This window comes from Paraburkholderia sp. SIMBA_027 (genome assembly GCF_046535315.1).
Classification (GTDB): domain Bacteria; phylum Pseudomonadota; class Gammaproteobacteria; order Burkholderiales; family Burkholderiaceae; genus Paraburkholderia; species Paraburkholderia tropica.
In genome coordinates, this window is sequence record NZ_JAWRWY010000019.1 from 1 (window position 1) to 57,671 (window position 57,671).

Here is a 57,671-nt window from a genome sequence, read left to right on the forward strand (position 1 = left end):
GGAATGCTTTGCGACGACTCGAACTGCTGCGGCTGCGCGAGCGTCTTGTCGCTCTTGATGCCGATGTAGTTCGCGCAGCCCGAAAGCGCGAGCGCGGCGATCGCGGCGGTCACCGCGGCCCGGCACGACAGCGCTGGCGCAAACTGGGTTTGGGATTTCATTGCTCGTCTCGTTGCGTGAGAAGGTGAGGTGATACTGGACGATGCAGCTATTTTCTTGTTTGCCGGTTTCAAATTTGCTTGCCCTGTCATGAATTGGCCGGCGGATTTTGCCCGGCTGCCGCATTCGCGTTCTGGCTGGCATCGCAGCTATTGGCGAGAACCCGTCGCAACATGTTCTTCAGAAAGCCCACCTCTTCGGGCGTGAAACCGGCGGCGAGCGTTTCCGTCACGCTCGTGAAAATGGCCGGCATGCGGCGCGCGATGGCTTCGCCTTCGGGCGTCAGCGCAAGGCGTACGGCGCGGCGGTCTTCGGAGCTGCGCACGCGCTTGAGGAGGCCGCGCTTCTCCAGCCGGTCGACGAGACGCGTGACCGCGCTGGCGTCGATGCCGTATTCGCGCGCGAGTTCGGCGGCGAGCAGGCACTTGCCGCTGGCCACCATGAACAGCACGCTGGCCTGCTGGCTGGTGATGCCCAGTTCGGCGAGCGTGCGCTGCGTGACCATGTTCGACATGCTCGTCTTGGCTCGCGCGAGCAGGTAGCCGACGCTCTCGCCGAGATCGTAATCGCGGATTTCGGGCGGCGGTACAGGGATCGGATCCGTCATGTTTCTGCTGCGACTGCAATGATTGACCAGGCAGGGATTATAAGAAACGTTAGTTGACGCGACAAGGGTTTTATTCTGCCGGGGACGAATAACCTTTGCCGGATAAGGGCTTAATGTTGTGCCCTGCACATGAGAAAATTGAGATTCAGCGCAGCGCCGCTGTGGAACCCGTGAGCCCTCGCCCCGTCTCTTGTTTGCAATCGTCTGCGCCGCGGTTCGGGCAGATCACGGCGGCCATGATGGAAAGATCGGATATGCGCCTGATCAATTCATCTGCGCGTGCTATAATTTCAGGTTCCCAAAAGTGCGCCATTGCAGCGCTGCCGAATCGAGCCTCCGGATCCGTCCGGAAGAGGCGGGCGGTGGTCGCGATGCCCCATCCGGCTATGTAGCCGGCTGTGTAGCGCTCGCCCGCCCGGGCGCGCTGCCGCGCACTCTTAACTGTACCCAGGTTCCTATGTCCCGCGCCCTACGCAACATTGCCATCATTGCCCACGTCGACCACGGCAAGACCACGCTCGTCGACCAGCTCCTCCGTCAGACCGCCACGTTCCGTGACAACCAGCAGGTCGCCGAGCGCGTGATGGACTCGAACGACATCGAAAAAGAGCGTGGCATCACGATTCTTTCGAAGAACTGCGCGGTCGAGTACGAAGGCACCCACATCAACATCGTCGACACCCCGGGCCACGCCGACTTCGGCGGCGAAGTGGAACGCGTGCTGTCGATGGTCGACTCGGTGCTGCTGCTCGTCGACGCCGTTGAAGGCCCGATGCCGCAAACGCGCTTCGTGACCAAGAAGGCGCTCGCGCTCGGCCTCAAGCCGATCGTCGTCGTCAACAAGATCGACCGTCCGGGCGCGCGTATCGACTGGGTGATCAACCAGACGTTCGACCTGTTCGACAAGCTCGGCGCGACCGAAGAGCAGCTCGACTTCCCGATCGTGTACGCATCGGGCCTGAACGGCTACGCATCGCTGTCACCGGAAGCGCGTAGCGGCGATATGCGCCCGCTGTTCGACGCCGTGCTCGAACACGTGCCGGTCCGTGACGCCGATCCGGAAGGCGGCCTGCAGCTCCAGATCACCTCGCTCGACTACTCGGCTTACGTTGGCCGTATCGGCGTGGGCCGTATCAAGCGCGGTCGTATCAAGCCGGGTCAGCCGGTTGCGCTGCGCTTCGGCCCGGAAGGCCAGGTCCTGAACCGCAAGATCAACCAGGTGCTGGCATTCAGCGGCCTGGAGCGCGTGCAGGTCGAAGCGGCTGAGGCCGGCGACATCGTGCTGATCAACGGTATCGAAGACATCGGTATCGGCGCGACCATCTGCGCGGTCGACAACCCCGAAGCGCTGCCGATGATCACGGTCGACGAGCCGACGCTGACGATGAACTTCCTCGTGAATTCGTCGCCGCTCGCCGGCAAGGAAGGCAAGTTCGTGACGAGCCGCCAGATCCGCGACCGTCTGACCAAGGAACTGAACCACAACGTGGCGCTGCGCGTGAAGGACACGGGCGACGAAACCACGTTCGAAGTGTCGGGCCGCGGCGAACTGCACCTGACCATCCTGATCGAAAACATGCGCCGTGAAGGCTACGAGCTGGCCGTGTCGCGTCCGCGCGTGGTGCTGCACGAAGTCGACGGCGTGAAGCAGGAGCCGTACGAAATGCTGACCGTTGACGTCGAAGACGCCAACCAGGGCGGCGTGATGGAAGAACTGGGCCGCCGTAAGGGCGAAATGCTCGACATGGCGTCGGATGGTCAGGGCCGTACGCGTCTCGAGTACCGCATTCCGGCGCGTGGCCTGATCGGCTTCCAGGGCGAATTCATGACGCTGACGCGCGGCACGGGCCTGATGAGCCACGTGTTCGACGCATACGGTCCGGTCAAGGAAGGTACGCTCGGCGAGCGCCGCAATGGCGTGCTGATCTCGCAGGACGACGGCGCCGCTGTCGCCTACGCACTGTGGAAGCTGCAGGATCGCGGCCGCATGTTCGTGAAGCCGGGCGACGCGCTGTATGAAGGCATGATCATCGGTATCCATAGCCGCGACAACGACCTCGTCGTGAATCCGATCAAGGGCAAGCAGCTCACCAACGTGCGCGCCTCGGGCACCGACGAAGCCGTGCGCCTGGTTCCGCCGATCCAGATGTCGCTCGAGTACGCGGTCGAATTCATCGACGACGACGAACTCGTGGAAGTGACGCCGCAGTCGATCCGCCTGCGCAAGCGTCACCTGAAAGAGCACGAGCGTCGCCGCGCAAGCCGCGAAGCCGAGTAAAGTTTGCTGTCGAAACTTTTTCGCGCACTGCAATGCATGTAAGAAAACAAGAAAGCCGCCGCTGTCTGGGCGGCTTTTTTGCGTCCGGCGGGGATTGCCTCGCAGTGCCGGAAGAGTCTGTTGTAAAAGTTGCAAAGTACCGCCAAAGCCCGTGTAGCAAGGGTTTGCGTGCGGTCCTGTGTCGCATTGCATCTTATGGGGAGTATCACTTATGTGCTATCCTCCGCGGATGCATGATTTAGGTCCTTCCAAGCAGACTTGATTCGCAATCCGCTAAACGGTCAGGCCGTGGCGCGGAAGGTTGAGTAACCCGCTATTTCTCGAGAAACTCGAAGAAAGGTGAGCGTAAATGTCGGAAACGATGAAGCAATTCCAGCTGAACTCCTATCTGTTCGGCGGCAATGCTCCGTATGTCGAAGAGCTATACGAAGCATATCTTGACAACCCTGCGTCCGTTCCGGACCAATGGCGTGAATACTTCGACGCACTGCAAAACGTGCCGTCGTCGAGTGGTTCGGCCGACAGCGATGTCGCCCACGGCCCGATCGTCGAGTCGTTTGCCCAGCGCGCGAAAGCCAATGCTTTCGTCCCGAAGGGCGGCGGCGAAGACCTCGCCACGGCTCGCAAGCAGGTCTACGTTCAGTCCCTCATCGGCGCATATCGCTTCCTGGGCTCGCAATGGGCCAACCTGGATCCGCTGAAGCGTCGCGAGCGTCCGCCTATCCCCGAACTCGAACCTGCGTTCTACGACTTCACTGAAGCCGACATGGACCAGACGTTCAGCGCCACGAACCTGTATTTCGGTTTCGAGCGCGCGACGCTGCGCGAGATCGTCAAGGCCCTGCGCGACACGTACTGCGGCACGATCGGCGCCGAGTACATGTACATCAGCGACCCGGAACAGAAGCGCTGGTGGAAGGAACGCCTCGAGTCGATCCGCTCGACGCCGAATTTCACGAACGACAAGAAGAAGCACATCCTCCAGCGCCTCACGGCCGCTGAAGGCCTCGAGCGCTTCCTGCACACCAAGTACGTCGGCCAGAAGCGCTTCTCGCTCGAAGGCGGCGAATCCTTCATCGCCGCGATGGACGAAGTCGTCCGTCACGCAGGCGCGAAGGGCGTGCAGGAAATCGTCATCGGCATGGCCCACCGCGGCCGTCTGAACGTGCTCGTCAATACGCTCGGCAAGATGCCGGCTGACCTGTTCGCCGAATTCGAAGGCAAGCACGTCGACGACCTGCCGGCAGGCGACGTGAAGTACCACAAGGGCTTCTCGTCGGACGTCGCAACCGAAGGCGGCCCGGTCCACCTGTCGCTCGCGTTCAACCCGTCGCACCTTGAGATCGTCAACCCGGTGGTCGAAGGTTCGGCGAAGGCCCGTATGGATCGCCGCGGCGACGACAACGGCCTTCAAGTGCTGCCGGTGCAGATCCACGGCGACGCGGCCTTCGCGGGTCAGGGCGTCGTGATGGAAACGCTGAACCTCGCGCAAACGCGTGGTTACGGCACGCACGGCACGCTGCACATCGTCATCAACAACCAGATCGGCTTCACGACGTCGGACCCGCGCGATGCGCGCTCGACGCTGTACTGTACCGACGTGGTCAAGATGATCGAAGCGCCGGTGCTGCACGTGAACGGCGACGATCCGGAAGCGGTCGTGCTGGCGATCCAGCTCGCGGTCGAATTCCGCATGCAGTACCACAAGGATGTCGTCGTCGACATCATCTGCTTCCGCAAGCTCGGCCACAACGAGCAGGACACCCCGGCGGTCACGCAGCCGCTGATGTACAAGACGATCGCGAAGCACCCGGGTACCCGTGCGCTTTACGCTGAGAAGCTCGTGCAGCAGGGCGTCATCTCGGCGGAAGACGGCGACAACTACGTCAAGGCATATCGTGCCGCGATGGACGAAGGCCACCACACCGTCGACCCGGTGCTCTCGAACTACAAGAGCAAGTACGCGGTGGACTGGGTGCCGTTCCTGAACCGCAAGTGGACCGACGCTGCCGACACGGCAGTGCCGCTCGCGGAACTCAAGCGTCTGGCCGAACGCATCACCACGATCCCCGAGAACTTCAAGGTTCACCCGCTGGTCGAGCGCGTCATCAACGACCGCCGCGCGATGGGCAAGGGCGAATCGAAGCTCGACTGGGGCATGGGCGAACACCTCGCGTACGCATCGCTGGTCGCGTCGGGCTACGCTGTGCGCCTGACGGGTCAGGATTCGGGCCGTGGCACGTTCACGCACCGTCACGCCGTTCTGCACGATCAGAACCGCGAACGCTGGAACGACGGCACGTACATCCCGCTGCAGAACATCGCCGACAACCAGGCGAAGTTCACGGTGATCGACTCGGTGCTGTCGGAAGAAGCGGTGCTGGGCTTCGAATACGGCTACTCGACGGCTGAACCGAACACGCTCGTCGCGTGGGAAGGCCAGTTCGGCGACTTCGTCAACGGTGCGCAGGTCGTGATCGACCAGTTCATCTCGTCGGGCGAAGTGAAGTGGGGCCGCGTTTCGGGTCTCACGATGCTGCTGCCGCACGGCTACGAAGGCCAGGGTCCGGAGCACTCGTCGGCGCGTATCGAACGTTTCCTGCAGCTGTGCGCCGAGCACAACATGCAGGTCGTTCAGCCGACCACGCCGGCCCAGATCTTCCACGTGCTGCGCCGCCAGATGATCCGTCTGTTCCGCAAGCCGCTGATCATCTTCACGCCGAAGTCGCTGCTGCGTCACAAGGAAGCCGTGTCGGACCTGTCCGAACTCGCGAAGGGCACGTTCCAGCCGGTTATCGGCGAAGTGGACGAGTCGATCGACGCGAAGAAGGTCAAGCGCGTGGTGGCCTGCTCGGGCCGCGTGTACTTCGACCTCGTCGCGCATCGCCGCGAAGCGAAGGCAAACGACGTCGCGATCATCCGTATCGAACAGCTCTATCCGTTCGCGCACAAGCAGTTCGAAGCGGAAATCAAGAAGTACGACAACGCGACCGAAGTGGTCTGGGTGCAGGACGAGCCGCAGAATCAGGGCCCGTGGTTCTACATCGAGCACCACCTGAAGGAAGGCATGAAGGAAGGACAGAAGCTCGCGTACAGCGGCCGTCCGGCTTCGGCCTCGCCGGCTGTCGGCTACTACGCGAAGCATTACGAACAGCAGAAGACGCTGATCGAAGGTGCGTTCGGCCGCCTGAAGGGCGCGCAGGTCGCGAAATAAGCATATGAGCTAACGAACCGGGAAAGCGTGCGATCGGATTGCGCGCTTTCCCGCGCTCAGATGCGCGACCCGGTTCGTACCCAGATACGTATTCAGGAACATCAAATGGCTATTGTTGAAGTCAAGGTCCCGCAGTTCTCGGAGTCGGTGTCGGAAGGCACGATGCTGCAGTGGAAGAAGAAGCCGGGCGAAGCGATCGCTCAGGACGAAGTCGTCATCGAAATCGAAACCGACAAGGTCGTGCTCGAAGTGCCCGCGCCGGCAGCCGGCGTGCTGGCTGAAGTTCTGATCGGCGACGGCGCGACCGTCACGAGCGAACAGGTCATCGCACGCATCGACACGGAAGGCAAGGCTGGCGCCGCTGCTGCACCCGCAGCCGCCGCAGCGCCGGCAGCCGCACCGGCCGCCGCGCCCGCCGCAGCACCGGCTGCCGCAGCCGCTTCGACGTCGAGCAGCAACATCGCCTCGCCCGCAGCGACCAAGCTGATGGCGGAGAAGGGTCTGGCAGGCGGCGACGTCGCCGGCACGGGCCGCGACGGCCGCATCACGAAGCAGGACGTGCTCGGCGCAGGCGCGCCGAAGGCTGCACCCGCAGCCGCACCGGCCGGCAAGCCGGCTGCCGCCAAGCCCGCGCTGCCGCAAGTCAACGCACCGGCATCGGCCGCCAACTGGCTGAACGACCGTCCGGAACAGCGCGTGCCGATGTCGCGCCTGCGTGCGCGTATCGCCGAGCGTCTGCTCGAGTCGCAGCAAACCAACGCCATCCTCACGACGTTCAACGAAGTGAACATGGCGCCGGTCATGGATCTGCGCAACAAGTACAAGGACAAGTTCGAGAAGGAACATGGCGTGAAGCTCGGCTTCATGTCGTTCTTCGTGAAGGCTGCGGTTCACGCCCTCAAGAAGTTCCCGCTCGTGAATGCGTCGATCGACGGTAACGACATCGTCTATCACGGCTACTTCGACATCGGTATCGCCGTCGGTTCGCCGCGCGGTCTGGTGGTGCCCATCCTGCGCAACGCAGACCAGATGAGCCTCGCCGACATCGAGAAGAAGATCGCCGAATTCGGTCAGAAGGCCAAGGACGGCAAGCTGTCGATCGAAGAAATGACGGGCGGTACGTTCTCGATCTCGAACGGCGGCGTGTTCGGCTCGATGCTCTCGACCCCGATCATCAACCCGCCGCAGTCGGCGATCCTCGGCGTGCACGCGACCAAGGAACGCGCGGTTGTGGAAAACGGCCAGATCGTGATCCGCCCGATGAACTACCTCGCGATGTCGTACGACCACCGCATCATCGACGGCCGCGAAGCCGTCCTGTCGCTGGTCGCGATGAAGGACGCGCTGGAAGATCCGGCGCGCCTGCTGCTCGACCTGTAATCACAGCGTCGCTCAAGCATCGCGTATTGAGTCTCACACTGAGCGGCGTGCGCGCGAATTCCGGAAACCGGCATTCGCGCGCCGCGCTCACGTATCGAAAGGATGATCATGTCCAAAGAATTTGACGTCGTCGTGATCGGCGCCGGCCCCGGCGGCTATATCGCGGCGATCCGCGCCGCGCAGCTCGGCAAGTCGGTTGCGTGTATCGAAAAGTGGAAGAACCCGGCCGGCGCGCTGAAGCTCGGCGGCACCTGCCTGAACGTCGGCTGCATTCCGTCGAAGGCGCTGCTCGCCTCGTCGGAAGAGTTCGAAAACGCCGCGCATCATCTCGTCGACCACGGCATCAGCGTGGGTGACGTGAAGATCGACGTCGCGAAGATGCTCGCCCGCAAGGACGGCATCGTCGAAAAGATGACGAAGGGTATCGAATTCCTGTTCCGCAAGAACAAGATCACGTGGCTCAAGGGTCACGGCAAGTTCACCGGCAAGAACGACGCCGGCGTGCAGATCGAAGTGTCGGGCGAAGGCGAAACCGAAGTCGTGACGGCGAAGAACGTCATCATCGCGACGGGTTCGAAGGCGCGTCACCTGCCGGGCATGCCGGTCGACAACAAGATCATCGCCGACAACGAAGGCGCGCTGACGTTCGACTCGGTGCCGAAGAAGCTGGCCGTGATCGGCGCAGGCGTGATCGGTCTGGAACTGGGTTCGGTGTGGCGCCGTCTGGGCGCCGACGTCACGATCCTCGAAGCGCTGCCGGAATTCCTCGGCGCCGCTGACCAGGCGCTCTCGAAGGAAGCTGCGAAGCTCTTCAAGAAGCAGGGTCTCGACATTCACGTTGGCGTGAAGGTCGGCGAAGTGAAGGCGACTGACAAGAACGTCACGATCAACTACACGGACAAGGACGGCAACGCGCAAGTGCTCGAAGCCGACCGCCTGATCGTGTCGGTTGGCCGCGTGCCGAACACCGACAACCTCGGTCTCGAAGCGATCGGCCTGAAGGCCAACGAGCGCGGCTTCATCGACGTCGATGGCCACTGCGCAACGTCGGTGCCGAACGTCTACGCGATCGGCGACGTGGTGCGCGGCCCGATGCTCGCGCACAAGGCCGAAGACGAAGGCGTGCTGGTCGCGGAAGTGATCGACGGCCAGAAGCCGCACATCGACTACAACTGCATTCCGTGGGTGATCTACACCGAACCGGAAATCGCGTGGGTCGGCAAGACGGAACAGCAGCTCAAGGCAGAAGGCCGCGACATCAAGACGGGCCAGTTCCCGTTCATGGCGAACGGCCGCGCGCTCGGCATCAACAAGGCCGACGGCTTTGTGAAGATGATCGCCGACGCGAAGACCGACGAACTGCTCGGCGTGCACATCATCTCGGCGAACGCATCGGACCTGATCGCGGAAGCCGTGGTGGCGATGGAATTCAAGGCTGCCGCCGAAGACATCGGCCGCATCTGCCATCCGCACCCGTCGCTGTCCGAAGTCATGCGCGAAGCGGCACTCGCCGTCGACAAGCGCGCGCTCAACATGTAAGCGCCTGAGGCCGGGCGCGACAGCGTTCCGGCCTTGCAGCACCTGCATCACGTACAGAGGCGGACGGGTTCGAATACCCGCCCGCCTTTACTCATTTGCGGCTCACGAAATGAACGTCACCGAATACTACGAAAACGAACTGCAGAAACGCGGATACAAACCGGATGCGGCGCAGCGCGTCGCGATCGAGCGGCTGCAGCGGTGCTACGACGAGTGGGTCGAATACAAGTCGCGTCGCTCGAACGCGTTCTGGAAACTCATCAACCGTCCCGATCTGCCGCGCGGCGTCTACATGTGGGGCGGGGTGGGGCGCGGCAAGAGCTTCCTGATGGACAGTTTCTACGCGGTCGTGCCGGTGCAGCGCAAAACGCGTCTGCATTTCCACGAGTTCATGCGCGAAGTGCATCGCGAACTCGAAGAACTCAAAGGCCAGGCCGATCCGCTCGACGAACTCGCGCGCCGCATCGCGAAGCGTTATCGCCTGATCTGTTTCGACGAATTCCACGTCTCGGACATCGCCGACGCGATGATCCTGTATCGCCTGCTCGACCGCCTGTTCGCGAACGGCGTGCAGTTCGTGATGACGTCCAACTACGATCCCGATCTGCTCTATCCCGACGGCCTGCATCGCGACCGCATGCTGCCCGCCATCGAGCTGATCAAGGAAAAGCTCGATGTCCTGAACGTCGACGCCGGCGTCGATTATCGCCAGCGCACGCTCGCGCAGGTCGAGGTCTATCACACGCCGCTGGGCGCCGCCGCCGACAAGGCGCTGCGCCATTCGTTCGCGCAACTGGCCGCGGTGCCCGACGAAAGCCCGATCCTGCACATCGAGAAGCGCGAACTCAAGGCGCTGCGCAAGGCCGATGGCGTGGTGTGGTTCGACTTCGCCACGCTGTGCGGCGGCCCGCGCTCGCAGAACGACTATCTCGAACTGGCGAGCCGTTTTCACGCCGTGATTCTCTCCGACGTGCCGCAGATGACGCCGCGCATGGCCTCCGAGGCGCGCCGCTTTACCTGGCTCATCGACGTCTTCTACGACCACAAGGTCAAGCTGCTGATGTCGGCGGCCGTGCCGCCCGAGGATCTCTATCCCGAGGGCCCGATGGCGAACGAATTCACGCGCACGGTCTCGCGGATCGTCGAAATGCAGTCGAAGGAGTATCTCGAAACGCCGCGCCGCATCGTCGACACGACGCTGACCTGAGCGTTTGCCTGGTGATTTGACCTGCGACACGTCGCAGGGTGCGCGCCTAGGTGCGCACCCTGCGGCGTCGCAAAAATAGAGTCCGAAGTGTTTTTTCAAGATTCGGACTCGTCTGATATGGCCCGCGGGGGCGAGTGGATATCGTTGGTTCAGAACCGTTCTGACCAAGGAGAACTCCATGACGCCGCATCGCGATATCACCGAGGAAGAGTGGCAACGCGTGTTGCCGCTGCTGCCCGAACTGCGCCCGCGCTCCGAACTGCGCGGCCGACCGCTCGCCAATACCCGCTCGGTGCTCAACGGCGTCCTGTGGGTCATGTACAGCGGCGCCACGTGGTCGGCCATGCCGCGCCGCTATCCGTCCTATCAGACCTGCCATCGCCGCTTCAAGGCGTGGCACGACGAAGGCGTCCTCAAAGCCGTGATGGCCGAATTGTTCGGCGAAGAGGGTGCGGCACTGTGCGACGCGATCGAAACGCGCATGCGCAGGCACGCAAGCCGCGCCGAAAAGGCCGCGCGCACCCAGGAAGAACTGCCGATGCGCAATTCGCCGTTCTCGCCGGCCGCGCCCGGCGTGCCCCAGCCGTTCAGCTATCGATCGGTGTATCGCCACACGGTTTGACCCTGGCCGCTCGACGTGTGTCGAGAAAGAAAAAAAGCCGCCTGAATTCAGGCGGCTTTTTTCATGCTGAGGGTCGGCGTGGCGCGTGTTCGCGAGTCACGCCGCCGAGGTTGCTTGTTCCGCCTGGAGCTTACTGCTGACGCACCCACGTCTGCGACCGGCCGAGCAGCGCGATGCCCAGATAGCCGCGCACCACGAGCTTCTGGCCGCCGTCTTCCGTGTGCATCTTGCAGCTATAGATCTTGCCGTTTTCCGGATCGAGAATATGGCCGCCGTCGTATTCGTTGCCGGCCTTCTTCATGCTGTCGATGATCGTCATGCCGAGGATCAACTGATCCTTGCGCGAGTCCGTGCACGCGGTGCAGCGGCGATCGGGCTGATCGTTCGGGCCCAGTCCCTTGATGACCTTGCCGCTCAGGCCGCCGCTGCCGTCGTCGCTGATCTGCACGAGTGCTTTCGGCTGGCCGGTGTGGTCGTCGATGGTCTGCCAGACCCCGACGGGCGAGCTGTCCTGCGCGTGCGCGGCGGCGATGCCGCCCAGCAGCGCGCCGGCCAGCGCGAGCTGACGCGCCGCGCGTGCGGCGAACGAAATGGTGCGACCGTCGATCCGGTTCATGTGTCTTCCTCCACTGATGTTTATGTGTGTGCGACCGCATGCACGCGCGCGCCGCGATGGCGCGCTCATGCAGTCAGGGCAGGATACGCGAAAGCGCCGCGCGCGTTTGCGAGTAGGAACTCTAGTCGGCGCGGCGCGCGCGGCACGCGGATTGCCGCACGTGCCGCGCCGCGTGCGCCGCGCCGGCCAACTCAGTTGAGCTGGTACGAGAACGTCGCGTTGATGCGCGGGCTGCGCGACGGACTCTCGACCGGCGCATCGGCGAGCGCTTTCGCGACGGACAGATCGAGGCTGTAGTACTTGCCGTCGGAAATACGAAAACCGAACGACGCCGACGACAGCCGGGAAGGCGCGGGCGTACCCGCATGCAGATACACGCGCGCCATGTCGAACGAGACATACGGCGTGATCGTCTGCAGCCACGCCTGGCCGATCTTGAACGGATGATTCAGTTCGAGCAGGAAGGCCCAGCCCGAATCGCCCGACGCTTCGCCCGGCTCGTAGCCTGCCGCGAAACGCTGCGCGCCGAACGAGATCTGTTCCGAAGTCGGCAGCGTGACCGGGCTGTACTGGCCCGTGATTGCCACCGACGTGCCGAAGCCCATCGGCCAGTCGTTGGTCTGCGAGAACGAGCCCGTGGTGCGCACGAAATTCAGCGACACGGGGTTTTGCAGCACCACGCCGGGAATGTTCGTGTCGGCGCCCTTGGACGCGCCCAGAATGTTGAAGCCCTTCGCGACCGCGATGCTCGCCTTGCGCACCTGGCCCGTCTTCACGTCGGCGTAATCGGCCTGCAATTGCAGCACGCGCACCTGCGAATGCGTGTCGTACTGGAAGCCGTTGAGGGTGTTGTGGTAGCGATCCTCGTCGTGCGCCGCATACACGCTCGCGGTGCCCACGACGCTGCGCGTGTTGCTGAGCAGCAGCGGGTAGGAGAGCGAGCCCGTGATCTTGTCGCTGATGACCGTGCGCTCCACGTAACCGGGCAGGCCGGGATTGTTGGTGGGATTGCCGCGGTAGTGCGAGGCGTCCACCTTCGCCATCAGACCGTCGCTCGCGATCGGCACGGCCGCGTGCGCGGACAGATAGGTGACGTTGTCGCGTCCCTTCGGTAGCAGCGCGGACACGCTCAACTGCTCGCCGAACGGCGTCAAACCGTTTTCGGTCAGCGTGAGCAGACCCTGCACGCCCGGATGATTGAAGTCGATGCCGGTGCTGATATCGTACGGCTTCTGCGTGGCGTCGAGTTCGAGCGTGGTGGCGCCGTCGGTGCTCGTGGGCGGCGGCACGTTGGCCTTCACCTTGAGCCCGGGCAGCAGGCCGAGCACGTTGATATAGCGCTGGAACGTGGCCGTGCGCAGCGGCCGGTCCTCGACGATATGCGCGGCGATCGCGCGCATCTTGTCTTCGAGCTTGCCCGGCTTGCCGGTGATCGTCACGGTGCCCACATAGCCTTCGACGACGGTGATGCGCACCACGCCGCCCGCGAAATCCTGGGCAGGCACGAACGCGAACGAGAGCGCGTAGCCGCGATCCTGATAGAGCTTCGTCACGCCGTTGGCCGTCTCGATCAGCTGACCGATCGTGATGTCGTGATTCGCGAGCGGCGCGAAACGTTGCGCGACCTCGTCGAATGGAATCGATTTCACGCCTTCGACCTTGAAGGTGGTCGGCGTGAGATGCGTGGCCAGCAACTGCTGCAGCTGAGGCGTCTGCTGCTGCACCTGCACGGTCACGTTCGGCGCCTTCTGCGGCGCGTTGATCTGCGGCAGTGCGTCGAGCGGATTGCCCCCGGCGGGGTTACCCGCAGGAGGATTGCCGCCCGACGCCGGCCGGTTCTGTGCTACTGCCACCCCCGTCAAGCCGGCGCTCGCCATCACCCCCAACGTTGCGAGCACGGCCAATTCTGCGACTGCGCCTTTCATCGGACTACCCTCGGACTTGTCGGACGGCGCGCCCGGTTTCCCTGAAGCTTCCGGTGCGCGCCGCCTCTTTGTGCCGCCTTTTCGGCGGTCTGTGGCTCCCTGATTGCCTGTGTTTATTCCTGCGGACTACGTACTACCTTGCCGTTCTTGTCCGGCAACGCGCGCGCGGCTTTCCCTCTCCAGAGGCCGCGTCACGCGTCGCTCATGTTGCCCGATGATCGTTGCGCGCGCTACGGCAGCTTATGCAGCAAGCCGCTCAGTAGTCCCCCCGATGTACTCGTGCTGCCAGAACTGCTTGTCGAACTCGTGCTGCCGGTCGTGGCGCCCAGCGCGCCCGTGACCGTGCCGACGATCACCGTCACCGGCTGGAGCAGCGTGGTCGCGCCGCTGCTGCTGGTGCCGCTGCCCGAAGTCGTCGAGCCGGCCGCGCCCGTCGCCGTCGACACCACGCCCGTGAGCAGGCTGCCGACGATCGGCACGTTGCCGAGCGCGCCGGTGACGGCGCTCGTGCCGCCGGCGGTGCCGGTCAGGCTCGTGACGCTGGAGAGCGGCGAGCTGCCGAGGCCGAGGCTCGCGATCGCCGCGTTGAGCGGGCCGAGCAGACCTTGCGCGGCGGCGCCGGTCGGCGGCCCGCTGGCGACGAGCGCCGTGCTGCCGCCGACGAGGCTCGTGATCAGGCCGGGAATCGGCGCGGCGCCGTTCGGACCGTTGGGATTCACGAGGCCGCCTGCGTTGGTGACCGTGTTGCCGAGCGCCGACACCAGCGTGCCGACGTCCGCGCCCACCGGCGCGAGCGGCCCGAGCGCGCTGAGCGCGGCGGTGGTGGAGGCGCCGCCCGCCGTCGACGAAATCTTGCTGCCGGCCGTATCGAGCGCGCCGCCGACCTTGGCGAGCAGGCCGGAGACCGGCACGCCCAGACCCGTCGTGGTGCCGACCTGCTGCGTGATTACGCCGGCTTCGGTGACGATCGGCGTGATGGCCGTGCTGAGCGGCTGCGTGATCTGCTGAACCGGCGCGGACGAGAGCGCGTTGCCGAGCATCTTGCCGCCCGCGTTGACCGCGTTCGCGGTCGTATCGAGCACCGTGGCCACCGGCGTGGTGACCGGCGCCATCGGAGCGAGCGGGCCGCTGCCGAGACCGTTGACCGTGGTGGCGACGCCCTGGACCACGCCGCTCGTCGCGCTCACGACGTTGCCGAGACCGGCGACCGTGGTGCCGACCGGATTGGCCGTCGAGCCGGTCTGGCCGAGGCCGTTGGAGACGGCGTCGGCGAGTGCGCTCGCCACGGTGCCGGTGCTCGACACCGCGTTGCCGAGTCCCTTCGTGACGTCCGAACTGGTGCCGCCGGGCAGGGTGGTCGAGCCGATCGCGGTGCCGAGATCGCTGGCGGTCTTGGCGACCGTGCTGACCACGCCGCTCGTGCCCGTCGTCGTGGTCGTGCCGCCGCCCGTGTTGGTGTCGGTGCCGGAACCGCCGGTGCCGGTCGAGCCGGTGCCGCCCGTCGAGCCGGTGGTGCCGGTCGAACCGCCCGTGCCGCTCGATGCCGAAGGCGGCGTGTAGCTGCTGCCGCCACACGCGGCGAGGCTCAGGGCGATCACGCTCGCGGCGGCGAGGGCGGTGAGACGCAGGCCGCGCATCAACGTCGCGGAGCGGTCGTGCGAAATCGCGAGGGAAAAGCTGGACATAGCGCTGTCTCCTTGTTTCATCAGGCGCTGAAACGGGCTATCGGAGCGATCATTCGGATGCTGCGAAATAGGATTAGCCACAGGGTTAGCCGGGGTTAGCCGATTGGCGGACGGGTTCTCAGGCGCTCACTTCTTCGCGCCGAGCAGACCGCCGACGAGCGACGTGAGGCCGGAAAGCGGGCCGGTCGTGCCGCTGCTGCTGGTGCTGCCACCCGTGAGCGAGGCCAGCGAGAGGCCCGGCGTGCTGCTGGCCGTGCTGCTGGAGCTGCTCGACGTCTTGACGCCCGCACCCACGCCCGCGCTCGCCACGACGCTGGTCGTGGTGGTGGCGGCGGTGTTCAGCGTGCCGGCGACGGTGTTGACGACGCCCGCGACGAGACCCGTGACCGGTGCGAGCGGGCTGCTGGTGCCGCCGGTGGCCGAGCTCAGCGTCGAGGTGACCGTGGTGAGCGCCGTCGTCACCGGGGCGAGCGGGTTGCCGCTCGAGCTGCCGGTGATGCCGAGACCCGCACCGATGCCGAGGCCCGCGCTGGCGCCGCCCGAACCGGTCGTGCCGCCCGTCAGACCGCCAAGCAGGCTCGTGACCGGCGCGAGCGGATTGCTGCTGTTGCCCGAGGTGCTGCCCGTCAGCAGATTGCCAGCGGTGGCGACGGTCTTGCCCGTATCGGAGACGAGACTGCCCACGCCCGTGGTGACCGGATTGCCGGCTCCCGTCGAGGCGACCAGCGCGCCGCCTTTTTCGAGGCCGCCGCCGAGCGTTTGCAGCAGGCCCGCGACCGGGGTGCCGAGGCCGGTCGCCGTGCCGACCGTCTGCGTGGTGGAGGCGAGCACCGAGGTGATCGGCGTGATGGCCGTGCTGAGTTGCTGCGTGACTTGCTGGACCGGGCCGGTCGACAGCGCGGTCGTGAGCGTGTTGCCCGCGCCGGTGACGGCCGTGCCGAGCGTGCTGACCGCGCCGCCGAGCGGCGTGGTGACGGCGGCGAGCGGGGCGAGCGGACCGCTGCCGAGGCTCGTGACGAGTTGGCCGGCGCTCGTGACGGCCTTGCCTGCATCGCTGACGACGCCGCCCGTGCTGGCGACCGTCGTGCCGACCGGATTGGTGTTGGTGCTCGAACCAAGCGCGCCGAGACCGTTCGACACGCCGCTGCCGAGCGCCGAGACTGCCGCGCCGAGATTCTCGACCACGCCGCCTGCCGCCGTCGTGGTGGCGGTGCTCACACCCGGCAGCGACTGCGAGGCGATCGTGCTGCCGACGCCCGACACCGTCGAGCCCAGGTCGCTGACGACCGTGCCCGAAACGTTCGCGACCTGGCCGACCGCGTTCGCCGCGACGGCCGTGCTGCCGCTGCCCGTCCCGGTGGTGCCGCCGCTGCTGGTATTGCCGTCGCCGCTGCCGCTGCCGCCACCGGCGGTCGACGTGCCGCCGGTGCCCGTTCCCGTGCCGCTCCCCGAATTGCTGTCGCTCGACGTGGTGGTCGTGCCGCTACCGCTGCCGCTGCCCGTGCCGGTGTCGCCGCTGCCCGAGCTGCCGCTGGTGCCGCTCGTGCCGCCGCTGGTTTGCAGCGAGCCGCCGCTGCCGGTGCCGCTGCTGAGCGTGCCCGAACCGCCGCAGGCGGTCAGGGAAAGCAGGGTGGCGATGGTGGCGGCAATGGCAGTCAGGCGTGCCGCGTTCGCGATGTGGTGGTTCTTCATGGTGTGCCCTCGTCTCTCGTATGGTGTGTCTTGCTGTGTGTGTGTTTTGTCGTGCTGCGGGACATACACTGCAACAGCTATGCCAATGCGAAAGAGCCCGCGAGAAAAGCCGTCGCGAGGCGGGCGTGGGTATCGTCTGATCAAGACGGCATGGGGCTTTGCGCGAAGCTTTCTTCGCAGGAATCGGCGCGCGCGAACATGCGCGTTACCGTGCGCCGCGCGTTACGTCACGTAACGGAACGCGGGCGATGTTACGAACGCCCGGGGTAACGTGACGAAGTGCTAATCGCTTTGCATATTTTCGATTCGACGAAGCACTCGAAACCGCAGTTAATCCGCCGCGCATCAATCAAAAGCCGCGCATGAAAAAGTGTTTCGAGTCCTGATCAGTTCGCGCGTAACGTCACGCTATGGCACGCCCTGGCACGTTATGGTTTGCCCTGAGTGAATAAAAAAATGCGGCATGCCGATAATGATGTTACGTGGCGACAACGATGTAACGGGCGATTGCGTAACGTTCGCGGTTAAGCTATAAAAAGCGCATCCATAAATAAAACACGTTACTAGCAGAGCTGAACGGGGCATTGCATTTAGAGGGGAATGCTTACGATTCGGCCGCAATGTTGGCGGACTGACATGGCAGTCCGTGGACCAGTTGCAACGGCGCATCATTCAAACCTATTCGCTGAGAGAGCCGGTGCAGCATCGCGTGAGAGCGCGAAGAAGAGAGAGAGGGCCGAAATGAACAAGCTGGTAAAGCTTTTTGCTAAAGCAGAAGACGGGGTGACGGCGCTGGAATATGGGCTCATCGCAGGGCTCATCGCCGTGGTGATTGCGGCGAGCGCTCAGGGGTTGGGCACCGAGCTGAAGGCCGTATTCACCTACGTCACGACTCAACTGACGGCTGCGGTTCCGGCAGGAACCTGAGGCGGCGCATCGCTGCGTGGCGGCTTCGTGCTGCCACGCCCGATCATTCAGCTAAACGTAGCAGTGACTTTTCACGCGCTGGCTAGCCGGTTCGCGTGAGGCGTCTGCACGTCGACTCGCGATGAATGCATCCATCATTCCCAGCTGCGTATTCGCCGCCTGGGCGCTCGCGGTCGCCATTTGCGATCTGCGTTCGCGCCGCGTGCCGAATGCGCTCGTGATTGCCGGCCTCGTCGCCGCGCTCGTTGCTGCGTGCTGGCACGCGGGACCGGCGCAACTCGGCGTTGGCCGCGCATTGATCGCCGCCGCGATCGGGCTCGCCGCGCTCATGCCGTTCTTCGTGCTCGGCGTGATGGGCGGCGCCGACGTCAAGGTATTCGCCACGCTCGGTGCATGGTGCGGATTGCAGCCCTTGCTCTGGCTCTGGGTGGCCGCAAGTCTTATTGCATTCGTGCATGCGCTCGCGATTCTCGCGATGCGTGCACGCTCGCAAGCGGCGGCGTCGCGGCGTGTGCAGATCGTCAGTGTCGGCGCGCGGCGCGGCACGCCGTACGCCACCTGCCTGGCCGTGCCCGCGCTCGCGTGGCTCGCATTGCAGTGGATGCCGGGAGCGTTGCAATGATTGCGTGCGCAACGAATTCGTCATGCGATGCGAAACGACCAGCGCGATCGAAACAGCGCGGCACCGCCGCCGTCGAATTCGCGATCGCGTTTCCGCTGTTCTTTCTGGTGCTCTACGCCATCGTCACGTTCTGCATGATCTTTCTCGTGCAGCACAGCCTGACCGCGGCGTCGGCGGACGGTGCGCGCGCCGCGCTCGTCTACGTGAACGCACAGGACACCGGGACGGCTTTGAGCGGCCGCGCGCAGGCCGCTTGTGCCCGTGCGCTGCAAGGCGTGACGTGGCTCGCCACCGCGCCCACCTGCACGACGGTCGTGAGCGCCCAGCCGAGCGGCTGCACGAACAACACGGCGATGGACTGCATCCAGGTCACGCTCAGCTATCCGTGGAGCACGAAGCCGCTCGTGCCCACGCTGCCCATGCTCGGCGCGTGGCAGCCCACCGTGCTCGCGGGCCGCGCCACGGTGCAGATCGATCCGGTGAATCTGCTATGAGCCCATTCCATTCGATCCGCCATCACGTCGCGCGCGCATGCGCCGCCGCGCCGTTCAATCGCAATCAAGGCAGCCGCACATGGCCAATCTGACCAAAATCGCCGCGGGCGTGCTGATCGCCGCCGCGCTCCTGCTCGGCATTTTCGCGTTCATGCTCGCGCGCCACGCGCCGCCTGCACCCGTCGCGCAACCGGCCGTGGCGGTGACGCAGCCGCTGACGCCCGTGGTCGTCGCCGCGCGCACGCTGCCCGCGGGCCAGCCGATCCCCGCCGACGCGCTGCGCGTGCAGCCGCTGCGTACGCAGCCGGCCGGTTCCGTGAGCGACGTTCAACTGATCGCGGGCCGCGTGCCGCTCGCGGATATCGCCGCCGACACGCCCGTGCTCGACACGCAACTATCGTCGAGCCTGGCTTCGTCTCTTGCGCCGGGCGAGCGCGCGGTGGCGGTGCGCATCGACGAAAACAACGCCGTGGGCAACCAGCTCCACGCGGGCAATTACGTCGACGTGTTCTTCACGCTGCGCCGCGACGGCGCGGCCGGTGGCACCGTCGGCACCGGCAACGCGGAAATCTCCCGCACGCAGGCGCGCCTGCTGATCTCGAAGGCGCGCGTGCTGGTATTCGGAAATCCTGCCGAAGCGGCGAACAGCAACGCGCAACGTACCAGCGGCTTCGGCACGCAGAGCACAACGCCGCGCACGGCGGTGCTCGCCGTGCCGCTGACCGAAGTGAACGACCTCGCGCTCGCGCAGAGCCAGGGCCAGTTGATTCTCGCGCTGCGCAACCCCACGGACGACGATCAGATGGACCCGTCCGCGTTCGGGCCGCAGCAGGGTGTCTTGCGCGTCGTCGCGCACGGCACGCCGGACAACTCGACGCGCGCGGCCGCGGGGGTCGCGCTCGATCAGCTTGCGGGTGCGCAAGCGCCGCGTCCGGCTGTGCCGGTGGTTCATCGCGCGAGCAGCGGCAACGGGGGCGCACAGGGCGGGCTGGAAGTGATTCGGGGCGGGCGGGCCGAAACGGTCGCCTGGTAAAGCGCCGCGCGAGCGTGCGTATTCAATAGAAACCACAACATGACGATGAAGAGGACTCTTGCCGTGGCGCTCGCCGCATCCGTTTGCGCCGGCGGTTTCGCGCTCGCGATGTTGCCCGCGCGCGCGGCGCCGCCGTCGAGCGCCGGCTCGCCCGACGCGGGCGCGCCAGCGGGTACCGTCGATATCACCGTGGGCGAGCAGCGCACGCTGCCCGTCACGGGCGCGCTCACGCGCGTCGCCGTGGGCGACCCGGCGGTGGCGGACGTGCTGGTCGTGCGCGGCGACCGGCGCGGCGGTCTGCTGCTCGTCGGCAAGGGCGCGGGCACGACCACGGTGATGCTGTGGGAAGGCGGCGTGCAGCGCAGTTTCACCGTGAACGTGGCGACGCGCGCGGCGCGCGCGTTGCTCGGCGCGGGCACGCCCGACGTGAAGGTGCTGGACGGCACGGCCATCATCAGCGGCAGCGCGGCGACGATGGAGCAGCATCAGCGCGCGGTGGTGGCCGCGCAGGGCTCGCTCGGCAAGGGCGCGAAGGACACCGACGTGCTCGATGCCTCCAGCATCGCGACGCGCTCGGTCGTGCAGGTCGACGTGCGCGTGGTCGAATTCAGCCGCTCGGTGCTCAAGCAGATCGGTTTCAACTTCGCGCGCCAGAACAACGGTTTCACGTTCGGCTCGTTCGCGCCGTCCGCGCTGACGTCCGCTTCGAACACCAACGGCGTCTCGGACATCCAGAGCGTGGCGCCGATCTCGTCGGCGTTCAATCTCGTGTTCGCGTCGGCCACGCACGGACTGTTCGCCGACCTGAGCCTGATGGAGTCGAACAATCTCGCGCGCGTGCTCGCGGAACCGACGCTCGTCGCGTTGTCCGGCCAGAGCGCGAGCTTCCTCGCGGGCGGCGAGATTCCGGTGCCGGTGCCGCAGGCGCTCGGCACGAGTTCGATCGAATACAAGCCCTACGGTATCGGGCTGTCGCTCACGCCCACGGTGCTCTCGCCGCAGCGCATCGCGCTGAAGGTCGCGCCCGAGGCGAGCCAGCTCGACTTCGCCAACGCGGTGACGATCAGCGGCGTCTCGGTGCCCGCGATCACGACGCGGCGCGCGGAAACCACCGTCGAACTCGGCGATGGCGAGAGCTTCGTGATCGGCGGCCTGATCGATCGCGAGACCGCGTCGAACGTGAGCAAGGTGCCGCTGCTCGGCGATCTGCCTGTGATTGGCGCGTTCTTCAAGACGTTGAACTATCAGCAAAACGAAAGAGAACTGGTGATCGTGGTGACGCCGCATCTGGTGTCGCCGCTCGCGAAGGACGCGAAGCTGCCCAGCTCGCCCGGCGAGCTGTCCGAACAACGCGACGGCCATGTCTGGCGCGCGTTGCTCGGCGGCGCGGCCTCGCGCGATCCCGCCCCGGGATTTTCGCCATGACAACCGCTGTCGGCATGGCTTCGCCGCGCCGTGCGCGGCCTGCGCTGCGCGAGCAGCACAAGGAGAGGGATCATGAACGCGAGAACGTACTTGACGACTGATCGCACGGTCGTGGACTCGTTCGTGTTCGCATCGTCGGACGACGCGCACGCCCGCTGGATCGCGCGCGCGCTCGGCATGGCGGGCAAGGTGGATGCGGTGGCGCTCGAGCCGGCCGCCGTCGGCGAGCGGGTCGGCCAGCAGATGCCGTCGCTGCTGCTCGTCGATTTTTCGCAGGGGCGCGCGGCCTGGGCGAGCGCCGTGGTGGCCGCCGCGCATGTGTCGTTTCCGGGCCTCCAGGTGATCGCGGTCGGCACGCTCGCCGAACCCGAGAGCGCGCTCGCGGCCTTGCGCGCGGGCGTGCGCGATTTCGTCGACGTGGCGGGCAGTCCCGAGGACGCGCTGGCGATCGTGCGCCAGGTGCTCGAAAACCGCGTCGAAGCGCCGAGCCGCCATGGCCGTCTCACGGTGATGCTCGGCGCACGCGCGGGCATGGGCGTGACGACGCTTGCCGCGAATCTCGGCGCGCTGCTCGCCCGCAAGGGCGCGGCCTTCAACCGCCACGCCGCGCTGCTCGACCTCGGCCTGCCCGCGGGCGACGGCGCGATGATGCTCAACGCGGGCAACGGCTTCAGTTTCGTCGATGCCGTGCGCAATCTGCGCCGCTTCGATCAGACCTTCGTGCATACCGCGCTCGCGAATCACGAAAGCGGCCTCGCGCTGACGACCTTGCCTGCCGATCTCGGCGCGCTGCGCGAGGTTTCGTATCAGTCGGCGGTGGCGCTGCTGGCGCGCCTGCGTGCGTTTTTCGATCAGCAGCTCGTCGATCTCGGCGGCTTCACGAACGCGGAGTTCGTCGCCCAGGTCGCGCAGTCGGCGGACGCGGTCTGGCTCGTGTGCGACCAGAGCGTGGCGTCGATCGTCGCGGCCGCGCGCCAGATCGACGCGCTGCGCGAAGGCGGCATGGACGGCAACACGCTGCATCTCATCATCAATCAGTACGACGCCGAGATCGACCTCAGCGGCGCGCAGATCGCCGAGCGTCTCGGCGTCGATCTCGCGGCCGTGCTGCCGGCGCGCCGCGTGGCGCTCTGCCAGGCCGCCAATCGCGGCCAGTTGCTGGTCGACAGCGCGCCGCGCGATCCGTATGTGCGCGCGCTCGAACTGCTCGCCGCGCAGATCGACGGCATCGAGGCGCGCGCGCCGAAAAAACTCGATGCGCTGCGCCGTCCGCTGCGCAATTTCTTCCCTCAATCACCGAAGCGTTCGTAGATCATGGCGGATAACATCGAATTTGCCGACGACGCGCCGCTGTTCGCGCACAGCCAGCAGTTCCAGGACATCAAGAACGCGGCGCACGAACACCTGCTCACGCGCATCGAGGAACTGGGCGCCGAGTTCGGGCGCTGGTCGCGCCACGCGATCAATCAGTTCGTCGATCTGGAGATGGACAGCTTCGTGCGGCTGCGCCATATCCCGATCAACGAAAGCGAAGTGCGCGCGATTGCCGAGGCGCTCACGAAGGAGCTGGCGGGCTTCGGGCCGATCGAGGATCTGCTGGGCGATCCGGCGGTGGAAGACATCCTCATCAACGGTTATAGCGACGTGTACGTGTCGCGGCACGGCATTCTCGCGAAGATCCCCGTGCGCTTCTCCGACAACGCGCATCTGCTGCGCATCGTGCGCCGCATTCTCGCGCCGATCGGCCGGCGTCTCGACGAATCGAATCCGATGGTCGACGCGCGTCTGCCCGACGGCGGGCGGATCAATGTGGTGATCGAGCCGCTGTCGCTCGCGGGCCCGATCGTCTCGATCCGCAAGTTCCGCAAGGACCCGCTGCGCCCCGACGATCTGGTCAACAACGGCACGTTCGGCACCGAGATCGGCGCGTTGTTCGAAGCGGCGGTGCAGGCGCGCTGCAATATTCTCGTCTCGGGCGGCACGAGCTCGGGCAAGACCTCGCTGCTCAACGCGCTGGCGTTCTACATTCCGGACGTCGAGCGCGTGGTGACGATCGAGGACACCGCCGAACTTTCGCTCAATCACCCGCATGTGGTGCGCCTCGAAAGCCGTCCGGGCGGTTTCGACGGCGCGGGCGTGGTGACGATTCGCGACCTGTTGCGCAACACGCTGCGGATGCGTCCGGACCGCATCATCGTGGGCGAAGTGCGCGGCGGCGAAGTGCTCGAAATGCTCCAGGCGATGAACACCGGCCACGACGGTTCGATGGCGACGGTGCACGCGTCGAGCCCGCGCGAATGTCTGTATCGCCTCGAAATGCTGGCCGGTTTCGCGGGTTTTCAGGGCACGGAAAGCAGCCTGCGCCGCCAGATCGCCAACGCGGTGGACTTCATCGTGCAGATCGGCCGTCTGTCCAACGGACGCCGCCGGATTCTTTCGGTAACCGAAGTAACGGGTCTCGCGGACAACATCATCGCGACGCAGGAACTCTATCGCTACGAGCCCGTGACCACGCCCGACGGCGAGGAGATCGACCGCTGGGATTCGCTCGGCATTCATCCGCATTCGCCGAAGCTCGCGCGCTTCCGCCAGGCGGTGTCGGCGTCGTCGAACTTCGGTTTCGGCGGCGGGCACGGCGGGGGCTTCAATGTCTAGCATCATCGCGCTCGCCGCGGCGCTTGCGCTGCTGTTCGCCGCTGCCGGGCTGATGCTCTGGCAGCGGGCGCAGCAGCACACGGCGCGCGAGCGTGTGACGCGTTTCGTCGATAGCCGCGTCGCGGCGGCGGGCTATGCGGCTGGCGCGGCCGGACCGGGTGGGTCGGGAGCGGCGGGCGTCGGCGGTGCAGCCGGTGCCGCAGGTGCGGCGCGCGCAGGCGTTGCGCCGATACGCGTGACGTCGGGCGTGAATCCGAACGGATCGGCGGCCGGCGCGGGCGGTGCGGGTGCCACCGGCGCCACCGGCGCAAGCCATGCCGCCAACGCGAAGCATGCGGCGAACGCGAAGAACGAGGCCTCGCTGCCGCGCCGCTGGCTGGCGCGCGTCGGCGTGGCGTTCGAACACGTCATGAGCCGCGCCGGCATCGCCGACGCGCGCAAGCCCGCCTTGTTCGTCGGCTTCGCCGCGCTCGCGCTGGCACTGTGGGCCTACGTGGCGGCCGGTCTGCCCGCGCTGCTCGGCGCGCTGATGGTCGTCGCGGCGGGCAGCGCCTTCGTGCTCTCCGTGCGCATCGAGCGCCGCCGCCGCAAGCTGGTCGGGCAATTGCCGTCGTTTCTCGACGGCATCGTGCGCCTGATCGTACTCGGCAACAGCGTGCCCGCGGCGTTTCAGGCCGCGCTCGTGACAACCGAGGCGCCGCTGCGCGAATGTCTCGATCACGTCTCGCGCATGCTGCGTTCGGGCGTGGAAATCGACCGCGCGCTCTATCAGGTGGCGCAGGTCTATCGCGCGCGCGAACTCGAATTCGTGGGCTCGGTGCTGCGGCTTTCGGTGCGTTACGGCGGTCGCGCCGACGTGATGCTCGAACGCATGTCCAACTTCATGCGCGATCTCGAACAGGCGCAGCGTGAGCTGATCGCGATGTCGGCGGAAACGCGCCTCTCGGCGTGGGTGCTCGGTTTGCTGCCGATCGGCATCGCGGGTTTTCTCATCGTGACCAACCCGAGTTATTTCGGCTCGCTCTGGGACGACGGTTCGGGACGCAAACTGGTCTACGCCGCGATCGGCCTGCAGGTGTTCGGCGGCTGGCTGCTGTACCGGCTCACGCGCCTGAAGGGAGGGCTATGAGCGCGCAGGGACTCGGCTCGCTTGCGCTGCTGCTCGGCGCGTTCGGCCTGGCGCTGCTCGCGGCGCTGGTGTGTCAGCGTTTGCTGGCGTCGCGGCGCAGCGCGCGCACGCTCGCGCAGGCCATCGCGAACATGAGCGCGCAGGCGGCCACGGCGGCGTCCGAGGCGCGCAATGCGGCCTCGCTGCAGGCCTCGAACGCGATGAGCGCGCCGGGTTCGATGGGTTCGACTGGCACGATGGGGACGATGGCCGCCCCCGGCGCGCCGGGCCACGTCTCGGCGCTGCGTGCGCCGGGCGCGGCATCGGCGAGCGGTGCGGGCGCGGGTGGCGCAAGTGGTGGTGCAGGTGGCGCAACTGGAGCAGGCGGCGCGGGGAGTGCCGGTGCGACGGGCGGCAAGCCGCGGGTCGAAAGCGCGCCGCGCCGCACGGGTCTGCCCGGCATCGTCGATGCGCTGGCGAACGCGGGCGCGCGCTGGCTCGATACGCCGCTCGGCAAGCTCATGGTCGCCGACGAGGATCGCCGTCTGCTCGACCAGAGCGGTTACGTCGACGCCCGCTCGCGCGGGCTGTTCATCGTCGCGCGCTTTGCCTGCGCGGCCGGCCTCGCGATCGGGGCGGCAAGCTACGCCGCGATGAGCGGCCGCAGCGTGGCGATGTTCGGCGCGGCCGGCTTGCTCGCAGGCTTTCTCGCGCCGAAATTCCATCTGCGCCGCCGTGCGTCCGCGCGTCTCGCGGCCGTCGCCGACGAGCTGCCGATGTTCGTCGATCTGTTGCGCCTGTTGCAGGGCGTCGGCTTGTCGCTCGACCAGAGTCTGCAGGTGCTCGTCAACGAATTCCGTCCGGTGCTGCCGGTGCTCGCAAGCGAAATGGAAATCGCCCAGCGCCAGTTCGTCACCGGACGCACGCGCGAACAGTCGCTGCAACGCATGGCGACGACCTACGACAACGAGGATCTGCGCTCCGTGATCCGCCTGCTCGTGCAGGTGGACAAGCACGGCGGCGCGGTACAGGAACCGCTCAGGCAGTTCGGCGACCGGCTGCGCGAAGTGCGCCGCGCGACGCTGCGCGAGCGCATCGGCAAGCTCACGGTGCGGATGACCGGCGTGATGGTCGTGACGCTGCTGCCCGCGCTGCTGATCGTGGCGGCGGGGCCGGGCCTCATCGCCGTGATGCGCTCGCTCTCGTCGATTCACCATTAGCGGGTGCGCCATGAAATCAGGCAGAACGACTATGAAGACTTCGATTGTGACGCGCGCGAGGCGTGCGATGAGCGTGGCCGCGTGCGGCGCGCTCGCACTGCTGGCGGCGTGCTCGTCGCCGCAAGGCTATGGCGTGGGTCCGCAGGCGGAAGCCGAAATGAAAATGCGCGCCGATAACGCGAAGGATGCGGTGCCCGACACGCCCGGCATGTATCTCGGGCTGATCTCGCGCATGCAGACGGAGGGGCTCTATTACGCCTCGCTCGCGCACATCGACGCCTACGAGCGCCAGTACGGCGCGAGCCCGAATTCGATCGTGCTGCGCGCCGACGCGTTGCGCGCGACCGGCCAGGCGAGCGCGAGCGCGTCGGCCTATACGCAGTTGCTCAATACGCCGTTCGCGGCGCGCGGCCATCGCGGGCTGGGCTTGCTCGCAGGCGCGTCGGGCGACTTCCGGCACGCGGCACAGGAACTCGACGAGGCGTCGATGCTTGCGCCGACCGATCCCGCGACGCTCTCCGATCTCGGCTACGCGCTCCTGCGCGAAGGCGACGTGAACGGCGCGCGCGTGCCGCTGCTCAAGGCGATCGAACTCGATCCGCACAATCCGAAGATCGCCGCCAACGTTGCGCTGCTGCTGAGCGCGAGCGGCGCGGACGGCGACGCGCAGACGCTGATGAACCAGCAGGGCCTGCCCGCGGATACGCGCGCGGCCGTCGCGCGCGACGCGCAGAAAGTGAAGGAGGCGAGCCGCGCACGCGAGCTTGCCGATCAGCGCGAGTCGCTGGCCGCGACGGCGCACAAGCTTGCGCAGACCGCGGCCGTGCCGCAGCCGCGCGCGTTCGCCAGCAACCAGACCAGCGCGGGCAGCGCGGGCGGATGGCCGGGCAGCGATGCGCAGTCGCGCCTCGTCCAGCGCGTTGCGCAGTAGGGCGGCGCGACATCATCCGGGGAGAGAACAATGAAAACGCACGCAACGATCAGGACCTTGGCGCAGCGATCCGCGCTCACGCAGGCCGACATGCTCAAGCGAGTCGGCGGACGATTCGGCTGGCGCTTCGCCGTCGCGCTCGCGCTGACGCTGCTCGCCGTCTCGCATCCGGCGCACGCGCAGGACGATGGCACGGGCGGCGACACGACTGGCGCCGCGCCGCGCAACAGCGAGATCGGCCACGCCGCGCATGCCTGGCTCGCGATCCAGCGCAGCAACAGCGCGGCGGCGCCCGCACAGCCGATGCTCGGCGCGGAAGCGGGCTACGCCTACAAGCGCTACCTCAAATCGTTCGATACGGAGATTCCGGCGACCTTCGGTTCGTCGGTGAAATCGGGCGGGACGACGGGCGGCGGCCAGAGCAACGGCACGTCGGGCGGCGCTTACTGACATGCAGCGGCGCATCGATGTGCGGCGCGGTCGGCGCGAGCGTGCCTGCGCGCGGCGGCAGCGCGGCTCGATCGCGGTGATCGCCGCTTTCGCGGTGTTCTTCGCGGTCGCGGCGCTCGGCGTGATCGACGTCGCCAACATCTATTTCCAGAAGCGCGCGCTGCAGAACGTCGCCGATTTCGCGGCGCTCGCCGCCGCGCAGCAGATGGACGATACCTGCACGCAGCCGAAAGCCGTCGCGATCGCGAACGCCAGCACCAACGGCTTCACCGCGCAGGGCACGTCGAGCACGCTGTCGGTCGTCTGCGGACGGTGGGATCAGACGGGCCAGCAGGCCAACGGCTCGGCGTACATGGGCTTCACGCCGAACGGCAGCACGCCCTACAACGGCGTGGCGGTGACGGTCACGCAGACCGTGCCGTTCTTCTTCCTCAACATGGTGCAACGCCAGATCACCGCGACCGCCACGGCGCAGTCGACCATCATCGGCTCGTTCGCGGTGGCCACGACGCTCGCGCAGGTCAATCTGCTCAACGGCATGCTCAGTTCGCTGCTGGGCGGCACGGCCGTCAACCTGAGCGTGGCGTCGTGGAACGGCATCGCCAACGCGAACGTCAAGCTCGCCGATATCGCGGCCGCCGCGAACGTCGGCACGGTCAACGGCCTGCTCAGCGCGAACGCGACGGTCGCGAATATCGCGAGCGTGCTCGCGAGCGCCGTGCAGCAGGACGGCGCGCTGACCGCCGATGTGAGCGCGGCCGTGAGCGGACTCACGGCGTTCGCGAGCGTGGCCGCCACGTCGGCGACGAAGATCGCGATTGCCAGCGAGACCGGCGGCACCGCGCTGCTTTCGCTCGGCCTCGCGGACGCGCAGTCGGCCGCCAACGTCTCGGTCAACGCATTGCAGATGCTGATCGTGGCGGCGGAGATCGCGCAGGCGGGCAAGTCGCCGGTTGCCGTGCAGTTGAATCTGAACAGCCTGCCGGTGGTCAGCTCGATCCTGCCTACGGCGGCTTCGCTGAGCGTCAACGTGTTGTCGCCGCCGTCGATCGCGGTCGGTCAGGCGGGCCCGAATCCGGGGAATCCGCCGCCGCCGTGGCGCACCCAGGCGCACAACGCGCAGGTGGCCGTGGCGCTCAATCTCGGCTTCGGCGGCCAGTCGATCCTCGGCATTGTCAACGGGATTACGGTCAATCTGCCGCTTTACGTGGAAGTCGCGCCGGCCACCGCGGGGCTTGCCTCCGCGCAGTGCTCGACCACGGCGGCGGCGAGCCGCTACGTCGTCGAAGTGAAAACCGGCATCGCGAATCTGTGCGTCGGCAATCCGCCCACGACCGCCGCCCAGCTTCAGTCGGGCTTGTGCAGCGGGCAGGCGGGCACGCTGATTAAAGTCGACAAGCTGATTACCGTCACGGCGGGGCTATCGGTTGGTCTCAATTCGCCGCAGGTCTGGGACCTCACGTTCGACGGGACCGGCAAGCAGCTCACGAGCACCACGCCCAACACCAACCAGCTCGGCGGCTCGATCGGCAATGCGCTGAGCAGTCTGTCCACGCAGTTGCTGAACCCGAACAATCTGTCGGTGGACCTCTTCGGCTTGAACCTCGGCGTCGGCGTCGTCGTGGGCCTGGTCACCGGTCTTCTCGCCACGCTGCTCAACCCGCTGCTGAACGCGCTCGACACGGCGCTCATCGGGCCCTTGCTCCAGCTTCTCGGCGTGCAGGTCGGCGTGGCGAACGTCACCGGCTATCCGCTCATGTGCGGCGTCGCATCACTCGTCCAATAAGAACCTACGATGAGAACCACCACCCCGATCGAGGAACTCGATCTGTATGTCTGGGAAGGCAAAGCCGATATCGTCGAGCGCGTCGCGCGCTGCATGGCGAGTCTCGATGTCGAAGTGATCCGCGCCGACGATACGGCGATCTCCGCGCAGCGCATCGCCGCGCGCCCGTCGATCGCCGTGGTCAGCGTGAGCGTGATCGACACCGGCGCGCTGATGCTGCGCGACTGGCAGGCCACGCACGGTCTGCCGGTGATCTGGGTCGGCGCCGCGCCGCGCGACAACGACCCGACGATGTATCCGAACGAGTATTCGCACGTGCTCCCGCTCGACTTCACCTGCGCCGAGCTGCGCGGCCTGATCTCGAAGCTGATGATCCAGATGCGCGCGCATTCGGCGCAGACGGCGGGCGCGGACGTGCTCGTCGCCGAATCGGAGACCATGCGTGCGCTGCTCAAGGAAGTCGAGACCTTCGCCGATTGCGACACCAGCGTGCTCGTGCACGGCGAGACCGGCGTGGGCAAGGAGCGCATCGCCGAACTGCTGCACCGCAAGCACAGCCGCTACGGCACCGGGCCGTTCGTCGCCGTGAACTGCGGCGCGATTCCCGACGGCCTGTTCGAATCGCTGTTCTTCGGTCACGCGAAGGGCTCGTTCACGGGCGCGGCCGTCGCGCACAAGGGCTACTTCGAGCAGGCCGACGGCGGCACGCTGTTTCTCGACGAAATCGGCGACCTGCCGCTGTATCAGCAGGTCAAGCTGCTGCGCGTGCTCGAAGACGGTTCGGTCACGCGCATCGGATCGGCCACGCCGCTGAAGGTGGATTTCCGGCTCGTCGCGGCGACCAACCGCCAATTGCCGCAACTCGTGAAGGACGGAACGTTTCGCGCCGATCTTTACTACCGGCTTGCGGTGATCGAGCTGATCGTGCCGTCGCTCGAAGATCGCGGCGCCGTCGACAAGATCGCGCTCTTCAAGGCCTTCGTCTCGACGGTGGTGGGCGAGGAGCGGCTCGAATCGCTGCCCGAACTGCCGTATTGGCTCGCCGATTCGGTGGCGGCGATGCGCTTCGCGGGCAACGTCCGCGAGCTGCGCAACCTGGCCGAACGGGTCGGCGTGACGGTGCGGCAGATGGGCGCGTGGGACGCGCAGCGCCTGCGCCGTCTGTTGGCGGGTTCAGGCGGCGCGCAGCCGCAGGCCGCCGCCGAACCGGTCGCGCCGGTCGTCGATCGCAGCAAGTGGGACATGGCCGAGCGCAGCCGGCTGCTCGCGGCGCTCGACGCCAATGGTTGGCGCCGCAAGGACACGGCGCAGTATCTCGGCATCAGCCGCAAGGTGTTGTGGGAAAAGATTCGTAAGTACCAAATTTTCGACGAGGAACCCGCAACCGGTGAAAGTGAGTAATAATTGTGCCGATTTGTAAAACCTAAAAATAGAACTGTTCCAAACAGGTACTTCATGGACTACAAGTGGAGAGTTCGGCAGGTTGCATTTGCCGCTCTGATGTTGATCGGGGGTTTCGAAACCGGTTGCGCCCAGCCCTTGCCGCAGACTGCGGCAGCGCCGGTCGCTGCGTCGCAGGACGACTCGGTTGCTGCCGTGCAGGCGCAGCCCGCTGCGGCTGCCCAGCCGTTGCCGGGCAGCCAGTCCGCTGCGCTGACGCCGGATGAGGCCCAGCAGAACGCAGCCGGTAACGTCGCGGAACTGCAGCAATTGATTCGTGGCTCGGAGCTCAACGAATTGCGCACGACTTACAACGGCACGTACGGCGCCAGCTTGCTGTTTAACGGCAAGGAAATGACGTACTACGTGGCCTTGTTTCAGAACAAGACGTTCTGGCGCGTGATCAAGACGAGCGACGAACAGCGCGCGGAAGCGATTTATCGCGACTTCGCGCAGAAGACGGTCCAGTTGTCGGACGTCGAACTGCGCCGCACGCGTCTCGAAGCGCAGAAGGCGTTCACGGCACGCATGATCGCGCTGACGCAGGACCACGCGAACCGTCTGCAGGCCGACCTCACGGTTGCACGCCAGCAGCAGGCGATCGTCGCGGACCAGCAGAAGCAGACGCGCGACCAGGCGAATGCGCTGCAGGCCGAGAAGTCGCAGGCGCAGGATCAACTGCGTCAGGTGCAGCGTCAGGTTCGCGAGTTGCAGCGTCAGGTGGAAGGCGGTTTGCCGGTGCACTGATGCACACGTCTGGAGCGTCTCTTAAGCGGGCGCTCCGGCAAACGTAAAACTGCGCAGGGTTTAAAGGCGGGCGCCTCGGGCGCACCGCCTTTTTGTCGTTGGCGCGCGCGTCAGTGCTTGCCGTGGTGGCGCGCGCTGTCGTGCTTATCGTGCTTGTTGTGCGCTTTGCCTTTGTCGGCGGGCTCGCGCTCCGCGGGCGGCGGATCGATGGAAATCGGGTCGCTGGCCGGGAAGGTCTCTTCGAGCGCTTCGTCGAGTGGGTCCTGCGGGGCGGGCGGCGGGGAAGGCGGCTTGGTGGCGGACATGGCGTGCTCCGGGGGCGAGGAGGGTCGCTGTCAGCATAACGCAAAGGGCAAAACCCTGAGCGCAGGCGAGGTTCCCGTCGGGCGGCGTTCGGACCTGTCCGGACGATGTTCGCCTGTTCGCGCCGGTTTCTGCCGACTTTTCCCGATTCTTCGCCCGCAAAGCAAAACGCGCGCAGAGTGTGCGCGCGTTGTGTACGGATGATGTTGCGATGGCTTAGCTGTTGCCGTTGCCTTCGCCGCCGTTGCCGCCGTTGTTCACCGCGCCGTAAAGGCGGCGGCGACGCGTGACGACGACCGGGCCGTCCTGACCGCCGCTGGCCGGACGATCCGACGGCGCGGCGGGTGCCGACCACGATTCGCGCGGCTCGCGAGGTTCACGGGGCTCCCGCGGCTCGCGGGATTCGCGCGGGCCGTGGCCGCCATGGCCGCCGTGACTGCCATGCGGACCGCGGCTCGTGTGCTCGCCGTGCGCGGGGCGCGGCGTGCGCGGCCCCGGACGCGTGCCGGTGTCGAGCTGGATGGTGGAGATGGCGCGTTTATAGATGCCTTGCAAGCCAACGGGCGTGCGCAGCATCACCAGGTACTGATCGAACGACTCGATGCATCCGGTCAGGCGGATGCCGTTGACCAGATAGATTTCAACGCGCTTGCGCTCTTTGCGCGCGGCGTTCATGAAGTCGTTTTGCGGGTGCGATTCTGCGGAAGGCATGGACGAATTTTAGCCGGGCGGCTCGATGCCGCAATTCATTGGAAACGTTTGCTTGCCGGGGATTCTACCCTGTGTCGGCGAAGCGCGCGTGCGGTTACCTACTTTACTGCAGAACTATACCGGGTCGCGGCCGGTGCCGCCGTTTGCCGGTCCCGCCATGAGCGGGGACAGGCCGTCTGCGCGAGCGAACCGGGCACGATACACCAGTGTGCTCGTCCGGACTGTGACAGTACGACGCGCGCATGGTTCATCCGTTCAACAGCGTAGTGCATCGGGCGGCGGTCTGCGCGTCGGAATGCGTCCGAATATGTCCGAATGGCGTCGAAATCCGCAATGATCCCGCCGCGCCGCGACGATCGCCAATTCTAGTGCCTGTTCATTTTTGCGCGCGACCCCAAGGAAAACCGTGCGGCGACGCACGCGCGAGGAATAAGCCCGCGGCTCACAACGTTTACCGTGTATTGCAGTCATGCAGCGATCTGAGCCCTGAGCGGCTCGTTCAGCAGGAGACGATGATGAAGCGGACTACACGGCGGAACACCAAGAGCACCACCAGGCGCACCACCGGCCCCATTCGCCGGTTCCTCGCCTGTTTCGCGTGCGTGACCCTCGCCGCTGTCTCGGGCGTGGGCCTCGCCGCGTGTGGCGACATGAACTCGAGCGGCGCGTCGGGCAGCTCGGGCACCAGCGGATCGTCGGGCGGCTACTGAGCGGCGCGCCGTGCTGCGCCGCCCGTCGGCGGAATTCGAAGCGCAGGTCGTGGCCCAGCTAGGGGCCATGCGCCGGTTTGCGCGCGCGCTCACCGGCGACGCCGCCTGGGCCGACGATCTCGTCCAGGACGCCGCCGAGCGCGCGCTCTCGAAAGCCGCGTCCTACAGGCCCGAGAGCAATTTGCGTGCGTGGCTGCTGACGATCCTGCGCAATATTTATATCGACCAGTTGCGCGGCCGTCGCGAGATCGCCGTCGACGATGAAAGCGCGCCGTGGCGCACGCTCGAAGCGCCGCGCGGCGAAGTGGACGGTCTCGTGCTGCGCGATCTGCAACGCGCGCTCTATGTGCTGCCCGCGGCGCAGCGCGAGGTGTTGCTGCTCGTCTGCGTCGAGGAACTGAGCTATCACGAGGCGGCCGCCGTGCTCGGCGTACCGGCGGGCACGGTGATGTCGCGGTTGTCGCGCGCGCGCGAGCATCTGCGCGCGCTGCTCGACGCCGATCCGGCGCAGGACCCCGGGCGGCGCGCCACGCCGCTGCGGGTCGTGGGGACGATGCGATGAACGACGACGATCTCGAACGCGAGCGCGCCGGCGCGCCAGCCGACGCTCACTCTGGCCTCGCGGGTCACGACCTGGCGGCGCTGGGTGCGTTCGTCGACGGCGAACTCGCGCCCGACGAGCAATCGGCGCTGCTCGCGCGGCTCGGGGAGGAACCGGCGGCGGCGCAGCGCATCGCCGCCTATCGCGCGCAGAAGGCCGCGCTGCAATCGCTCTGCAATCACGCTGGAAACGCACGTGAGAACGACGGCGAACACGACGCCGACGCCCTCGGCGCGACACCGTACGTCGTGCTGCGGCGCCGCGATCCGTGGTGGCGGCGCGCGGGACTCGCGGCGGCGTGGGCCATCGTCGGCGCGGGACTGGCCACGGCGGCGACGACCTTCGTGCCCGCGTGGATGGCGCGCGGCGACGGCCACGCGGGCGCGCTGTTCGCGAGCGAAGGGGAGCGCTTCGCGCGGCGCGCCGATGTGGCCTATGCCGTGTATTCGCCCGAAGTGCGTCATCCCGTGGAAGTCGGCGCGGCCGACGAGGCGCATCTCGTCGCCTGGCTCTCCAGACGTCTGGGCAAGCCGTTGCAGATTCCGTCGCTCGGCGAGTACGGCTATGCGCTGGTCGGCGGGCGGTTGCTGCCGGGCGCGGCGGGACCGGCGGCGCAGTTCATGTATCAGAACGATGCCGGCGAACGCCTGACGCTCTACGTGAGCGTCTCGGGCCGCGACCGCGACGCCGTGCATCTGCTGCGCGACGGCGGTCATCGCACCTTCTACTGGAGCACCGACAGCATGGGCTACGCGCTGTCCGGCCCGGCGACGGAAGGGCGCTTGCGCACGATAGCCTACGACGTGTGCGGCGCGCTTGGCGGCACGTCGGCTCAATGGTGACGCGTCATGGCCGCCGACACGCCACGGCCGCCCGGCATCAGTTCAGGCGAACTTTCGCGTGTGCTCGCCGCGTTCGAGTCGATTGTCGGCAGCCCTAACGTTTGCCGTAGCGGCGCGGCGCTGGCGGCGTATCGCGATCCGTTCGCGCCCTTGCCGGGCGACGACACGTTCGCGCCCAGCGCCGCCGTGCTACCCGCCAATGTCGACGAAATCCGCGCGCTTCTGCGCGTGGCCAATGCGGCGCGCGTGCCGCTCTGGACCGTTTCCACGGGCCGCAATTTCGCCTATGGCGGCGCGGCGCCGCGCCTGTCCGGCTCGGTCGTGCTCGACTTGCAGCGGCTGAACCGCGTTCTCGACGTGGACGAGCGCCTCGCGTGGGCGCTCGTCGAACCGGGCGTGAGCTACTTCGATCTGTACGCGCATCTGCGCGAGCGCGGACTCGCGTTGTGGGTCGATCCGCCCGCGTCGGGATGGGGCAGCGTGATCGGCAACACGCTCGAACGCGGCTTCGGCTACACCGAATACGGCGATCACGCGGCGGCGCAGTGCGGCATGGAAGTGGTGCTCGCGAACGGCGACGTCGTGCGCACCGGCATGGGCGCGCTTGACATCGGCACCGCCTGGACGCTCTATCGACCCGGTTACGGGCCGTCGTTCGACGCGCTGTTCACGCAATCGAATTACGGCATCGTCACGAAGATGGGACTCTGGCTGATGCCCGCGCCGGACGCGTATGTGATCGGCGAAATCCAGTTCGCGCACGAGGACGATCTGGGCGTGCTCGTCGATACGCTGCGCGGGCTGCAACTGAGCGGCACGATACGCCAGCATGCGGTGATCGAAGGCGCGATCCGCCGCGCCGCCGGTCTCGCGCCACGCGCGCGCTGGTACGACGGCGAAGGCGCGATGCCGGAGGCGTCGGTTGCTCGCATGCAAAGAGAACTCGATATCGGACGCTGGAATCTGCACTACGCGCTTTACGGCGACGCCGAGGTGATCGAGCTGCAACGACGCATTGTCGAGCGTGCGTTTGCGAAGGTGCCCGGTGTACGTTTCACCGCGCGGCGCAACGCGGGCAAGGACGAACCGCAGGGCGGCGGCGACCGCAACATGGCGGGCATACCGTCGATGAGCGCGTTTCGCATGCTCGACTGGCTGGGCGACGATGGCGCGCACGTGGACTTCTCGCCGCTATGTCCCGCCGACGGTCGCGACGCGCTGCGCCAGTACGCGCTCGTCAAGGCGCGCGCGGCCGAATACGGTTTCGATTACTACGGCGGTTTTACAGCGGCGGGGCGTTATCTCCATCACGTGTTCGCGGCGATTTTTCCGCGCGCGCCGCATCCGCAGGCGGCGCGCGCGGGCGACCTGCTGCGCGCGTTGATGAGCGATGCGCGTGCAGCCGGCTACGGCGTGTACCGCTCGCATCTGCTCTATATGGATTACGCGGCGGCGCAGTACAGCTTCAACGATGGCGCGCTGCTGCGCCTCGCCGAAACCGTGAAGGACGCGCTCGATCCGCAAGGCGTGCTGTCGCCGGGCAAGCAGGGCGTCTGGCCGCAAGCGTGGCGTACGCAGCGCGGCTACACCTGACGAGGCGATGACGATGAAGCGGCGCAGGTTCATCGGTGTGGCATGCGGCGTGTCCGCGGTCTGTTGCACGATCGGTTTGCGTCGATCGCAGGCAGCGTTGCAACGTGGCGCGCGCATTGCCGTAGTCGATCTGCGGCTCGCGCGCGGCGTGGCGCTGGCGCGTCATGCTGCGCGTGCGCGCATGATGACGTTCGCCGTCGACGACGATATTGGCGCGTTGTGGTATGCGCGGCTTGCGTGCGTCGGCGAAGGCGCGCTGGTGCTGTGCGCGCTGCGCGACTCGGAGCGCTTCGTGCTCGAACGGCTCGCGCTGTCACGCCGTTGCGTTGTGATGAATGTGCCGTCGCAGATAATTAATACGGAAAACTAACCAGGTCGTGACGCATCGTCTTTTTCGAGCTTGGCGATTTCGGCATCACGCAATTCGCGCCGCAGAATTTTGCCGATATTGCTTTGCGGCAGCGCGTCGCGAAACTCCACCATTCTCGGCACCTTGTAGCCGGTCAGTTGCTGGCGGCAATATTGGATCAGGGCATCGGCGGTCAGCGTGGCGTCGCGCCTCACCACGAACACCTTCACGCGCTCGCCCTGCACCGGATCGGGCACGCCGATCGCGGCCACTTCGCGCACGCCGGGATGCGTTGCGATCACATCTTCGATTTCGTTCGGATAAACATTGAATCCCGAGACGAGAATCATGTCTTTCTTCCGGTCGATCAGGCGGATATAACCGCGCGCGTCCATCACGCCGATATCGCCGGTCGTGAGCCAGCCGTCGCTCACGAACACCTTGGCGGTTTCATCGGGACGGTTCCAGTAGCCGCGCATCACCTGCGGGCCTTTCACGCACAGTTCGCCCGCTTCGCCGATACCCGCCCACGTGCCGTCGTCGCGACGAAAACGCACCTGCGTGGACGGCGCGGGCAGGCCGATCGATCCGGCGAAATCCTGAAGGTGATCGAGATCGACGGGATTGAGCGTGACGATCGGCGAACATTCGGTCAGGCCGTAACCCTCGACGATCGGCTTGCCGGTGACGGCGCGAAAGCGGTCGGCGATGGCCTTCTGCGTGGCCATGCCGCCCGCCATCGCGAGCTTGAGGCCGGAGAAGTCGCGCGCGCGAAATTCCTCGTTGTCGAGAAAGGCGTTGTACAGCGTATTAACCGCGCTGATGCAACTGAAGCGTTCGTGACGGATGGTTTTCATCACGCGTTTCATGTCGCGCGGATTCGCGATCAGGATGTTGCGTCCGCCCAGCAGCATGAAAATGAGCGCATTCACCGTGAGCGAATAGATGTGATAGAGCGGCAGCGGGGTGAGCACGGTTTCGGCGTCGGCGTTCAACTGGTCGGCGATCCAGGCCTTTGCTTGCAGCACGTTCGCGAGAATCGAGCCGTGCGTGAGCATCGCACCTTTCGCCACGCCGGTCGTGCCGCCCGTGTATTGCAGAAAGGCGAGATCGTCGCGCGCGGCGGCGACCGGCGCACGCGGTGCACGCGCGCCTTGTTCGAGCGCGTCGAGCAACCAGACGGCGCGCGGCAGCGAGTAGGGCGGCACGACTTTCTTCACGTGACGCAGCATGAAGTTGATGAAACGGCCCTTGAGATTGAGCCCCTCGCCGAGCAGGTCGCCCAGTTGCGTGAGGACTATGCGCTCGACGCGCGTGCCGGGCAGCGCGTCCGCGAGCGTCTTCGCGAAGCTCTCGAACACGACGATGGTTTGCGCGCCGCTGTCGTTGAGCTGATGTTCGAGTTCGCGCGCCGTATAGAGCGGATTCACGTTGACGACCGTCGCGCCGGCCTTGAGCGCGCCGAACAGCGCGACCGGATATTGCAGCGTGTTCGGCAGCATGATCGCCACGCGCTCGCCGGGCATCACGCCCGCGCCTTGCAGCCACGAAGCGAACGCGGTGGCCTTGCGCGCGAGCGCGGCGTAGGTCATCGGCGAGCCTGCGCTCACATAGGCCTCGCGCTCGCGAAAGCGCGTGGTGCAGTCGTCGAAGAACTGAACGAGCGAGGTGTAGCGCGTGACGTCGACCTCGTGCGGCACGCCCGCGGGATACGACGCGAACCAGATGCCGTCGGTGTCGGGCTTGTCGAAGGGCGGCGTGCTGTCCAGATTGTTCGTCATGCGATGCGTCATGCGTGGACTCCGGGCGGGACGGGGCGCTCCCATGATGCGCCGCGCGGCGCGCGAGCGTTACGCGTATTTTCCCCATTTACGGGCGGTGTGTTCGCGGGATGTCGTCGTGTGTCCTGGGGGCGCAATGCCTGCCGCAAGAACCGTGCGGGCAAAGAAAAAGCCGTGCGGGCGGTCGCCCGGCACGGCTCGTTCGCGGGTCGCGCGGCGCAGCGCCGCCGCGTTCCCTGCGCGAAGGTTCGCTAACCTCAGGTGGTGCTCACCTGCTTCGCGGTCTGCGTCATGTCGATGCCGCGGCGTTCGCGGCTGAACAGGATCAGCACGGAAATGACGATGGCCACGGTACCGGCGACGATCGCCATTGCCATGCCGTAGTTTTGATCGTGCGTTTCGGCGAGCGAAGCCTGCAGCGTCGCGTTGACCGACGCGAACAGATTGCCGAGCTGGTAGACGAGACCCGGGAAAGTCGCGCGCACTTCGTCCGGCGAGATTTCGTTCAGATGCACCGGAATCACGCCCCACGCGCCTTGCACCGAGATCTGCATGAGGAAGGCGCCGAGCGCGAGCATCACCGGCGTGACCGAGAACGCCCACAGCGGCAGCACCGGCAGCGCGATCAGCGCCGCGATGCAGATGGCCTTGCGGCGGCCGATCTTCTCCGAGATCGAACCGAAGAACAGACCGCCTACGATCGCGCCGATGTTCAGCACGATGGTGATGAGCGAGACCGTATGCGGATCGAAGTGATGCTGTTCGCGCAGGAAGGTCGGGTACAGATCCTGCGTGCCGTGCGAGAAGAAGTTGAACGCCGTCATCAGCACGATCGCGTAGATCGAGAGGCCGAGATTGTGACGCAGCGTGGAAAGCAGCGTGGGCCGCGCGCGCTTTTCCATTTCCTTCCAGGCCGGCGACTCGGGAACGTGCGAGCGCACGTAAAGCACCAGCAGCGCGGGCAGCACGCCGACGAAGAACATGCCGCGCCAGCCGATATGCTGATACAGCACGCCGAACACGACCGAGGCGAGCAGATAGCCGCTCGGATAGCCGGCCTGCAGCAGACCGGAAACGATGCCGCGCGCTTTCGGCGGAATGGTTTCCATCGTCAGCGCGGAGCCCACGCCCCATTCGCCGCCCATCGCCACGCCGAACAGCGCGCGCAGGACGATGAAGGTGGTGAGGTTCGGCGAAAAGCCGGTGAGCAGTTCGAGCAGCGAATAGCACGCGATGTTGATCATCAGCGTGGGGCGGCGGCCGTATTTGTCGGCGAGCCGGCCGAAGATGAGTGCGCCGAGCGGGCGCATGGCCAGCGTCAGCGTAATGGCAAATGCGACAGCCGGGATTTTGGTATTGAATTCAGTGGCGATATCTTTCAGAACGAAAACCATCAGAAAGAAATCAAATGCGTCGAGCGTCCACCCCAAATACGCTGCGATCGTTACGTTTTTCTGTTCTCGCGTCCAGCTCATTTCATTTTTCTCCTGTCTTACCCGCGCCATGCCTCGTCTCCCGGGCATGGCCTGTGTGGCTCTTCGCCCCGCGCTGCGAGCTTCGTACGAGTGTACGCCCGGCATTAAACATTTGCATGAATGTCGGGCGCAACCCGTACTAATCCCTGGTAAAGATGGGGAAATATGAAAGCGTTCTGTTTTATTGGTAATTTAAATGTAATTAAAATGAAGCCATAATTGAATGTTGAATGGATTGAGCAAGCGATGCAGCGGTATTTAGATTAATTTTTTAATTGCGGTTAACCCGGATCGAGTGCCCAGATACGCTCTGGAGTGCGTAGCGCTTTGCGGCGCGGCGATCAGCGTTGCCCGAGCCAGTCGAGCGTCGCGGCGATGACGTTCGACCAGTCGCCCATCGTCTGCTGACGCAACACGTGCGCGTCGCGTATCCAGGGCGAGTGCGCGCCGTCCTTGCCCCAGCGCCATTCGCCGGTCGGGTTGACGAGCACGGCGGTGGGCTTGCCGGCCATCGCCGCGAGATTGGCCACGCCGGCGTCCACGCTCACTACGGCGTCGAGTTGCTCGATGCACGCAGTGGTGTCGGCGAACGTGCGGATGGCGGGCGCGTAATGACTGACGTGGCCGCGCGGCGTTCCACCATGCATTTCCACGTCCGGATGCAACAGGCTCACGAACTGGACGCGCTCGCCGAGCGCCGGGTTCATCGTGAGGCGTTCGAGCGCGTCGAGCGGCATGCTGCGCAGGCGTGCCCAGTTGCGCTCCTTGCTGCGCAGCGTCTGGGCGTGCCGTTGCGCGCAGTCCCAAAACAGGCCCACGAGCCGCTTGCCGCGGTGCTGCGCGCGCATCGCCTCGCCCCAGATTGCGCCGTTCGCGCGGGCGGACTCGGGCGCGCGGATATAGGCAGGAAAGTACGGATCGGGGCGCGCCGTGTCGTGTGCGGTCAGCAGCGGCAGATGCAGCAGCGTGGCCTGCTGGGTCGGCGCGAAGTCGTGAACGTCGGGCAGCAGTGCGGCCTCGATAGGCACTGCGACGGTCAGCGGGCGGCGCGCGGCCACGACGCGGCAATCGGGCAGCGAGGCTTCGAGCACGCTGTGAATGGCCGCGTCGCAGGTCACCATGATCTCCGCGCCGGCGTCGCGCCAGTGACGCAGCGCGCCATACAGCATGAACTGATCGCCGTAGCCCATCTGATGCGTGACGAGCACGCGCTCGCCGCGCAGATCGCGCTGGCCGTTCCACATCGGCACGTCGGCGTGGCGAAAGTTGCCGCTGTCGCCCTGGTTGCGGTACAGCCAGTGCGTGAAACCGCGCGCGTCGCCGAGACTCAGCATGGCTTCGGCCAGCCATTTGCGCGCGCGAAGCTTGTCGGGTTGGTCGTCGGGTAGCGGGCTGTGGACCGCGCGCTCCAGCACGGCGATGGCCTGGTGCGTCTCGCCGCTCAAATAGAGGTCGCGGCCCAGTCGCGCTTCGTAAAAGAGGGGCGCCCAGCGCGTCTGCGCTGCATCGATCCACGTCTGCGCGGCCCGCGCGTGCTCGCCGAGCAGGCGCAGCGCGCGCGCCCGCGCGTGAACGAAGCCCGCATGGCCAGGCGCGAGCGCAAGTCCTTTTTCCGCCCACGCGAGCATGTGCTCGTCGCGCTGCACGCCGATCAGCGCATGGCAGATGTCGAGCAGCGCGGCGGGATCGAGCGGCGCGCGCGCATGGGCGGCGAAGGCCGCGACGAGTCGATGTTCGGGGTCGGAGTGCATGGGGGCGTCATTCTCACTGTTTATGAGAAAGAGCTTAGAGACGGGCCTCGCCGCCGCACATCGGATACGTCCTAATTTATAGAGAGCGAGCGATTCAAACCGCATGCTTCCGGATGTCGCGCCGTCGCCAATTCGCGCGCGTTGCAAGCTTCGCGGCACGCCGCGCACAATTTCGCTGATAATGAACGACCGTGCTTTTCCTGATTGCCGCCGTCAGATGCGGTGACTAGAATCGACTCGACGTTACGCGTTCCGTCAAGCGGAACGCGGATCAGGCTTCAGGGCAATCCGGGCCTTAGCGGTCCAGACAGACATCAAGGAGACACAAGCATGCAGGTCAGGGAATTGTTCGAACTGGGCGGTCAGGTGGCGCTCATCACGGGCGGCTCGCGCGGGCTCGGCCTGCAGATGGCCGAGGCGCTGGGTGAAATGGGCTGCCGGGTCGTGATCACGGCGCGCAAGGCCGACGAACTCGCCGAGGCGCAGCGCCATCTTCAGGCGCGCGGAATCGAGGCGATGACGATTGTCAGCGACCTGCAGCGTCCGGAGGCGGCCACGAAGCTCGTCGACGAAACGCTCGCGGCGTGCGGCCAGATCGACATTCTCGTGAACAATGCGGGCGCGACGTGGGGCGCACCGGCGGAGGATTATCCGGACGAGGCCTGGCACAAGGTCATGAACCTGAACGTGAACGCGCCGTTCTTTCTCGCGCGCGAAGTAGGCAAGCGCAGCATGATCGCCCGCAAGCGCGGCAAGATCATCAACATCGCTTCGATCGCCGGTCTCAAGGGCTCGCTCGGCCCGATGCAGACCATCGCCTATAACACCTCGAAGGCCGCAGCGATCAACTTTACGCGCGCGCTCGCGGCGGAATGGGGCAAGTACGGCATCAACGTGAATGCGATCTGCCCGGGCTTTTTCCCGACCAAAATGGCGGCGGGCCTGCTCGACAAGCTCGGCCAGAGCGTGATCGACCATACGCCGCTGCAGCGTCTGGGCGACGAGAGCGATCTCAAGGGCGCTGTGGTGTTTCTTGCCAGCGCGGCGTCGCGCCACGTGACCGGCCAGTATCTGGCGATCGACGGCGGCGCGAGCATCGTCTGATTCGCGTCGTAGTCCGAAGTAAAATTGCGGACGGTCCGCGCTACGCCGCGGCCGACTAGCCGACTAACCGATTGACCGATTGCAAGACGCGCGCGCCGCGCTCGACGGCGCGCGTTCGAGGAGACGGAACCCGCCATGTCCACATCCGCCATCGCAGCTTCGCAGGACTCAAGCGCATCCCGCGCGACTCACACTGCAGCACACAGCACAACACCCAGTTCGCCGCACTGGCCCGCACATCTCTCGCCGCATCTGAGCATTCCCGGCACGAACCTCTTCTATAACGCCGAGGTTTCGGCCGCGCGCTTTCCCGACAAGCCCTTCATCTACTTCTACGACACGCCCGTCACGTTCGCGCAGTTCAAGGACGAAGCCGAGCGCGTGGCCGGTTATCTGCAACAGCACTGCGGCGTGAAGGCGGGCGACCGCGTGCTGCTCTACGTGCAGAACAGCCCGCAATGGGTGCTCGCGTACTACGGCATCCTGCGCGCGAACGCCGTCGTGGTGCCGGTCAATCCGATGAATCTCACCGAGGAACTCGAGCATTACGTCGAGGACAGCGGGGCGACGACGGCTTTCGTCGCGCAGGAGTTGTATCCGCGTATCGCGCCGCTGGCGGGTGAGGGGGAAGGCAAGCTGCAACACCTGATCGTCGCGACGTATAGCGATTATCTGAAGAACACGCCTTCGTCGCCGCCGCCGGAATTCGTGAGCGCGCCGCGTCAGGTGGAAGGGCCTGGCGTCGTGCATTGGGCCGACGTGCTCGCCGCGCGTTGCACGCCGGGTCCGCTCACCGCCGGTCCCGACGATCTGTGCGTGATGCCGTACACCTCGGGCACGACCGGCAAGCCGAAGGGATGCATGCACACGCATCGTTCGGTGATGTGCACGGCGGTGGGCGGCTGCAACTGGTTCGGCAGCAATCAGGACGCCGTGCAGCTTTCCGTGCTGCCGTTCTTTCACGTGACCGGCATGCAGGGCGGCATGAACAGTCCGCTCTATAACGGCTCGACCATCGTGATTCTGCCGCGCTGGGATCGCGACGCGGCCGCGCGCGCGATCGAGCATTACCGCATCAACGGCTGGCAGGCGATTTCGACGATGGTGGTCGATTTCATTTCGAATCCGCGTATCGGCGAATACGATCTGTCGAGTCTTGCGTGGATGCGCGGTGGCGGCGCGACCATGCCGGACGCCGTCGTGAAGAAGCTGCGCGATCTCACGGGCCTTGAGTTCGTCGAAGGCTATGGCATGTCGGAGACGATGGCGGCCACGCACATCAATCCGCCGCAGAATCCGAAGCCGCAGTGCCTGGGCATTCCGGTGTTCGACGTCGACGCGCGCATTGTCGATCCGATCACGCTCGAGGACGTGCCCGAAGGCGAAGCTGGCGAACTGATCATGAGCGCGCCGCAGGTGATGCTCGGCTATTGGGGCAACGCGAAAGCGACCGCCGAAGCGTTCATCGAGCGTGACGGCAAGCGTTTCCTGCGTACCGGCGACCTCGTGCGGCGCGACGCGCAAGGTTATTACTTCATGACTGATCGCCTCAAGCGCATGATCAACGCGTCGGGCTACAAGGTCTGGCCGGCCGAAGTCGAAGCGCTGATGTACCGGCATCCGGCGATCAAGGAGGTGTGCATCATCGGCACGCAGGATGCGAAGCGCGGCGAAACGGTGAAGGCCGTGGTCGTGCTCGATCCGAAGCAGCTCGGCAGCGTGAACGAAGACGACATCATCGCGTGGGCGCACGAAAACATGGCGGCGTACAAGGCGCCGCGCATCGTGCAGTTCGTCGACACGCTGCCGAAGTCGGGCAGCGGCAAGATCCTCTGGCGCAAGCTGCAGGAAGACGAGGCCGCCGCGCGGGCTTGACGCCAGCCGGATTGTGCCTCGATCAAGACGCGAATCGTCTGGATGCTTCCAGATGGTTCGCGTCTTGCTGTTTTCTCAGCCCTGGCGCGCGCTTCAGGCGCGCTCAGGCACCTGCCAAAGCCGGCAAGCCCGGCTCGCTCCAATCCCATCCATCGCGCGTTGCCGCAGCGGCCTGCTGGCTCGTAGCCGCGCGCTGCAGCGTGGTCTCCGCACGCCATTCGCCCGGCGCCTGCGCATTCTTGCGGCCGAGAATCGCCTCGCATAAAAACTCGATGCTGTACGCGTTCAACAGATGCGGATGATGCGTCTGGATATAGCTCGCAATACGCGCCGCTTCGCCTTCGATCGCCGCGAGTGCATAGAGCGTGGCGGCATCCCAGCGAAACCGCAAACCCAGTTCGGCGAATGCCGAATTGAAAGCGCACAACTGCGTATGCAAACCTGACTCTTGCTCGGTGCCGTACGGGCGGGCGGGTGAGGGGCTCATGGCTGTCTCCTGGTTCGCGAAAGGCGTGAATCCAATGTAGAAGCCCCAATCAATAAACGATAGTTAAAGTTTTTTTCGATCTATATAAGTCATCGTCTATATCAGTGACGACGCGTGCAGGCTCCGCGTAAACCCCCCGTAGTGCTGTCGATATCACTGATATATTGTATTGGAAATATGAAATCGATGAGTTGTGCCGGCCTGCTCAATAGAACGCTGGAGACAAACGACCGATGTCCGCCAATATGCAAGACGAAGCCGGGGCAGCCTCGCTGACCTTGACGCTCGAACCGATTCACGCCGCGCTCTCTTTGCGCGACCAGGCCTACGCAAAATTGAAGCAGGCCATCGCCGAAACCGACATCTACCGTTCGCGAGACGAAATTCGTCTGGATGAGAAAGAACTGACCGAGAAACTCGGCGTGAGCCGCACGCCGGTGCGCGAAGCCATGACGCTGCTCGAACAGGAAGGCTTCCTGCGCACGGTGCCGCGACGCGGCGTCTACATCCTGCGCAAGACGCGCAAGGAAATCGTCGAGATGATCTATATGTGGGCCGCGCTCGAAAGCATCGCGGCGCGTCTCGCGACGCAACGCGCGAGCGACGAGGAAATCGCGCGCCTGCGCAGCATGTTCGCCGACTTCGACGACGCGCGGCCAGCCGAGCACATCGAGGAATACTCCGAGGCGAACATCATGTTTCACCAGTCGCTGGTGGAGCTGTCGAAGTCGCCGATCATCATCGAGACCATCAAGAACATTTTCATGCACGTGCGCGCGATACGACGGATGACGATCGCGCAGAGCGATCGCGCGTCGAGATCGATCGTGGATCACATGCGCATTATCGAAGCGCTGGAGGCGCGCGATACCGAGCGCGTCGAGCGCCTCGTGCGGCAGCATTCGATCGACCTCGCGCTGTTCGTCGAAGCGAATTGCGATTTTCTCGACTGAGCTTCGTCGGCTGAAGTTCGCGCATCCCGTCGCGTTTGATGTGAACGCCGCATGAGCGGCGCGCATTGATACGTAATTCGTCTTGATGCGTGTCCGGACGCTATCTGAATAGTACGGAATACGAAGTAATTTGCGCGGTTTGCAGCACTTGAAGCCGGCGAAGTTTGTGTGGTGCATCAGAGCGCAAGGGCGCAAGCCCGATGACACAAGGTCCGCGCGTCACCTCGCACTGCAACACGCCGCCACCGCGTAAAAAAACGTCTTGACTAATATTGTGTGTGGAATATTGTATATCACGGATCACACAACGCCCCGCCAAAGAGGAGACGTCATGGCAGAAGCAGGCATCAACGACGCGCAGAACAGCCCTGCGCAAGAGGCGCAAGCAACGACGGATGGTTTTCATCTCGTCATCGATGCGCTCAAGCTCAACGATATCGACACGATCTTCGGTCTCGTGGGGATTCCCATCACGGACCTCGCGCGGCTCGCGCAGGCCGAAGGCATGCGCTTTATCGGCTTTCGCCACGAGCAGAACGCGGGCAACGCGGCCGCCGTCGCGGGCTATATGACCAAGAAGCCCGGCATCTGCCTGACGGTGTCCGCGCCGGGCTTTCTCAACGGGCTCACGGCGCTGGCCAACGCCACGACGAACTGCTTTCCGATGATCCTCATCAGCGGTTCGAGCGAGCGCGAAATCGTCGACCTGCAACAGGGCGACTACGAAGAGATGGACCAGCTCAACGCGGCCAAGCCTTATGCCAAGGCGGCGTATCGCGTGCTGCATGCGGAAGACATTGGCGTCGGCGTGGCGCGCGCGATTCGCGCGGCGGTCTCGGGTCGCCCGGGCGGCGTCTATCTCGATCTGCCCGCCAAGCTGCTCGCGCAGACCATCGACGCGGTGAAGGCGAAGCAGTCGCTCATCAAGGTCGTGGACGCCGCGCCGCGCCAGATTCCGGCGCCCGACGCCGTGAAACGCGCACTCGATGTCATCAGGAATGCGAAGCGTCCGCTGATCTTGCTGGGCAAGGGCGCGGCGTACGCGCAGGCCGACGCGCAGATTCGCGAACTGGTTGAAAAGAGCGGCGTGCCGTATCTGCCGATGTCGATGGCCAAGGGCCTGCTGCCCGACACGCACGAGCAGTCGGCTTCGGCGGCGCGCTCGTTCGTGCTGGCGGAAGCTGACGCCGTCGTGCTGATCGGCGCGCGTCTCAACTGGCTGCTCGCGCACGGCAAGGGCAAGACGTGGGGCGCGGCGGCCGGTCCGAAGCAGTTCGTGCAGATCGACATCGCGCCGACCGAGATCGACAGCAACGTGGCGATCGAGGCGCCGGTGATCGGCGATATCGGTTCGTGCGTGGAAGCGCTGGTCGCAGGCATGGGCGCGGATTTTCCGAAGCCCTCGTCCGAGTGGCTCAACGCCGTCGCGGAGCGCAAGAACACGAACCTCGCGAAGATGGCCGCGACGCTCGACAAGAATCCGACGCCGATGAATTTCCACAGCGCGCTGCGGGCGATTCGCGACGTGCTGAAAACGCGCCCCGATATCAATGTCGTGAACGAAGGCGCGAACACGCTGGATTACGCGCGCAGCATCATCGACATGTACCAGCCGCGCAAGCGTTTCGACTCGGGCACATGGGGGATCATGGGGATCGGCATGGGCTTCGCGATCGGCGCGGCCGTCACGAGCGGGACGCAGGTCGTGGCGATCGAGGGCGACAGCGCGTTCGGATTCAGCGGCATGGAACTCGAAACGATCTGCCGCTACAACCTGCCGGTCTGCACGATCGTGTTCAACAACAACGGCGTGTATCGCGGCACCGATGTGAATCCGAACGGCGGCGCCGACGTCGCGCCCACCGTGTTCGTGAAGGGCGCGCGCTACGACAAGATGATCGAGGCGTTCGGCGGCGTCGGCCACCAGGCGACCACGCCCGAGGAACTCACGAAGGCGCTGCTCGACGCGATTGCGTCCGGCAAACCCACGCTCATCAATGCCGTGATCGACGAATCGGCCGGCACGGAAAGCGGTCGCCTCACGAATCTCAATCCGCAAAGCGCGGCGATGAAGAAATAAATCCAACCGTACAGGACAGTCGTTTCAGACTACCGAGACCAGGAGATAGCAATGAGCAAACCCCTCGACGGCATCAAGATCATCGACTTCACGCACGTTCAGGCGGGGCCCGCGTGCACGCAAATGCTCGCATGGTTCGGCGCCGATGTGATCAAGGTGGAGCGTCCGGGCGCGGGCGACGTCACGCGCAATCAACTGCGTGACATTCCCGAAGCCGATGCGTTGTACTTCACGATGCTCAACAGCAACAAGCGTTCGCTCACGCTCGACACCAAGAAGCCGGAAGGCAAGGAAGTGCTCGAAAAGCTGATTCGCGAGTCGGACGTGATGGTCGAAAACTTCGGCCCAGGCGCGCTCGATCGCATGGGCTTCACGTGGGAGCGCATCAAGGAACTCAATCCGAAGATGATTGTGGCTTCGGTGAAGGGTTTCAGCGAAGGCCATCATTACGACGACCTCAAGGTCTACGAAAACGTCGCGCAATGCGCGGGCGGCGCGGCATCGACCACGGGCTTCTGGGACGGTCCCCCCACGGTCAGCGCCGCCGCGCTCGGCGACAGCAACACCGGCATGCATCTCGCCATCGGTATTCTCACGGCGCTGATCGGCCGCGATAAAACCGGCAAGGGGCAGAAGGTCGCGGTGTCGATGCAGGACAGCGTGATCAACCTGTGCCGCGTGAAACTGCGCGACCAGCAACGTCTCGACCGCGTGGGCTATCTGGAAGAGTATCCGCAGTATCCGCACGGCAGCTTCAGCGACGTCGTGCCGCGCGGCGGCAATGCGGGCGGCGGCGGTCAACCGGGCTGGGTGCTCAAGTGCAAGGGCTGGGAGACGGACCCGAACGCGTATATCTACTTCACGGTGCAGGGTCACGCATGGGAGCCGATCTGCCGCGCGCTGGGCAAGCCGGAATGGATCGACGATCCGAACTACAACACCGCGCAGGCGCGCCAGCCGCATATCTTCGATATCTTCGCGACGATCGAAGCGTGGCTCGCCGACAAGACCAAGTACGAGGCGGTCGACATTCTGCGCAAGTTCGACATTCCGTGCGCACCCGTGCTCAGCATGAAGGAGATCGCCAACGATCCGTCGCTGCGCGCGAGCGGCACCATCGTGGAAGTGCCGCACAAGGCGCGCGGTTCGTACCTCACGGTGGGCAGCCCGATCAAGTTCTCGGAACTGAAGCCGGAGATCACGGGTTCGCCGCTGCTCGGCGAACATACCGACGAAGTGCTCGCCGACCTCGGCTACACGCCGCAGCAGATCGCGGCGCTGCACGAAGTGCGTGCGGTGTGATATCAGTTTCGATGTAGCGATCCAGCAGTGCGGTATCAGTAGTGTGGTGCGCGGCGTGCTTGCATTTGCCAACCGCGTCGCGCACCCGAACATCAACTCGCTTTCCCCACGACGAACGATATGCCAGCCGCCATCGATTTCGAACAGCTCGCCGATGCGATCGGCGACGCCATCATCATCTCGGACGCCGCCGGCGACATCACGTACTGGAATCCCGCAGCCACGCGCATGTTCGGCTATACGCAGGACGAGGCGCTCGGCAAGACGCTGGATCTGATCATTCCCGAACGGCTGCGCGGTCGCCACTGGGAGGGCTATCACAAGACGATGGCCACCGGGCAGACGCGCTACGGCAACGACGTCTTGCGCGTGCCGGCCGTGGACAAGGACGGTCGCGCGCTGTCCATCGCCTTCACGGTGGCGCTGCTGCATGGCGCGCAGGGCGAACTCACGGGCATCGTCGCGGTCGTGCGCGACGAGACGGCGCGCTTCCAGGAAGAGCGCAATCTGCGCAAGCGCGTGACGGAACTCGAAACCCGTCTTCAAACACAAGATCAGCAATCCTGATCGATCAGGTTAGTCGTTCTCATCCCTTCAAGCCGCAGGTCCGCACGGAGCGCTTCGATGCATACCGAAAGACTCGGGCACTACGAGGTCGAACTCTCGGCCCGTCAAATGATTCACAACGGCGGCTGGGTCGCGTTCGCTGCGATTCACTCCGCCGAAGCACAACAGGCGGACGCGCTGCTGCCGGAACAGCAGGTCGTCGACGAGACCATGTTCGCAAGCGAAGCCGCCGCCATTGAAGGCGCCCGCGCGGCGGCGCTCGCGATTCTTCAGTCGGGCCGGGCGCCGCGTTAGCGCGCCTTCAAACGGTCCTTCAGCATGGCGCGCCCGCGCGCGCCGGACGAGCCGCGGCACACAAAATTCCAACATCGAGCAGGAGACGTTTCATGAAGTCGTGGCCACGCTTTCGGCGCGCCAGGTCCCTTGGCGCGCCGTCGATTCCGTTCGCCCTTTTATCCGCAACGCTCGCCCGCGGAGGTACATCATGGCGATGACGATTGCGGTTCCGCGCGAATCGCAGCAAGACGAACGCCGGGTCGCGGCGACGCCCGAAAGCGTCGCGCAACTCATCAAGCTCGGCTATGAAATCGAGGTCGAGACCGGCGCGGGCGAGCGCGCGTCCTACCCCGACGACGCATATCGCCAGGCAGGCGCGTGCCTCGTCGACGACGCGCTCGAACTCTGGAGCAACGCCGATATCGTGCTCAAGGTGCGGCCGCCTTCGATCGACGAAGTGCAGCGCCTCAAAACCGGCGCGACGCTGATCGGTTTCATCTGGCCCGCGCAGAACGGCGCGCTGCTCGAAGCGTGTGCCGCGCGCGGCGTGACGGTGCTCGCGATGGATTGCGTGCCGCGTCTCTCGCGCGCGCAGAAGCTCGACGCGCTGAGTTCGATGGCCAACATGGCCGGTTATCGCGCGGTGATCGAGGCGGCGCAGCATTTCGGGCGGCTTTTCACCGGGCAGATCACGGCGGCGGGCAAGATGCCGCCCGCGAAGGTCCTCGTGATCGGCGCGGGCGTGGCGGGGCTCGCGGCGATCGGCGCGGCGCGTGGTCTGGGCGCGATCGTGCGTGCGTTCGATACGCGCCCGGAAGTCGGTCAGCAGGTCGAGAGCATGGGCGCGGAATTCCTGAGCGTCGATGTCGATGAAGACGGCGGCGGCACGGGCGGCTACGCGAAACAGATGAGCGCGAAGTTTATCGAAGCGGAGATGGCGCTGTTCGAGGCCCAGGCGCGCGAAGTGGACATCATCATCACGACCGCGCTGATTCCGGGCAAGCCCGCACCGCGTCTGATCGATGCGAAGACGGCTGCGTGCATGCGCGCGGGCAGCGTGATCGTCGACATGGCGGCGGAGCAGGGCGGCAACTGCGAACTCACGCGCGCGGGCGAGGTCGTGCAGGCGCATGGCGTGACCGTGATCGGCTATACCGACTTGCCGAGTCGCATGGCGAATCAGTCGAGCCAGTTGTACGCGACCAATCTGCGTCATCTGCTCACGGATCTCACGCCGCTCAAAAACGGCGCATTGACGATCGATATGAACGACGTCGTGCAGCGCGGTACGACGGTCATGCACCAAGGCAATCTGTGCTGGCCGCCGCCTGTACAAACATCGGCTGCGCAGCCGCAAGCGGCGCCGAATGCGCCGGTGCACGTTGCGGCGGCAGGACATGCGCAACCGTCAACGCAAGACGCGCGCAAACACGGCGCATGGTCGTTAGGCATGCTGATAATTGGCGCGCTGTTGCTGCTCGCACTCGGCGCGGTCGCGCCGCCTGCATTCGTCGCGCACTTTACGGTGTTCGTGCTCGCGGTGTTCGTCGGTTATCAGGTGGTCTGGAACGTCACGCCCGCGCTGCACACGCCGCTCATGAGCGTGACCAACGCGATCAGCGGGATCATCGTGATCGGCGCGCTGCTGCATCCGGGCGCGTCGAGCACGATCGCGAGCGTGCTCGCGGGCATCGCGCTCGTGGTGGCCGCCATCAACATCGCGGGCGGGTTCCTCGTGACCCAGCGCATGTTGAACATGTTCCAACGGACCTGAGGAGGCGTCATGTTGACTGGAATCGGCAATATGGCGTGGCTCGGCGCGGCGACGCTCTTCATCCTGAGTCTGCGCGGCCTGAGTCATCCGGCGAGCGCGCGGCGCGGCAATCTCTATGGCGTCGCGGGCATGACGATCGCGGTGCTTGCCACCTTGCTCGTCACGGCGGGCGCGGGGCTGCAGATCGCCATCGTCGCGGCCGTGGTGGGCGGCGGCGTGGGCGCCGTGCTCGCGCGGCGCGTGGAGATGACGCAGATGCCGCAACTGGTGGCGGTGCTGCACAGCTTCGTCGGGCTCGCGGCCACGCTGATCGGTTTCGCGAATTTTCTCGCGCCGTCGGGGCCCGCGATCGGCGTCGAGCGCGCGATTCACGACACCGAGATCTACGTGGGCGCGTTCATCGGCACGATCACGTTCAGCGGTTCGATCGTGGCGTTTCTGAAGTTGCAGGGCACGCTCGGCGGCAAGCCGCTCGTGCTGCCCGCGCGCCATGCGATGAACGCGATCGCGCTGGCCGTGTGCGTCGTGCTCGGCTATCGCTTCGTCGCCGTGCCCGATGCCCCGCAGGCGCTCTACGCGCTGATCGCCATGTGCGTGATCGCGGCGGCGCTCGGCGTGCATCTGGTGATGGCGATCGGCGGCGCGGACATGCCCGTGGTGGTCTCGATGCTCAACAGCTATTCGGGTTGGGCGGCGGCGGCCACCGGCTTCATGCTCGACAACGATCTGCTCGTGACGACGGGCGCACTCGTCGGGTCGAGCGGCGCGATTCTCAGCTACATCATGTGTCGCGCGATGAATCGCAGTTTCGTCTCGGTGATCCTGGGCGGCTTTGGCGCGGCAACGTCGACGTCGAGCGCAGCGCCGCAAGGCGAGGTGGTCGCGACGTCGGTGGATGAAGTGAGCGCGCTGCTGCGCGATGCCGCCGAAGTGGTGATCGTGCCGGGCTACGGCATGGCCGTCGCGCAGGCGCAAGGCACCATCAGCGAGATCACGCGGCGGCTGCGTGCGGCGGGCGTGCGCGTGCGTTTCGGCATTCATCCCGTGGCGGGGCGCTTGCCTGGCCACATGAACGTGCTGCTTGCCGAAGCGAAGGTGCCGTACGACATCGTGCTCGAAATGGACGAGATCAACGAGGACTTCACGAGCACCGACGTCGTGCTCGTGATCGGCGCGAACGACATCGTCAATCCGGGCGCGCAGGAAGATGCGGGCAGTCCGATCGCGGGCATGCCGGTGCTCGAGGTGTGGAAGGCGCGCACGGTGGTGGTCTCGAAGCGCAGCATGGCGACCGGTTACGCGGGCGTCGACAATCCGCTGTTCTACAAGGAGAACACGCGCATGCTGTTCGGCGACGCGAAGGGCAGCGTGGACGCGTTGCTGCGCCAGCTGGAAACCGCGTGATGACAAGCTGATGCCGAAGCGATGTCCGCAGTGATGCAGCAAGCCGCCGTTCGCGGCGGTTCATCAACGAATGGAGAGAGACAACGTGGTACATACCAATCGCATCGACGCCGGCCACACGGCGCGGCGGCACAACCGCTGGGTGCAGCTCGTGGCCGGCATCGCCTGCATGGGGCTCGTCGCCAATCTGCAATATGCGTGGACGCTGTTCGTCGTGCCGATGGACGCGCGGCATCATTGGGGACAAGCGGCGATCCAGCTCGCGTTTTCGATTTTCATCGTCACGGAGACGTGGCTCGTGCCGGTCGAAGGCTGGCTCGTCGACCGCTTCGGGCCGCGTCCCGTCGTGATGGGCGGCGCGTGCTGCGTGGCGCTGGGCTGGGTGCTCGACGCCTGGGCGCCGGTGCTGCCGGTGCTCTACGTCGCGGCGGTGATTTCGGGCATCGGCGCGGGCTGCGTGTACGGCACCTGCGTGGGCACCGCGCTTAAATGGTTTCCCGACCGGCGCGGACTCGCGGCGGGCATGACGGCCGCGGGCTTCGGCGCGGGCGCGGCGCTCACCGTGATCCCTATTTCGCGGATGATTCAGCATTCGGGTTACGAGACCGCCTTCGTGTTCTTTGGACTCCTGCAAGGGGCGTGCATCATGGCGCTGGCTTTGCTGATGGTGCGTCCGCAGCCGCCCGCGCACGCGGCGGGCATCCGGCGCGTGGTCGCCACGAAAACCGATTACACGACGCGGCAGATGGTCCGCGCGCCGCTGTTCTGGGTCATGTATGCGATGTTCGTGTGCGTGGCGGCGGGCGGCATCATCGCCACGGCGCAGATCGGGCCGATCGCGAAGTCGTATGGTTTCGCGTCGATGCCGGTGACCTTGCTGAGCGTGTCGCTGCCGCTGCTGACGATGACGCTGTCGATCAACAATCTCTGCAACGGCTTCACGCGGCCCTTGTGCGGTTTGATTTCGGATCGGATCGGCCGCGAGAACACGATGTTCATCACGTTTCTCGGCGAAGGGCTGGCGTTGCTCGGACTGCGCGAGTTTGGCCACGATCCGTATCTGTTCATGCTGTTCTCGGGACTCGTGTTCCTGTTCTACGGCGACATCTTTTCGAATTTCCCGGCGACCTGCGCGGACACGTTCGGCGCGCGCTATGCAGCGGGCAATGCGGGCACCTTGTACACGGCGAAAGGCACGGCGGCTTTGCTGGTGCCCGTCGCCACGCTGCTCGCCGTGCATGGCGGATGGAACATGGTGTTTGACTTTGCCGCCTGCGTGGCGATGATGGCGGGCGTCTGCGCGAAGGTCGTGTTGCAGCCGATGCGGCGGCGCTGGATCTTCGAGTCGGCGGCGCCGGAGCGCGCGGAGAATGCGTTCGTGGCGACGCCGCTGGGTTCGCGGGAGTAGGCGTTATCGGCGAGCGGTTTGTCTGGCATGTGGTGCTCAGGCGGCCGCTTTGCCGGACCGCTGGGCGGTGGCGCGAAAGCGCGAGCGGCGCACGCGGCGCGTATCGGTGCGCGCCTGAACGCGGTGCGCGTCGATTTCCGATGACGTCGACGAAGACGCGGTGGTCGGCATCGAAAGCGACGCGTACCTTCCTTCATGCTGGCCGCGCTCGATCCATTCGGCGGGCAGGCGGGTGGCGATCAGCCACGTCGCCGCGGCGCCGAAGCTCACGGCGATCAGCGCGACAATAACGACGAATTCCATCAGGTCTCCCTGCGCGTGGTGGTGCAGCGCCGGGCGCTGCTTCCAGTCCTGTTTTCGCAATGTATACCACGGAACATATCGGGTGCGTGTCCGTAGCGTATCGTTAGCGTATCGATACGGCGCGCACGAGAATGGTTCGATGCAGACGGGAAGAAGGAAGAGAAGAGGCGCGGAAACAAAAAAGCCCGCATGTGCGGGCTTTTTCGATGAATCCGGGGTGCTGCTTTATTACTGCTTGAAGAGGCGTGGTGCCCAGGAGAGGACTCGAACCTCCACAGTGTTGCCACCGCTAGGACCTGAACCTAGTGCGTCTACCAATTCCGCCACCTGGGCACGTCTTCAAGCTAGACCGAGATTATAACGCGTTCCCGGTATCTGTCAACAGATCTTTTCAAGAAAATTTCGCGAAAGCGGTGCTTCGAGAAACATCCGGGTCTTGCCGAGGGCAGAGCGGAGTGAGATAACCTCAAATCCACGTAAGCCGCATGAGCTCGACGACTGCTGACACTAAAAGAAAAAAGCCGGCATCAAGCCGGCTTTTTTCATGAATCTTGGTGCCCAAGAGAGGACTCGAACCTCCACAGTGTTGCCACCGCCAGGACCTGAACCTGGTGCGTCTACCAATTCCGCCACCTGGGCAAGGTGTCGCTTACTACTTGCTGCTGCGCTGTGTCGTGCAGCAGAGAAGCGAGATTGTAGCGTGTCTGCAGGAACTGTCAAGCGTCTTTTGAAAAAATGTTTCAAGGCGCGGGGCGCGCGCGTTTTTGCTGGGCTTTCCAGCGGCGTGAGTGGAGCTTCGCCGGTCCGGTCGAACAGCGCTTTCGAGATGCGCCGCGCGCAGGCGTTCGCAACGAGTCTGCACAAGGCTGCACGGTGAATTGTCGCGTAGTGCGCGGGTGTTAGAATGCCTCGCAGCAGTCCCTGCGGAGCGGCGCGCGTTCGACGTTCGATCCGAGGGGGCCGCCGCATCGCGCAACACTCGAACACGTAGATAGCAGCACTCGAAGACCGGGGCGCGGCACGACAGGCTCGGGCCACGCAAACTCCGACGTCCACGCAACGAGAACAACCATCGACAAGCCCTTGAGCAAATATCCGTACCCGATTCCCAGCCGCGAAGAGATCCTCGGCGTGCTGCGGACCAGCGAATCGCCCTGCACCGCGAACGATATCGCCGAGGCGCTCGCCATCAAGCGCCAGGAGCGCGAAGGGTTCTTCAGGCGGATCGCCGCGATGGAGCGCGACGGGCAGATCCGGCTCGATTCGCGCGGTCACTATCAGCTTGCGCATCCTTCCAATTTCGTCGCCGGGCGCGTGCAAGGCCATCGCGACGGCTTCGGCTTCCTCGTACGTGACGACGGTCAGGACGATCTGTTTCTGCCGCAAGGCGAGATGCAGAAGGTCATGCACAACGACCGCGTGCTCGCGCGCATCGTCGGTTACGACCGTCGCGGGCGTCCGGAAGGGCACATCGTCGAGGTCACGGACCGCGCGAACCGCAGCGTGATCGGCCGTCTGCTCAACGAGAACGGCGCGCTGATCGTCGCGCCCGAAGACAAGCGCATCGGCCACGACATTCTCGTCACGCAGAATCCCAAGAAGGCCAAGGTCGGCCAGGTGGTCGTGGTCGAACTGACCGACTTCCCCAGCCGTCATTCGCAGCCGCTCGGCCGCGTGGTCGAAGTGCTCGGCGACATCGACGATCCCGGCATGGAGATCGAGATCGCCGTGCGCAAGTACGGCGTGCCGCACGAATTCAGCAAGCGTGCGCTCGACGAAGCCGCGAAGCTGCCCGATGCCGTGCGTCCGACCGATATCCGCTATCGCGTGGATCTGCGCGACGTACCGCTCGTCACCATCGACGGCGAGGACGCGCGCGACTTCGACGACGCGGTCTATTGCGAGCCGATGCAGGTCGGCAAGGGCGAAGGCTTCCGCCTGCTGGTGGCGATCGCCGACGTCTCGCATTACGTGACGCCGGCCGGCGGTCTCGACGTGGACGCCATCGAGCGCAGCACTTCGGTGTACTTCCCGCGCCGCGTGATTCCGATGCTGCCCGAGAAGCTCTCGAACGGCCTGTGTTCGCTGAATCCGCACGTCGACCGCTGCGTGCTCGTCTGCGACATGGTGATTACCGCGCGCGGCGAGATCAAGGCGTACCAGTTCTATCCGGGCGTGATTCACTCGGCCGCGCGGCTCACGTACACCGAAGTCGCCGCCGTGCTCAAGAACACCAAGGGTCCGGAAGCCGTGCGGCGCG

At 65.5% G+C, this 57,671-nt stretch carries 47 protein-coding genes, 2 tRNA genes and 1 pseudogene (1 of these 50 running past the window's edge); 35 read left to right on the forward strand and 15 right to left on the reverse strand.

Annotated elements, in window-relative coordinates; all coding sequences use genetic code 11:
- Both SB764_RS30165 and SB764_RS30170 read right to left on the reverse strand, forming a co-directional pair.
- A pseudogene (locus tag SB764_RS30165) lies at window positions 1-161 on the reverse strand (MarR family transcriptional regulator); the annotation flags it as partial.
- Window positions 162-247: 86 nt separating this feature from the next.
- Window positions 248-766 carry a MarR family winged helix-turn-helix transcriptional regulator gene (locus SB764_RS30170; RefSeq protein ID WP_065063133.1) on the reverse strand — a complete coding sequence of 173 codons (519 nt, stop codon included), beginning with the start codon at window positions 764-766 and terminating at the stop codon, window positions 248-250.
- A gap of 457 nt (window positions 767-1,223) precedes the next feature.
- Here SB764_RS30170 and typA point away from each other — a divergent pair, with 457 nt between their 5' ends.
- The 6 genes from typA (at window position 1,224) to SB764_RS30200 (ending at window position 11,006) form a co-directional block, all read left to right on the forward strand.
- The gene (typA, locus tag SB764_RS30175; RefSeq protein WP_065063135.1) at window positions 1,224-3,044 is read left to right on the forward strand and encodes a translational GTPase TypA; all 1,821 of its coding nucleotides are present in this window, start codon (window positions 1,224-1,226) and stop codon (window positions 3,042-3,044) included.
- A 349-nt stretch (window positions 3,045-3,393) separates the two neighbouring features.
- Window positions 3,394-6,258, forward strand: a complete 2,865-nt coding sequence (locus SB764_RS30180; protein ID WP_065063137.1) for a 2-oxoglutarate dehydrogenase E1 component — start codon at window positions 3,394-3,396, stop codon at window positions 6,256-6,258.
- Window positions 6,259-6,363: 105 nt separating this feature from the next.
- Complete coding sequence (odhB, locus tag SB764_RS30185; RefSeq protein WP_065063139.1) at window positions 6,364-7,638, forward strand: 2-oxoglutarate dehydrogenase complex dihydrolipoyllysine-residue succinyltransferase; 1,275 nt, start codon at window positions 6,364-6,366, stop codon at window positions 7,636-7,638.
- 108 nt (window positions 7,639-7,746) lie between these two features.
- Window positions 7,747-9,177: a dihydrolipoyl dehydrogenase gene (gene lpdA, locus SB764_RS30190; RefSeq protein ID WP_065063280.1), complete on the forward strand. Its 1,431-nt coding sequence runs from the start codon at window positions 7,747-7,749 to the stop codon at window positions 9,175-9,177.
- A gap of 109 nt (window positions 9,178-9,286) precedes the next feature.
- The gene (zapE, locus tag SB764_RS30195) at window positions 9,287-10,384 is read left to right on the forward strand and encodes a cell division protein ZapE (RefSeq protein ID WP_065063141.1); all 1,098 of its coding nucleotides are present in this window, start codon (window positions 9,287-9,289) and stop codon (window positions 10,382-10,384) included.
- 178 nt (window positions 10,385-10,562) lie between these two features.
- Window positions 10,563-11,006, forward strand: coding sequence for a transposase (locus SB764_RS30200; RefSeq protein WP_065063143.1), 444 nt, complete (start codon window positions 10,563-10,565; stop codon window positions 11,004-11,006).
- A gap of 130 nt (window positions 11,007-11,136) precedes the next feature.
- Here the strand turns inward: SB764_RS30200 and SB764_RS30205 are convergent, their stop codons facing one another.
- The 4 genes from SB764_RS30205 to SB764_RS30220 all read right to left on the reverse strand — a co-directional run bounded on the left by SB764_RS30205 (window position 11,137) and on the right by SB764_RS30220 (window position 16,924).
- Entirely contained in the window at window positions 11,137-11,622 is a 486-nt protein-coding gene (locus SB764_RS30205) for a DUF2147 domain-containing protein (protein WP_065063145.1), read from the reverse strand.
- Window positions 11,623-11,813: 191 nt separating this feature from the next.
- On the reverse strand, window positions 11,814-13,499 hold the full coding sequence (locus SB764_RS30210; protein WP_080180534.1) for a ShlB/FhaC/HecB family hemolysin secretion/activation protein: 1,686 nt from the start codon (window positions 13,497-13,499) through the stop codon (window positions 11,814-11,816).
- A 278-nt stretch (window positions 13,500-13,777) separates the two neighbouring features.
- Window positions 13,778-15,184, reverse strand: coding sequence for a collagen-like triple helix repeat-containing protein (locus SB764_RS30215; protein WP_410865911.1), 1,407 nt, complete (start codon window positions 15,182-15,184; stop codon window positions 13,778-13,780).
- Window positions 15,185-15,358: 174 nt separating this feature from the next.
- The gene (locus SB764_RS30220; protein ID WP_410865887.1) at window positions 15,359-16,924 is read right to left on the reverse strand and encodes a collagen-like triple helix repeat-containing protein; all 1,566 of its coding nucleotides are present in this window, start codon (window positions 16,922-16,924) and stop codon (window positions 15,359-15,361) included.
- Window positions 16,925-17,665: 741 nt separating this feature from the next.
- Between SB764_RS30220 and SB764_RS30225 the strand changes: the two genes are divergently transcribed.
- The 14 genes from SB764_RS30225 (at window position 17,666) to SB764_RS30290 (ending at window position 31,762) form a co-directional block, all read left to right on the forward strand.
- On the forward strand, window positions 17,666-17,851 hold the full coding sequence (locus SB764_RS30225) for a Flp family type IVb pilin (protein WP_065063153.1): 186 nt from the start codon (window positions 17,666-17,668) through the stop codon (window positions 17,849-17,851).
- A gap of 121 nt (window positions 17,852-17,972) precedes the next feature.
- Window positions 17,973-18,473 carry a prepilin peptidase gene (locus SB764_RS30230; protein WP_065063155.1) on the forward strand — a complete coding sequence of 167 codons (501 nt, stop codon included), beginning with the start codon at window positions 17,973-17,975 and terminating at the stop codon, window positions 18,471-18,473.
- Window positions 18,470-18,967: a TadE/TadG family type IV pilus assembly protein gene (locus SB764_RS30235; protein ID WP_410865888.1), complete on the forward strand. Its 498-nt coding sequence runs from the start codon at window positions 18,470-18,472 to the stop codon at window positions 18,965-18,967. The genes SB764_RS30230 and SB764_RS30235 overlap by 4 nt, the downstream gene beginning before the upstream one ends.
- Before the next feature lie 79 nt (window positions 18,968-19,046).
- Window positions 19,047-20,000, forward strand: a complete 954-nt coding sequence (gene cpaB / locus SB764_RS30240) for a Flp pilus assembly protein CpaB (protein WP_074984317.1) — start codon at window positions 19,047-19,049, stop codon at window positions 19,998-20,000.
- Between the two features lie 108 nt (window positions 20,001-20,108).
- Window positions 20,109-21,425: a type II and III secretion system protein family protein gene (locus tag SB764_RS30245; RefSeq protein WP_110328122.1), complete on the forward strand. Its 1,317-nt coding sequence runs from the start codon at window positions 20,109-20,111 to the stop codon at window positions 21,423-21,425.
- Between the two features lie 72 nt (window positions 21,426-21,497).
- Window positions 21,498-22,736, forward strand: coding sequence for a fimbrial protein (locus SB764_RS30250; RefSeq protein WP_065063159.1), 1,239 nt, complete (start codon window positions 21,498-21,500; stop codon window positions 22,734-22,736).
- Window positions 22,737-22,739: 3 nt separating this feature from the next.
- Window positions 22,740-24,080, forward strand: a complete 1,341-nt coding sequence (locus SB764_RS30255; protein ID WP_074984314.1) for a CpaF family protein — start codon at window positions 22,740-22,742, stop codon at window positions 24,078-24,080.
- Entirely contained in the window at window positions 24,073-25,209 is a 1,137-nt protein-coding gene (locus tag SB764_RS30260) for a type II secretion system F family protein (protein ID WP_321856701.1), read from the forward strand. Before SB764_RS30255 ends, SB764_RS30260 begins: the two co-directional genes overlap by 8 nt.
- Window positions 25,206-26,408 (forward strand): type II secretion system F family protein, encoded by a 1,203-nt coding sequence (locus SB764_RS30265; RefSeq protein ID WP_410865889.1) that lies wholly within the window; start codon window positions 25,206-25,208, stop codon window positions 26,406-26,408. The genes SB764_RS30260 and SB764_RS30265 overlap by 4 nt, the downstream gene beginning before the upstream one ends.
- Window positions 26,409-26,439: 31 nt before the next feature.
- Window positions 26,440-27,339: a tetratricopeptide repeat protein gene (locus SB764_RS30270; protein WP_183038209.1), complete on the forward strand. Its 900-nt coding sequence runs from the start codon at window positions 26,440-26,442 to the stop codon at window positions 27,337-27,339.
- A gap of 57 nt (window positions 27,340-27,396) precedes the next feature.
- Window positions 27,397-27,789 (forward strand): DUF3613 domain-containing protein, encoded by a 393-nt coding sequence (locus SB764_RS30275; RefSeq protein ID WP_183716353.1) that lies wholly within the window; start codon window positions 27,397-27,399, stop codon window positions 27,787-27,789.
- A 1-nt stretch (window position 27,790) separates the two neighbouring features.
- The gene (locus SB764_RS30280; RefSeq protein WP_410865890.1) at window positions 27,791-29,575 is read left to right on the forward strand and encodes a TadG family pilus assembly protein; all 1,785 of its coding nucleotides are present in this window, start codon (window positions 27,791-27,793) and stop codon (window positions 29,573-29,575) included.
- A gap of 9 nt (window positions 29,576-29,584) precedes the next feature.
- Entirely contained in the window at window positions 29,585-30,976 is a 1,392-nt protein-coding gene (locus tag SB764_RS30285) for a sigma 54-interacting transcriptional regulator (protein ID WP_065063171.1), read from the forward strand.
- Between the two features lie 54 nt (window positions 30,977-31,030).
- Window positions 31,031-31,762: a DUF2968 domain-containing protein gene (locus SB764_RS30290; RefSeq protein ID WP_065063173.1), complete on the forward strand. Its 732-nt coding sequence runs from the start codon at window positions 31,031-31,033 to the stop codon at window positions 31,760-31,762.
- A gap of 110 nt (window positions 31,763-31,872) precedes the next feature.
- Here SB764_RS30290 and SB764_RS30295 read toward each other — a convergent pair whose 3' ends face one another.
- Together SB764_RS30295 and hfq are read right to left on the reverse strand one after the other, a co-directional pair.
- Entirely contained in the window at window positions 31,873-32,067 is a 195-nt protein-coding gene (locus SB764_RS30295) for a hypothetical protein (protein WP_321902003.1), read from the reverse strand.
- Window positions 32,068-32,281: 214 nt separating this feature from the next.
- Entirely contained in the window at window positions 32,282-32,776 is a 495-nt protein-coding gene (hfq, locus tag SB764_RS30300) for an RNA chaperone Hfq (protein WP_110328003.1), read from the reverse strand.
- Between the two features lie 720 nt (window positions 32,777-33,496).
- Between hfq and SB764_RS30305 the strand changes: the two genes are divergently transcribed.
- The 4 genes from SB764_RS30305 (at window position 33,497) to SB764_RS30320 (ending at window position 36,892) form a co-directional block, all read left to right on the forward strand.
- Window positions 33,497-34,048 (forward strand): sigma-70 family RNA polymerase sigma factor, encoded by a 552-nt coding sequence (locus SB764_RS30305; protein ID WP_074984301.1) that lies wholly within the window; start codon window positions 33,497-33,499, stop codon window positions 34,046-34,048.
- Window positions 34,045-34,929, forward strand: coding sequence for an anti-sigma factor family protein (locus tag SB764_RS30310; RefSeq protein ID WP_410865891.1), 885 nt, complete (start codon window positions 34,045-34,047; stop codon window positions 34,927-34,929). Before SB764_RS30305 ends, SB764_RS30310 begins: the two co-directional genes overlap by 4 nt.
- A gap of 6 nt (window positions 34,930-34,935) precedes the next feature.
- Complete coding sequence (locus SB764_RS30315) at window positions 34,936-36,522, forward strand: FAD-binding protein (RefSeq protein ID WP_410865892.1); 1,587 nt, start codon at window positions 34,936-34,938, stop codon at window positions 36,520-36,522.
- Window positions 36,523-36,619: 97 nt separating this feature from the next.
- Window positions 36,620-36,892 (forward strand): hypothetical protein, encoded by a 273-nt coding sequence (locus tag SB764_RS30320; protein WP_110328005.1) that lies wholly within the window; start codon window positions 36,620-36,622, stop codon window positions 36,890-36,892.
- Here SB764_RS30320 and SB764_RS30325 read toward each other — a convergent pair.
- The 3 genes from SB764_RS30325 to SB764_RS30335 form a co-directional block, all read right to left on the reverse strand.
- Window positions 36,889-38,664: an AMP-binding protein gene (locus SB764_RS30325; protein WP_110328006.1), complete on the reverse strand. Its 1,776-nt coding sequence runs from the start codon at window positions 38,662-38,664 to the stop codon at window positions 36,889-36,891. The two genes, SB764_RS30320 and SB764_RS30325, sit on opposite strands and share 4 nt — an antisense overlap.
- A 245-nt stretch (window positions 38,665-38,909) precedes the next feature.
- On the reverse strand, window positions 38,910-40,127 hold the full coding sequence (locus SB764_RS30330) for an MFS transporter (RefSeq protein WP_065063186.1): 1,218 nt from the start codon (window positions 40,125-40,127) through the stop codon (window positions 38,910-38,912).
- Between the two features lie 341 nt (window positions 40,128-40,468).
- The gene (locus SB764_RS30335; RefSeq protein WP_110328007.1) at window positions 40,469-41,878 is read right to left on the reverse strand and encodes a hypothetical protein; all 1,410 of its coding nucleotides are present in this window, start codon (window positions 41,876-41,878) and stop codon (window positions 40,469-40,471) included.
- Window positions 41,879-42,208: 330 nt separating this feature from the next.
- On the opposite strand from SB764_RS30335, the gene SB764_RS30340 reads away from it, so the two are divergent.
- Both SB764_RS30340 and SB764_RS30345 read left to right on the forward strand, forming a co-directional pair.
- Window positions 42,209-42,982 (forward strand): SDR family oxidoreductase, encoded by a 774-nt coding sequence (locus SB764_RS30340; protein WP_074984291.1) that lies wholly within the window; start codon window positions 42,209-42,211, stop codon window positions 42,980-42,982.
- Window positions 42,983-43,117: 135 nt separating this feature from the next.
- Window positions 43,118-44,857, forward strand: coding sequence for a long-chain fatty acid--CoA ligase (locus SB764_RS30345; RefSeq protein ID WP_176079381.1), 1,740 nt, complete (start codon window positions 43,118-43,120; stop codon window positions 44,855-44,857).
- Between the two features lie 103 nt (window positions 44,858-44,960).
- Here the strand turns inward: SB764_RS30345 and SB764_RS30350 are convergent, their stop codons facing one another.
- Window positions 44,961-45,344: a hypothetical protein gene (locus SB764_RS30350; protein ID WP_065063192.1), complete on the reverse strand. Its 384-nt coding sequence runs from the start codon at window positions 45,342-45,344 to the stop codon at window positions 44,961-44,963.
- A 233-nt stretch (window positions 45,345-45,577) separates the two neighbouring features.
- On the opposite strand from SB764_RS30350, the gene SB764_RS30355 reads away from it, so the two are divergent.
- From SB764_RS30355 to oxlT, 8 genes are all read left to right on the forward strand, one after another.
- Window positions 45,578-46,297, forward strand: coding sequence for a GntR family transcriptional regulator (locus tag SB764_RS30355; protein WP_065063194.1), 720 nt, complete (start codon window positions 45,578-45,580; stop codon window positions 46,295-46,297).
- Window positions 46,298-46,628: 331 nt separating this feature from the next.
- Window positions 46,629-48,377, forward strand: coding sequence for an oxalyl-CoA decarboxylase (gene oxc / locus SB764_RS30360; RefSeq protein WP_074984285.1), 1,749 nt, complete (start codon window positions 46,629-46,631; stop codon window positions 48,375-48,377).
- Between the two features lie 51 nt (window positions 48,378-48,428).
- Complete coding sequence (gene frc, locus SB764_RS30365; RefSeq protein WP_065063198.1) at window positions 48,429-49,679, forward strand: formyl-CoA transferase; 1,251 nt, start codon at window positions 48,429-48,431, stop codon at window positions 49,677-49,679.
- 120 nt (window positions 49,680-49,799) lie between these two features.
- A complete protein-coding gene (locus tag SB764_RS30370) occupies window positions 49,800-50,246 on the forward strand; it encodes a PAS domain-containing protein (RefSeq protein ID WP_065063200.1) in 447 nt (148 codons plus the stop codon).
- A 57-nt stretch (window positions 50,247-50,303) separates the two neighbouring features.
- A complete protein-coding gene (locus SB764_RS30375; protein WP_410865893.1) occupies window positions 50,304-50,540 on the forward strand; it encodes a hypothetical protein in 237 nt (78 codons plus the stop codon).
- A 190-nt stretch (window positions 50,541-50,730) separates the two neighbouring features.
- Complete coding sequence (locus SB764_RS30380; protein ID WP_410865894.1) at window positions 50,731-52,296, forward strand: Re/Si-specific NAD(P)(+) transhydrogenase subunit alpha; 1,566 nt, start codon at window positions 50,731-50,733, stop codon at window positions 52,294-52,296.
- A 9-nt stretch (window positions 52,297-52,305) separates the two neighbouring features.
- On the forward strand, window positions 52,306-53,700 hold the full coding sequence (locus tag SB764_RS30385) for an NAD(P)(+) transhydrogenase (Re/Si-specific) subunit beta (RefSeq protein ID WP_183716369.1): 1,395 nt from the start codon (window positions 52,306-52,308) through the stop codon (window positions 53,698-53,700).
- A gap of 169 nt (window positions 53,701-53,869) precedes the next feature.
- Complete coding sequence (gene oxlT, locus SB764_RS30390; protein ID WP_234774809.1) at window positions 53,870-55,108, forward strand: oxalate/formate MFS antiporter; 1,239 nt, start codon at window positions 53,870-53,872, stop codon at window positions 55,106-55,108.
- 36 nt (window positions 55,109-55,144) lie between these two features.
- On the opposite strand, the gene SB764_RS30395 is transcribed toward oxlT, so the two are convergent.
- The 3 genes from SB764_RS30395 to SB764_RS30405 all read right to left on the reverse strand — a co-directional run bounded on the left by SB764_RS30395 (window position 55,145) and on the right by SB764_RS30405 (window position 56,050).
- Entirely contained in the window at window positions 55,145-55,411 is a 267-nt protein-coding gene (locus SB764_RS30395; RefSeq protein WP_065063219.1) for a hypothetical protein, read from the reverse strand.
- Window positions 55,412-55,657: 246 nt separating this feature from the next.
- A tRNA-Leu gene (locus tag SB764_RS30400) sits at window positions 55,658-55,744 on the reverse strand.
- A 219-nt stretch (window positions 55,745-55,963) separates the two neighbouring features.
- Window positions 55,964-56,050 (reverse strand) — tRNA-Leu (locus tag SB764_RS30405).
- Between the two features lie 444 nt (window positions 56,051-56,494).
- On the opposite strand from SB764_RS30405, the gene rnr reads away from it, so the two are divergent.
- Window positions 56,495-57,671 carry the beginning of a ribonuclease R gene (rnr, locus tag SB764_RS30410; RefSeq protein WP_065063221.1) on the forward strand. Its footprint extends 1,295 nt past the window's final position, so only the first 1,177 of its 2,472 coding nucleotides appear in the window; it begins with the start codon at window positions 56,495-56,497; the stop codon falls past the right edge of the window.

What these genes read in the sequence shown, in the direction of transcription:
- SB764_RS30200 (WP_065063143.1), top strand. Translation starts at nt 10,563, where the DNA reads ATGACGCCGCATCGCGATATCACCGAGGAAGAGTGGCAACGCGTGTTG.
- SB764_RS30205 (WP_065063145.1), bottom strand. Translation starts at nt 11,622, where the DNA reads ATGAACCGGATCGACGGTCGCACCATTTCGTTCGCCGCACGCGCGGCG.
- SB764_RS30355 (WP_065063194.1), top strand. Translation starts at nt 45,578, where the DNA reads ATGTCCGCCAATATGCAAGACGAAGCCGGGGCAGCCTCGCTGACCTTG.
- SB764_RS30255 (WP_074984314.1), top strand. Translation starts at nt 22,740, where the DNA reads ATGGCGGATAACATCGAATTTGCCGACGACGCGCCGCTGTTCGCGCAC.
- SB764_RS30375 (WP_410865893.1), top strand. Translation starts at nt 50,304, where the DNA reads ATGCATACCGAAAGACTCGGGCACTACGAGGTCGAACTCTCGGCCCGT.
- SB764_RS30295 (WP_321902003.1), bottom strand. Translation starts at nt 32,067, where the DNA reads ATGTCCGCCACCAAGCCGCCTTCCCCGCCGCCCGCCCCGCAGGACCCA.
- SB764_RS30270 (WP_183038209.1), top strand. Translation starts at nt 26,440, where the DNA reads ATGAAGACTTCGATTGTGACGCGCGCGAGGCGTGCGATGAGCGTGGCC.
- zapE (WP_065063141.1), top strand. Translation starts at nt 9,287, where the DNA reads ATGAACGTCACCGAATACTACGAAAACGAACTGCAGAAACGCGGATAC.
- SB764_RS30330 (WP_065063186.1), bottom strand. Translation starts at nt 40,127, where the DNA reads ATGAGCTGGACGCGAGAACAGAAAAACGTAACGATCGCAGCGTATTTG.
- SB764_RS30325 (WP_110328006.1), bottom strand. Translation starts at nt 38,664, where the DNA reads ATGACGCATCGCATGACGAACAATCTGGACAGCACGCCGCCCTTCGAC.
- SB764_RS30340 (WP_074984291.1), top strand. Translation starts at nt 42,209, where the DNA reads ATGCAGGTCAGGGAATTGTTCGAACTGGGCGGTCAGGTGGCGCTCATC.
- SB764_RS30380 (WP_410865894.1), top strand. Translation starts at nt 50,731, where the DNA reads ATGGCGATGACGATTGCGGTTCCGCGCGAATCGCAGCAAGACGAACGC.
- oxc (WP_074984285.1), top strand. Translation starts at nt 46,629, where the DNA reads ATGGCAGAAGCAGGCATCAACGACGCGCAGAACAGCCCTGCGCAAGAG.
- frc (WP_065063198.1), top strand. Translation starts at nt 48,429, where the DNA reads ATGAGCAAACCCCTCGACGGCATCAAGATCATCGACTTCACGCACGTT.
- hfq (WP_110328003.1), bottom strand. Translation starts at nt 32,776, where the DNA reads ATGCCTTCCGCAGAATCGCACCCGCAAAACGACTTCATGAACGCCGCG.
- SB764_RS30315 (WP_410865892.1), top strand. Translation starts at nt 34,936, where the DNA reads ATGGCCGCCGACACGCCACGGCCGCCCGGCATCAGTTCAGGCGAACTT.
- SB764_RS30170 (WP_065063133.1), bottom strand. Translation starts at nt 766, where the DNA reads ATGACGGATCCGATCCCTGTACCGCCGCCCGAAATCCGCGATTACGAT.
- SB764_RS30335 (WP_110328007.1), bottom strand. Translation starts at nt 41,878, where the DNA reads ATGCACTCCGACCCCGAACATCGACTCGTCGCGGCCTTCGCCGCCCAT.
- odhB (WP_065063139.1), top strand. Translation starts at nt 6,364, where the DNA reads ATGGCTATTGTTGAAGTCAAGGTCCCGCAGTTCTCGGAGTCGGTGTCG.
- SB764_RS30290 (WP_065063173.1), top strand. Translation starts at nt 31,031, where the DNA reads ATGGACTACAAGTGGAGAGTTCGGCAGGTTGCATTTGCCGCTCTGATG.
- typA (WP_065063135.1), top strand. Translation starts at nt 1,224, where the DNA reads ATGTCCCGCGCCCTACGCAACATTGCCATCATTGCCCACGTCGACCAC.
- SB764_RS30250 (WP_065063159.1), top strand. Translation starts at nt 21,498, where the DNA reads ATGAACGCGAGAACGTACTTGACGACTGATCGCACGGTCGTGGACTCG.
- SB764_RS30180 (WP_065063137.1), top strand. Translation starts at nt 3,394, where the DNA reads ATGTCGGAAACGATGAAGCAATTCCAGCTGAACTCCTATCTGTTCGGC.
- SB764_RS30385 (WP_183716369.1), top strand. Translation starts at nt 52,306, where the DNA reads ATGTTGACTGGAATCGGCAATATGGCGTGGCTCGGCGCGGCGACGCTC.
- SB764_RS30215 (WP_410865911.1), bottom strand. Translation starts at nt 15,184, where the DNA reads ATGCGCGGCCTGCGTCTCACCGCCCTCGCCGCCGCGAGCGTGATCGCC.
- SB764_RS30225 (WP_065063153.1), top strand. Translation starts at nt 17,666, where the DNA reads ATGAACAAGCTGGTAAAGCTTTTTGCTAAAGCAGAAGACGGGGTGACG.
- cpaB (WP_074984317.1), top strand. Translation starts at nt 19,047, where the DNA reads ATGGCCAATCTGACCAAAATCGCCGCGGGCGTGCTGATCGCCGCCGCG.
- SB764_RS30310 (WP_410865891.1), top strand. Translation starts at nt 34,045, where the DNA reads ATGAACGACGACGATCTCGAACGCGAGCGCGCCGGCGCGCCAGCCGAC.
- SB764_RS30210 (WP_080180534.1), bottom strand. Translation starts at nt 13,499, where the DNA reads ATGGCGAGCGCCGGCTTGACGGGGGTGGCAGTAGCACAGAACCGGCCG.
- lpdA (WP_065063280.1), top strand. Translation starts at nt 7,747, where the DNA reads ATGTCCAAAGAATTTGACGTCGTCGTGATCGGCGCCGGCCCCGGCGGC.
- SB764_RS30370 (WP_065063200.1), top strand. Translation starts at nt 49,800, where the DNA reads ATGCCAGCCGCCATCGATTTCGAACAGCTCGCCGATGCGATCGGCGAC.
- SB764_RS30285 (WP_065063171.1), top strand. Translation starts at nt 29,585, where the DNA reads ATGAGAACCACCACCCCGATCGAGGAACTCGATCTGTATGTCTGGGAA.
- SB764_RS30395 (WP_065063219.1), bottom strand. Translation starts at nt 55,411, where the DNA reads ATGGAATTCGTCGTTATTGTCGCGCTGATCGCCGTGAGCTTCGGCGCC.
- SB764_RS30220 (WP_410865887.1), bottom strand. Translation starts at nt 16,924, where the DNA reads ATGAAGAACCACCACATCGCGAACGCGGCACGCCTGACTGCCATTGCC.
- oxlT (WP_234774809.1), top strand. Translation starts at nt 53,870, where the DNA reads ATGGGGCTCGTCGCCAATCTGCAATATGCGTGGACGCTGTTCGTCGTG.
- SB764_RS30260 (WP_321856701.1), top strand. Translation starts at nt 24,073, where the DNA reads ATGTCTAGCATCATCGCGCTCGCCGCGGCGCTTGCGCTGCTGTTCGCC.
- SB764_RS30245 (WP_110328122.1), top strand. Translation starts at nt 20,109, where the DNA reads ATGTTGCCCGCGCGCGCGGCGCCGCCGTCGAGCGCCGGCTCGCCCGAC.
- SB764_RS30345 (WP_176079381.1), top strand. Translation starts at nt 43,118, where the DNA reads ATGTCCACATCCGCCATCGCAGCTTCGCAGGACTCAAGCGCATCCCGC.
- SB764_RS30230 (WP_065063155.1), top strand. Translation starts at nt 17,973, where the DNA reads ATGAATGCATCCATCATTCCCAGCTGCGTATTCGCCGCCTGGGCGCTC.
- SB764_RS30235 (WP_410865888.1), top strand. Translation starts at nt 18,470, where the DNA reads ATGATTGCGTGCGCAACGAATTCGTCATGCGATGCGAAACGACCAGCG.
- SB764_RS30265 (WP_410865889.1), top strand. Translation starts at nt 25,206, where the DNA reads ATGAGCGCGCAGGGACTCGGCTCGCTTGCGCTGCTGCTCGGCGCGTTC.
- SB764_RS30280 (WP_410865890.1), top strand. Translation starts at nt 27,791, where the DNA reads ATGCAGCGGCGCATCGATGTGCGGCGCGGTCGGCGCGAGCGTGCCTGC.
- SB764_RS30350 (WP_065063192.1), bottom strand. Translation starts at nt 45,344, where the DNA reads ATGAGCCCCTCACCCGCCCGCCCGTACGGCACCGAGCAAGAGTCAGGT.